The 55,931-nt window shown below is 70.0% G+C and carries 51 protein-coding genes (2 of these 51 cut by a window edge); 25 read left to right on the top strand and 26 right to left on the bottom strand.

Annotated features, from left to right (window positions below; genetic code table 11):
* Positions 1-153, top strand: the final stretch of a protein-coding gene (locus ACH4YP_RS41705; protein ID WP_361050090.1) for a DUF3180 domain-containing protein. Its footprint begins 333 nt before the window's first position; the window shows 153 of its 486 coding nt (coding positions 334-486); its start codon lies off the left edge, out of view; it ends in the stop codon at positions 151-153.
* A 119-nt stretch (positions 154-272) separates the two neighbouring features.
* On the opposite strand, the gene folE is transcribed toward ACH4YP_RS41705, so the two are convergent.
* The 6 genes from folE to dacB form a co-directional block, all read right to left on the bottom strand.
* Positions 273-878 carry a GTP cyclohydrolase I FolE gene (folE, locus tag ACH4YP_RS41700; protein ID WP_361050093.1) on the bottom strand — a complete coding sequence of 202 codons (606 nt, stop codon included), beginning with the start codon at positions 876-878 and terminating at the stop codon, positions 273-275.
* Between the two features lie 147 nt (positions 879-1,025).
* Positions 1,026-3,062, bottom strand: coding sequence for an ATP-dependent zinc metalloprotease FtsH (gene ftsH / locus ACH4YP_RS41695; protein WP_398496437.1), 2,037 nt, complete (start codon positions 3,060-3,062; stop codon positions 1,026-1,028).
* 212 nt (positions 3,063-3,274) lie between these two features.
* Entirely contained in the window at positions 3,275-3,835 is a 561-nt protein-coding gene (gene hpt / locus ACH4YP_RS41690) for a hypoxanthine phosphoribosyltransferase (RefSeq protein ID WP_143640508.1), read from the bottom strand.
* Between the two features lie 107 nt (positions 3,836-3,942).
* Entirely contained in the window at positions 3,943-5,004 is a 1,062-nt protein-coding gene (gene tilS, locus ACH4YP_RS41685) for a tRNA lysidine(34) synthetase TilS (protein ID WP_398496380.1), read from the bottom strand.
* 173 nt (positions 5,005-5,177) lie between these two features.
* Entirely contained in the window at positions 5,178-6,302 is a 1,125-nt protein-coding gene (locus ACH4YP_RS41680) for a zinc-dependent metalloprotease (protein ID WP_361050099.1), read from the bottom strand.
* A gap of 136 nt (positions 6,303-6,438) precedes the next feature.
* On the bottom strand, positions 6,439-8,001 hold the full coding sequence (gene dacB / locus ACH4YP_RS41675) for a D-alanyl-D-alanine carboxypeptidase/D-alanyl-D-alanine-endopeptidase (RefSeq protein WP_398496378.1): 1,563 nt from the start codon (positions 7,999-8,001) through the stop codon (positions 6,439-6,441).
* Between the two features lie 79 nt (positions 8,002-8,080).
* Between dacB and ACH4YP_RS41670 the strand changes: the two genes are divergently transcribed.
* Positions 8,081-8,572 carry an inorganic diphosphatase gene (locus tag ACH4YP_RS41670; RefSeq protein ID WP_055610781.1) on the top strand — a complete coding sequence of 164 codons (492 nt, stop codon included), beginning with the start codon at positions 8,081-8,083 and terminating at the stop codon, positions 8,570-8,572.
* A gap of 104 nt (positions 8,573-8,676) precedes the next feature.
* Positions 8,677-10,335, top strand: coding sequence for a threonine/serine exporter ThrE family protein (locus ACH4YP_RS41665; RefSeq protein WP_398496376.1), 1,659 nt, complete (start codon positions 8,677-8,679; stop codon positions 10,333-10,335).
* A gap of 44 nt (positions 10,336-10,379) precedes the next feature.
* Here ACH4YP_RS41665 and ACH4YP_RS41660 read toward each other — a convergent pair whose 3' ends face one another.
* Positions 10,380-11,381, bottom strand: coding sequence for a VTT domain-containing protein (locus tag ACH4YP_RS41660; protein ID WP_398496374.1), 1,002 nt, complete (start codon positions 11,379-11,381; stop codon positions 10,380-10,382).
* Positions 11,382-11,522: 141 nt separating this feature from the next.
* Here ACH4YP_RS41660 and ACH4YP_RS41655 point away from each other — a divergent pair, with 141 nt between their 5' ends.
* Complete coding sequence (locus tag ACH4YP_RS41655) at positions 11,523-11,888, top strand: YbjQ family protein (protein WP_143640388.1); 366 nt, start codon at positions 11,523-11,525, stop codon at positions 11,886-11,888.
* 75 nt (positions 11,889-11,963) lie between these two features.
* Here the strand turns inward: ACH4YP_RS41655 and ACH4YP_RS41650 are convergent, their stop codons facing one another.
* Positions 11,964-12,725: a MerR family transcriptional regulator gene (locus tag ACH4YP_RS41650; RefSeq protein ID WP_361050111.1), complete on the bottom strand. Its 762-nt coding sequence runs from the start codon at positions 12,723-12,725 to the stop codon at positions 11,964-11,966.
* A gap of 184 nt (positions 12,726-12,909) precedes the next feature.
* Here ACH4YP_RS41650 and ACH4YP_RS41645 point away from each other — a divergent pair, with 184 nt between their 5' ends.
* From ACH4YP_RS41645 to ACH4YP_RS41620, 6 genes are all read left to right on the top strand, one after another.
* Entirely contained in the window at positions 12,910-14,316 is a 1,407-nt protein-coding gene (locus ACH4YP_RS41645; RefSeq protein WP_398496371.1) for a glutamate decarboxylase, read from the top strand.
* 289 nt (positions 14,317-14,605) lie between these two features.
* Positions 14,606-15,280 (top strand): hypothetical protein, encoded by a 675-nt coding sequence (locus tag ACH4YP_RS41640; RefSeq protein ID WP_398496370.1) that lies wholly within the window; start codon positions 14,606-14,608, stop codon positions 15,278-15,280.
* A gap of 4 nt (positions 15,281-15,284) precedes the next feature.
* The gene (locus ACH4YP_RS41635) at positions 15,285-17,570 is read left to right on the top strand and encodes a hypothetical protein (RefSeq protein ID WP_398496368.1); all 2,286 of its coding nucleotides are present in this window, start codon (positions 15,285-15,287) and stop codon (positions 17,568-17,570) included.
* An 83-nt stretch (positions 17,571-17,653) separates the two neighbouring features.
* Positions 17,654-19,306, top strand: a complete 1,653-nt coding sequence (locus tag ACH4YP_RS41630; RefSeq protein ID WP_398496366.1) for a type I restriction-modification system subunit M — start codon at positions 17,654-17,656, stop codon at positions 19,304-19,306.
* Complete coding sequence (locus ACH4YP_RS41625) at positions 19,306-20,511, top strand: restriction endonuclease subunit S (protein ID WP_398496365.1); 1,206 nt, start codon at positions 19,306-19,308, stop codon at positions 20,509-20,511. The genes ACH4YP_RS41630 and ACH4YP_RS41625 overlap by 1 nt, the downstream gene beginning before the upstream one ends.
* Positions 20,508-23,762 (top strand): type I restriction endonuclease subunit R, encoded by a 3,255-nt coding sequence (locus tag ACH4YP_RS41620; protein WP_398496364.1) that lies wholly within the window; start codon positions 20,508-20,510, stop codon positions 23,760-23,762. Before ACH4YP_RS41625 ends, ACH4YP_RS41620 begins: the two co-directional genes overlap by 4 nt.
* Before the next feature lie 25 nt (positions 23,763-23,787).
* On the opposite strand, the gene ACH4YP_RS41615 is transcribed toward ACH4YP_RS41620, so the two are convergent.
* On the bottom strand, positions 23,788-24,027 hold the full coding sequence (locus ACH4YP_RS41615) for a hypothetical protein (RefSeq protein ID WP_398496362.1): 240 nt from the start codon (positions 24,025-24,027) through the stop codon (positions 23,788-23,790).
* Between the two features lie 121 nt (positions 24,028-24,148).
* On the opposite strand from ACH4YP_RS41615, the gene ACH4YP_RS41610 reads away from it, so the two are divergent.
* The 5 genes from ACH4YP_RS41610 (at position 24,149) to ACH4YP_RS41590 (ending at position 27,366) form a co-directional block, all read left to right on the top strand.
* Positions 24,149-24,397: a helix-turn-helix domain-containing protein gene (locus tag ACH4YP_RS41610; protein WP_398496360.1), complete on the top strand. Its 249-nt coding sequence runs from the start codon at positions 24,149-24,151 to the stop codon at positions 24,395-24,397.
* Positions 24,398-24,442: 45 nt separating this feature from the next.
* On the top strand, positions 24,443-25,009 hold the full coding sequence (locus ACH4YP_RS41605; protein WP_398496358.1) for a DUF5753 domain-containing protein: 567 nt from the start codon (positions 24,443-24,445) through the stop codon (positions 25,007-25,009).
* Positions 24,985-25,185, top strand: coding sequence for a DUF397 domain-containing protein (locus ACH4YP_RS41600; protein WP_398496356.1), 201 nt, complete (start codon positions 24,985-24,987; stop codon positions 25,183-25,185). Before ACH4YP_RS41605 ends, ACH4YP_RS41600 begins: the two co-directional genes overlap by 25 nt.
* A gap of 88 nt (positions 25,186-25,273) precedes the next feature.
* Positions 25,274-26,647: an AAA family ATPase gene (locus ACH4YP_RS41595; RefSeq protein WP_398496354.1), complete on the top strand. Its 1,374-nt coding sequence runs from the start codon at positions 25,274-25,276 to the stop codon at positions 26,645-26,647.
* Complete coding sequence (locus ACH4YP_RS41590; protein ID WP_398496352.1) at positions 26,644-27,366, top strand: HNH endonuclease; 723 nt, start codon at positions 26,644-26,646, stop codon at positions 27,364-27,366. The genes ACH4YP_RS41595 and ACH4YP_RS41590 overlap by 4 nt, the downstream gene beginning before the upstream one ends.
* A gap of 133 nt (positions 27,367-27,499) precedes the next feature.
* Here the strand turns inward: ACH4YP_RS41590 and ACH4YP_RS41585 are convergent, their stop codons facing one another.
* From ACH4YP_RS41585 to uppS, 5 genes are all read right to left on the bottom strand, one after another.
* Positions 27,500-28,249: an ABC transporter permease gene (locus ACH4YP_RS41585; protein WP_398496435.1), complete on the bottom strand. Its 750-nt coding sequence runs from the start codon at positions 28,247-28,249 to the stop codon at positions 27,500-27,502.
* Positions 28,250-28,287: 38 nt separating this feature from the next.
* A complete protein-coding gene (locus ACH4YP_RS41580; RefSeq protein ID WP_361050116.1) occupies positions 28,288-29,232 on the bottom strand; it encodes an ATP-binding cassette domain-containing protein in 945 nt (314 codons plus the stop codon).
* A gap of 147 nt (positions 29,233-29,379) precedes the next feature.
* Positions 29,380-30,021 carry a PadR family transcriptional regulator gene (locus tag ACH4YP_RS41575; protein WP_398496350.1) on the bottom strand — a complete coding sequence of 214 codons (642 nt, stop codon included), beginning with the start codon at positions 30,019-30,021 and terminating at the stop codon, positions 29,380-29,382.
* Positions 30,022-30,114: 93 nt separating this feature from the next.
* Positions 30,115-30,663: a DinB family protein gene (locus tag ACH4YP_RS41570; RefSeq protein ID WP_398496348.1), complete on the bottom strand. Its 549-nt coding sequence runs from the start codon at positions 30,661-30,663 to the stop codon at positions 30,115-30,117.
* Between the two features lie 158 nt (positions 30,664-30,821).
* A complete protein-coding gene (uppS, locus tag ACH4YP_RS41565; protein WP_398496346.1) occupies positions 30,822-32,693 on the bottom strand; it encodes a polyprenyl diphosphate synthase in 1,872 nt (623 codons plus the stop codon).
* 334 nt (positions 32,694-33,027) lie between these two features.
* Here uppS and ACH4YP_RS41560 point away from each other — a divergent pair, with 334 nt between their 5' ends.
* Positions 33,028-34,260, top strand: a complete 1,233-nt coding sequence (locus ACH4YP_RS41560) for an FAD-dependent oxidoreductase (RefSeq protein WP_398496345.1) — start codon at positions 33,028-33,030, stop codon at positions 34,258-34,260.
* Between the two features lie 114 nt (positions 34,261-34,374).
* Here ACH4YP_RS41560 and ACH4YP_RS41555 read toward each other — a convergent pair whose 3' ends face one another.
* Positions 34,375-35,835, bottom strand: a complete 1,461-nt coding sequence (locus tag ACH4YP_RS41555; RefSeq protein ID WP_398496343.1) for an aldehyde dehydrogenase family protein — start codon at positions 35,833-35,835, stop codon at positions 34,375-34,377.
* Positions 35,836-35,940: 105 nt separating this feature from the next.
* Complete coding sequence (locus ACH4YP_RS41550; RefSeq protein ID WP_398496433.1) at positions 35,941-36,765, bottom strand: helix-turn-helix domain-containing protein; 825 nt, start codon at positions 36,763-36,765, stop codon at positions 35,941-35,943.
* A gap of 365 nt (positions 36,766-37,130) precedes the next feature.
* On the opposite strand from ACH4YP_RS41550, the gene ACH4YP_RS41545 reads away from it, so the two are divergent.
* Entirely contained in the window at positions 37,131-37,607 is a 477-nt protein-coding gene (locus ACH4YP_RS41545) for an ATP-binding protein (RefSeq protein WP_361050137.1), read from the top strand.
* 114 nt (positions 37,608-37,721) lie between these two features.
* On the opposite strand, the gene ACH4YP_RS41540 is transcribed toward ACH4YP_RS41545, so the two are convergent.
* The 5 genes from ACH4YP_RS41540 to rpmG all read right to left on the bottom strand — a co-directional run bounded on the left by ACH4YP_RS41540 (position 37,722) and on the right by rpmG (position 40,137).
* Positions 37,722-37,940: a DUF397 domain-containing protein gene (locus tag ACH4YP_RS41540; RefSeq protein ID WP_055610780.1), complete on the bottom strand. Its 219-nt coding sequence runs from the start codon at positions 37,938-37,940 to the stop codon at positions 37,722-37,724.
* 355 nt (positions 37,941-38,295) lie between these two features.
* Positions 38,296-38,526 (bottom strand): 30S ribosomal protein S18, encoded by a 231-nt coding sequence (gene rpsR, locus ACH4YP_RS41535; RefSeq protein ID WP_361050140.1) that lies wholly within the window; start codon positions 38,524-38,526, stop codon positions 38,296-38,298.
* A gap of 2 nt (positions 38,527-38,528) precedes the next feature.
* A complete protein-coding gene (locus tag ACH4YP_RS41530) occupies positions 38,529-39,704 on the bottom strand; it encodes a GTP-binding protein (RefSeq protein WP_361050143.1) in 1,176 nt (391 codons plus the stop codon).
* Entirely contained in the window at positions 39,704-39,967 is a 264-nt protein-coding gene (locus ACH4YP_RS41525; protein ID WP_361050146.1) for a type B 50S ribosomal protein L31, read from the bottom strand. Before ACH4YP_RS41525 ends, ACH4YP_RS41530 begins: the two co-directional genes overlap by 1 nt.
* Positions 39,968-39,972: 5 nt before the next feature.
* Positions 39,973-40,137, bottom strand: a complete 165-nt coding sequence (rpmG, locus tag ACH4YP_RS41520) for a 50S ribosomal protein L33 (RefSeq protein WP_361050149.1) — start codon at positions 40,135-40,137, stop codon at positions 39,973-39,975.
* Positions 40,138-40,202: 65 nt separating this feature from the next.
* Between rpmG and rpmB the strand changes: the two genes are divergently transcribed.
* The 3 genes from rpmB to ACH4YP_RS41505 all read left to right on the top strand — a co-directional run bounded on the left by rpmB (position 40,203) and on the right by ACH4YP_RS41505 (position 41,354).
* Positions 40,203-40,439 (top strand): 50S ribosomal protein L28, encoded by a 237-nt coding sequence (rpmB, locus tag ACH4YP_RS41515; protein WP_361050152.1) that lies wholly within the window; start codon positions 40,203-40,205, stop codon positions 40,437-40,439.
* Positions 40,439-40,744, top strand: a complete 306-nt coding sequence (gene rpsN, locus ACH4YP_RS41510) for a 30S ribosomal protein S14 (protein ID WP_361050156.1) — start codon at positions 40,439-40,441, stop codon at positions 40,742-40,744. Before rpmB ends, rpsN begins: the two co-directional genes overlap by 1 nt.
* 91 nt (positions 40,745-40,835) lie before the next feature.
* A complete protein-coding gene (locus tag ACH4YP_RS41505; RefSeq protein ID WP_398496339.1) occupies positions 40,836-41,354 on the top strand; it encodes a hypothetical protein in 519 nt (172 codons plus the stop codon).
* 65 nt (positions 41,355-41,419) lie between these two features.
* On the opposite strand, the gene ACH4YP_RS41500 is transcribed toward ACH4YP_RS41505, so the two are convergent.
* The gene (locus ACH4YP_RS41500) at positions 41,420-43,645 is read right to left on the bottom strand and encodes an FUSC family protein (RefSeq protein WP_398496337.1); all 2,226 of its coding nucleotides are present in this window, start codon (positions 43,643-43,645) and stop codon (positions 41,420-41,422) included.
* A gap of 196 nt (positions 43,646-43,841) precedes the next feature.
* Here ACH4YP_RS41500 and ACH4YP_RS41495 point away from each other — a divergent pair, with 196 nt between their 5' ends.
* Positions 43,842-44,405 carry a DUF4232 domain-containing protein gene (locus tag ACH4YP_RS41495; protein WP_398496335.1) on the top strand — a complete coding sequence of 188 codons (564 nt, stop codon included), beginning with the start codon at positions 43,842-43,844 and terminating at the stop codon, positions 44,403-44,405.
* Positions 44,406-44,429: 24 nt separating this feature from the next.
* Here ACH4YP_RS41495 and ACH4YP_RS41490 read toward each other — a convergent pair whose 3' ends face one another.
* Entirely contained in the window at positions 44,430-45,584 is a 1,155-nt protein-coding gene (locus ACH4YP_RS41490) for a DUF2786 domain-containing protein (RefSeq protein WP_398496334.1), read from the bottom strand.
* Positions 45,585-45,702: 118 nt separating this feature from the next.
* On the opposite strand from ACH4YP_RS41490, the gene ACH4YP_RS41485 reads away from it, so the two are divergent.
* Both ACH4YP_RS41485 and ACH4YP_RS41480 read left to right on the top strand, forming a co-directional pair.
* Positions 45,703-46,434 (top strand): Clp protease N-terminal domain-containing protein, encoded by a 732-nt coding sequence (locus ACH4YP_RS41485; RefSeq protein WP_361050171.1) that lies wholly within the window; start codon positions 45,703-45,705, stop codon positions 46,432-46,434.
* Between the two features lie 108 nt (positions 46,435-46,542).
* A complete protein-coding gene (locus ACH4YP_RS41480; RefSeq protein ID WP_398496332.1) occupies positions 46,543-48,255 on the top strand; it encodes a bifunctional 3'-5' exonuclease/DNA polymerase in 1,713 nt (570 codons plus the stop codon).
* A 99-nt stretch (positions 48,256-48,354) separates the two neighbouring features.
* Here ACH4YP_RS41480 and ACH4YP_RS41475 read toward each other — a convergent pair whose 3' ends face one another.
* From ACH4YP_RS41475 to ACH4YP_RS41465, 3 genes are all read right to left on the bottom strand, one after another.
* Complete coding sequence (locus ACH4YP_RS41475) at positions 48,355-51,954, bottom strand: BTAD domain-containing putative transcriptional regulator (protein ID WP_398496330.1); 3,600 nt, start codon at positions 51,952-51,954, stop codon at positions 48,355-48,357.
* 244 nt (positions 51,955-52,198) lie between these two features.
* The gene (locus tag ACH4YP_RS41470) at positions 52,199-53,089 is read right to left on the bottom strand and encodes a glycosyltransferase (RefSeq protein ID WP_361050349.1); all 891 of its coding nucleotides are present in this window, start codon (positions 53,087-53,089) and stop codon (positions 52,199-52,201) included.
* Positions 53,090-53,177: 88 nt separating this feature from the next.
* Entirely contained in the window at positions 53,178-53,321 is a 144-nt protein-coding gene (locus ACH4YP_RS41465; protein ID WP_361050177.1) for a hypothetical protein, read from the bottom strand.
* 197 nt (positions 53,322-53,518) lie between these two features.
* Here ACH4YP_RS41465 and ACH4YP_RS41460 point away from each other — a divergent pair, with 197 nt between their 5' ends.
* A complete protein-coding gene (locus tag ACH4YP_RS41460; protein WP_361050180.1) occupies positions 53,519-54,466 on the top strand; it encodes a M56 family metallopeptidase in 948 nt (315 codons plus the stop codon).
* 209 nt (positions 54,467-54,675) lie between these two features.
* Positions 54,676-55,931, top strand: partial view of a hypothetical protein gene (locus ACH4YP_RS41455; RefSeq protein ID WP_398496327.1) — the beginning only. The gene runs 1,555 nt beyond the window's last position; 1,256 of the gene's 2,811 nt are visible here — the first part of the coding sequence; its start codon is at positions 54,676-54,678; its stop codon lies off the right edge, out of view.

Here is a 55,931-nt window from a genome sequence, read left to right as displayed (position 1 = left end):
CTCGACATCCCCGCCCGCCGCGACCAGGCCATCTACGCCGGCTTCTCCGTCCTCGCGGGCATCGCCGTCATAGCGGCCGCCTTCTTCCTGGAGCGCGTCTGCAAGCTCCCGGAGGACGACGACACGAACGGCGGCACGGCCCACGCGACCTGAGCGGGGCGCGGCCCTGTCCAGGGGCGCGGAGAACCGCGCCCAGCCACACCGAACCCGCACGTACCGCGAAGCGCTCCGCTCCCGAGAGGGAGAACGCACCCGCGAAGCGACCGTGGCGCTCAGCGAGCCATGATCAGGCTCATCGCCTCGTTACGGGTGGCGGCATCCCGCAGCTGCCCCCGGACCGCCGACGTTATGGTCTTCGCCCCCGGCTTGCGGATCCCCCGCATCGACATGCACATGTGCTCGCACTCGACCACCACGATCACGCCACGCGGCTCCAGGATCTCCATCAGCGATTCGGCGATCTGCGTGGTGAGTCGTTCCTGCACCTGCGGCCGCCGGGCGTAGACGTCCACGAGCCGAGCCAGCTTGGACAGCCCGGTGATCTTGCCGTTCGTGCTCGGGATGTAGCCGACGTGCGCGACGCCCCGGAACGGCACCAGATGGTGTTCGCACGTCGAGAACACCTCGATGTCCTTCACCAGGATCATCTCGTCGTGGCCGAGATCGAACGTCGTCGTCAGGACGTCCTCGGGCGTCTGCCACAACCCCGCGAAGATCTCCTTGTACGCCCTGGCCACCCGCCCCGGCGTCTCCCTCAGCCCCTCACGGTCCGGGTCCTCACCGACCGCGATCAGCAGTTCTCGTACGGCGTTCTCGGCGCGTTTCTCGTCGAACTCGCCGATCGCGCCCTCTCCGTCCAGCGTCACGGGATCGGTCATCTCGTGCCTCGTTCCTGAGCCTGTGACGCGTACGGATCACGCGTCTCATGTTCGGGCATACAACGATGCCGCGCCCCCCAGGCTAAGACCTGAGGGGCGCGGCATTTCGTTCCGAGCCTGGTGAGGTGTATCGCACCCGAGCCCGGATCAGCTCTCGGAACGGTCCTCGGGGGCCGACTCGGTCACCGGGAGCGCCTCGGTGGAGGCTTTGCTCGCGGTGATCGCGGGACTGGCGCCGTTCGTCCCGTTCGTCAGTGACAGCTCCCTGGGGGAGAGCACCGGCGGGCGGGTGGACGGCGTGCGCCGGGAGGAACCGGTCCACGCGGGGCGGGCCGGACGCTTGATGAGGGGAGCGAAGACCTCGGCGATCTGCTCCTTGCTCAGCGTCTCCTTCTCCAGCAGCTGGAGGACCAGCGCATCGAGGACGTCGCGGTTCTCGACCAGGATCTCCCAGGCCTCGTTGTGCGCGTTCTCGATGAGCTTCTTGACCTCTTCGTCGACGAGCGCGGCGACCTCTTCCGAGTAGTCGCGCGGGTGCGACATCTCCCGGCCCAGGAAGGGCTCGGTGTTGTCGCCGCCGAACTTGATCGCGCCGAGACGCTCGGTCATGCCGTACTGCGTGACCATCGCGCGGGCCGTGGCGGTGGCCTTCTCGATGTCGTTCGCGGCACCCGTGGTGGGGTCGTGGAAGACGAGCTCCTCGGCCGCACGCCCGCCCAGCATGTATGCCAGCTGGTCGAGCATTTCATTGCGGGTCGTGGAGTACCTGTCCTCGTCCGGCAGGACCATCGTGTAGCCGAGAGCACGGCCTCTGGAGAGGATCGTGATCTTGTGGACCGGGTCGGAGTTCGGAGACGCCGCCGCGACCAGGGCGTGTCCGCCCTCGTGGTACGCGGTGATCTTCTTCTCCTTGTCCGACATGATCCGGGTCCGCTTCTGCGGGCCCGCGACCACACGGTCGATCGCTTCGTCGAGCATGTCGTTGTCGATGAGCTTCAGGTTGCTGCGCGCGGTGAGCAGCGCGGCTTCGTTCAGCACGTTCGACAGGTCCGCGCCCGTGAAGCCCGGCGTACGCCGGGCAACCGCGCCCAGGTCGACGTCCGGTGCGACCGGCTTGCCCTTCTGGTGAACCTTGAGGATCTCCAGACGGCCCTGCATGTCCGGGCGGTCGACCGCGATCTGGCGGTCGAACCGGCCGGGGCGCAGGAGGGCCGGGTCGAGGATGTCCGGACGGTTCGTGGCGGCGATGAGAATCACACCGCCCTTGACGTCGAAGCCGTCCATCTCGACGAGCAGCTGGTTCAGCGTCTGCTCGCGCTCGTCGTGACCACCACCGAGGCCGGCGCCGCGATGGCGGCCGACCGCGTCGATCTCGTCGACGAAGACGATCGCCGGGGCGTTCGCCTTGGCCTGCTCGAACAGGTCACGGACCCGGGAGGCACCGACACCGACGAACATCTCGACGAAGTCGGAACCGGAGATCGAGTAGAACGGGACGCCCGCCTCACCCGCGACAGCACGCGCGAGCAGCGTCTTGCCCGTACCGGGAGGCCCGTAGAGGAGCACGCCCTTGGGGATCTTCGCCCCGACGGCCTGGAACTTCGCCGGTTCCTGGAGGAACTCCTTGATCTCGTGGAGCTCCTCGACCGCCTCGTCCGAGCCCGCCACATCGGCGAACGTCGTCTTCGGGGTGTCCTTGGTGATGAGCTTCGCCTTGGACTTCCCGAAGTTCATGACCCGGGAGCCGCCGCCCTGCATCTGATTCATCAGGAACAGGAAGACGACGACGATGAGGACGAAGGGGAGCAGGGACAGCAGGATGCCGACGAAAGCGTTCTGCTTGGTCGGCGAGACCGTGTAGCCGTCCGGAATCTGCTTGTTCTGGTACTTGTCCTGGAGGGTGGTGGCCAGGGCCACGCCCTGGTCGCCGATGTAGCTCGCCTGGATCTTCGAGCTGCCCTCGACCTTTGTACCGTCCTTGAGCTCGATCTTGATGATCTGCTCGTCGCCGGTGGTGAGCTTGGCCTGCTGGACCTTGTTGTCATTGATCGCCTGGACGACCTGGCCTGTGTCCACCGTCTTGTAGCCGCCGGACGAGCCGACGACCTGCATCAACACGACCACGGCAAGGACGGCCAGCACGATCCACATGACCGGCCCACGGAAGTATCGCTTCACGTCCATCCATACGGAGCGATGCCGCCCCGTCCCTCCTGCCATAGTGAGTTTGATAAGACTGTTCTTCGGACGGTACCTCAGCATTGCCACCCGAAGCTGCGCGGTCCGGCTGACAAACCCGTCTACGCATGCTCCAACGGCGCGAAACCCGCTGGGGTTCCCGGACGTCCTACAGGGGTTGGACCCCTGTCAGTGGGACGCCGTCCCTCCAGGGTGCCTCAGCCGCCGTAGACGTGAGGCGCGAGCGTACCGACGAACGGCAGGTTCCGGTACTTCTCCGCGTAGTCGAGGCCGTAGCCGATGACGAACTCGTTGGGAATGTCGAAGCCGACCCACTCCACGTCGATCGCGACCTTCGCGGCCTCCGGCTTGCGCAGCAGCGTGCACACCTTGAGCGACGCGGGCTCGCGGGAACCCAGGTTGGAGATCAGCCAGGAGAGTGTGAGCCCGGAGTCGATGATGTCCTCGACGATCAGGACGTGCTTGCCCTTGATGTCGGTGTCGAGGTCCTTGAGGATCCGCACCACTCCGGAGGACTGGGTGCCGGCCCCGTACGAGGACACCGCCATCCAGTCCATGGTGACGGGGGTGGACAGGGCCCGGGCCAGGTCGGCCATGACCATCACGGCGCCCTTGAGGACACCGACGATCAGCAGGTCCTTGCCCGCGTACTCCGCGTCGATCTTCGCGGCCAGCTCGCCCAGCTTCGCGTCGATCTCTTCCTTGGTGATGAGCACCGACTTGAGGTCGGTGCCCAGGTCTTTCGCGTCCACCCGCATCACTTTCGGTCGTCCCACCGGCTGCTTCCCGGCCCTCCCCTAAGAGGAGCCGCTCCCCGAAGGGGTTGCCCTCCGGGGCGGGTCGCTCCCCGAAGGGGAACCCTTTTTCAGCCTTGCCGAATCACCAGTCTGCCACCCTGCCGCTGGGCGACGACCTTGCCCGGGAGGTTGATGGCTCCCTGACCGCGCCAGCCGGTGATCAGCCGGTCGACCTCTTCGATGTGCCGGGCGAACAGCGAACCGGCGGGCGCCCCGGCCTCGATGGCGGCGCGGCGCAGGATGCGGCGGCGCACGGCGGGCGGCAGGGCGTACAGCTTGGCGCACTCCAGGAGGCCCGTGGCGTCGCGCACGGTGGCCTCGGCCTGACCCGCCCACGCGTCGAGCGCGTCGGCGTCGTCACGGGACAGCTGGGCCGTACGGGCGAGTGCCTCGACGACGCCCTTGCCGAGCGCCTTCTCCAGGGCAGGCAGTCCCTCGTGGCGCAGCCGGGAACGGGTGTACGCCGGATCCGCGTTGTGCGGGTCGTCCCAGACGGGCAGGGACTGGACCATGCAGGCCTTGCGGGCGGTCTGCCGGTCGAGGTGCAGGAAGGGGCGGCGGTAGCGGCGAGCGGCTCCCGGCCCTCCGGAGACGGCGGCCATTCCGGACAGGGAGCGGATGCCGGAGCCTCGGGCCAGGCCGAGCAGGACGGTTTCGGCCTGGTCGTCGCGGGTGTGGCCGAGCAGGACCGCGGCGGCGCCGTGGCGCTCGGCGACGGCGTCCAGTGCGCCGTAGCGCGCGTCGCGGGCGGCTGCCTCGGGTCCGCCGTCCCGGCCGACGGTGACGGCCACGGACTCGACCGGGGCCAGGCCCAGTTGATTGAGGCGCAGTACCACCTCTGCGGCGCGCAGGTCGGAGCCGGGCTGCAGGCCGTGGTCCACGGTGACAGCGCCGGCGCGGATGCCGAGTTTGGGGGCTTCGAAGGCGAGGGCCGAGGCGAGCGCCATGGAGTCGGCGCCGCCGGAGCACGCGACGAGCACGAGCGGCGGGGGCGGCTGCTCGTGCGAGGTGCCCGGGGAGGCAGGGGAGGCGGAGGTGGCGGCAGGGGAGGGCGTGTGATCGGTGAGGACGTCATGGAGCACGCGGCGGACCGCCAGGCGTATCGCCGCGACCGCAGGATGGGGACCCATGTCCGGTTCCCTTCATGAAATTGTCGGGGGGTGAGCCCGAGGTTCGGTCACTCAGAGTGTGTAGATGGTGACAGAACCGGGCCGTTCCCCGAGCATTGCACGCCTACCCATCGCTCACGGTCCCTCGGACGGGTGATTGGAGGGGCGTTCACCTGCCGTCGGCCGGATTCAATTCACGACTCTGCCTTACGGTGCACCCGCGCGACCCAGTCCGCCGGTTTGGCGATCTCCGACTTGGTGGGAAGCGTGTTCGGCGAGGTCCACACCCGGTTGAAGCCGTCCATGCCGACCTCGTCCACGACCGCGCGTACGAATCGCTCCCCGTCGCGGTACTGGCGCAGTTTGGCGTCGAGGCCGAGCAGCTTGCGCAGGGCCAGGTCGAGGCGGGAGGCGCCGCGGGCGCGTCGCTGCTGGAACTTCTCGCGGATCTCGGCCACGGACGGGACCACGGCGGGGCCGACACCGTCCATCACGAAGTCGGCGTGTCCCTCCAGGAGGGACATCACGGCGGTCAGCCGGCCGAGGATCTCGCGCTGGGCGGGAGTCTGCACGATCTCGACGATGGAGCGCTGGTCGTCGCCCTCCTCACCCTCGGGACGCCCGCCCGCGAGGGACTGGGCGGCCTCGCGGACGCGCTCCAGGACGGTCATGGGGTCGACCTCGGTCTCCCCCAAGAAAGACTGGATTTCGCCCTCCAGGTGGTCACGCAGCCAGGGCACGGCCGTGAACTGCGTGCGGTGGGTCTCCTCGTGGAGGCAGACCCAGAGCCGGAAGTCGTGGGGCTGGACGTCGAGTTCGCGCTCCACGTGCACGATGTTCGGCGCGACCAGGAGGAGGCGTCCGCCGCCGTTCTCTCCGGCCGGGAGTTCGCGGGTGGCCGGGGCGAACGTCTCGTACTGGCCGAGGACCCTGGAGGACAGGAAGGACAGCAGCATGCCCAGCTCGACGCCGGTGACCTTGCCGCCGACGGCGCCCAGGACGGCTCCGCCGGGGGTGCCGCCGCGACGTTCCTGCATCTTGTCGAGCAGCGGTTTGAGCAGTTCCCGGAACCCGGCGACGTTCGCCCGGACCCAGCCCGGGCGGTCGACGACGAGGATGGGGGTGTCCCGGAGGTCGTCGCCGCCCATCCGCGTGAAGCCGCGGACGTGCTCCTCCGATGCCTTCGCGTGCCGGCGCAGCTCGGCGACGACGGCCCTGGCCTCGTCGCGGCTCACTTCTGGGCCCGGCCTTACGAGCCGGGTCGCGGTCGCCACCGCGAGATTCCAGTCGACCATCTCCGCACCACCGATGCTCGTCATGCAGTCAACCGTACGTGAGCGCTGCCGCTTGGGGCAGGGAGTGGACCGTAGGGGTACCTCTTGTGGAAAACGTGCGGGTCGGCTGTGGCTGAGCGCGCAGTTCCCCGCGCCCCTCACGGGGCGCCTCCCCGCAGACTCAGTTGCAGCCGCAGGTCGCCAAGGTTGACGCCAGGGCGTCCAGGCCCTTCTGAGTGGCTGTGGGCTCTGTGGGCGGGTCGGATGCCGTCAGGAAGGCGAAGGCCAGGAGGTGGCCGTCCGTGTCCACGACCGTGCCCGCCAGTGTGTGCACGCCGGTCAGGGTGCCCGTCTTGGCGCGTACGAGGCCGGTGCCGGGCTGGCCCGCGTAGCGCGTGCTCAGGGTGCCGGTGAAACCGGCCACGGGGAGGCCCGTGAGGGCGGCGCGCAGCTCGGGGTGGGCCGGGTCGGCGGCCTTGGCCAGCAGGGCGGTGAGCAGGTCCGCGGTGAGCTTGTCGGCGCGGTCCAGGCCGCTGCCGTCGGCGAACTCCACGCCCTTGAGAGGCAGTCCGAGCTTCTTCAGCTGCTCGCGGATGGCGGTGCCGCCGCCCTTGAAGCTCGCCGGTTCGTCCGCGGCGACGGCCGTCTGGCGGGCCAGGGCCTCGGCGATGTCGTTGTCGCTGTTGGTGAGCATGCGTTCGACCAGGGCGGACAGGGGCGGGGACTTCACCGTGGCGAGAGCCTTGGCGCGGTCGGTCGCCTTGGCGGGGACGGGGTCCGCTGTCTTGATGCCCCGGTCGTTCAGCAGGCCCGCGAACTTCTTCGCCGCGTCGGCCGCCGGTTCCTCGCTGCGCTTCGCGGTGCCGCTGGAGGTGTCGTCGAGGCGGCCCTCGTCGGCCATCAGGGCGGTCACCCGGGCGACGTTGGTGTTGTCGAGCCCGATCGGGTGGACGTCGGGGCCCTCGTACAGCGAGGTGTCGTACGAGAGGGTCACCTCGTCGGTCTTGCGGTCCTTGAGGGCGCGGGCGGTCTTGTCGGCGAGGGTGCGCAGGCTCGCGTTGCCCTCCGCGTCCTCGCGGGCGGTCAGCGTGGGGTCGCCGCCGCCGACGAGGACGACCTCCTGCTTGTCGGGGGCGCCGGGTTCGAGGACCGTACGGGTCGCGATGCGGTGGTCGGCGCCCGCCGCGGTGAGGGCCGCGACGGCCGTGGCGATCTTCGTGGTGGATGCAGGGGTCAGCGCGTCGTCCGCGCCCTTGCCGTACAGGCGCTTTCCGGTGGCCAGGTCGACGACGGCGGCCGCACGTTCGGAGCCCAGCGCGGCGTTGTCGAGGAGCGGACCGAGGACGTCGGCGAGGGCCTTCTCCGTGGGGGACGGCCCGGCGCCGACGGAGCCGCCGAGTCCGGTGAGCACGGACGCGGCGCTGGGGGCGGGCGCGGGCGCCTTTCCGGACGTACCGGACACATGGCCGTGATCTGCGCCACCTGCGCGCCCCTGCGATGCGGCCCAGTCGCGCTCCGCCGTACGCTGACCGGTGGAGTCCCAGGGCCCGGCCGCGGTGACCACGGTGGCCGCCACGACGAGTCCGAGGGTGGCGGAGCCGGCCGTGAACTGCACGGTCGACGGCCGCGTGACCAGCGGCTTCACGGCTCCCACGGCCCGCAGGAGTTGCGGTCTCACGGACCGCGCGATCCGCACCACACGCGGTCTCGCGGCCCGCCAAGCCTTCAGCTCTGGCACGACCACCAGCCCCTTTCGCGATCACACACCTGCGTGAGGGACACTTAACCACCAGAACTATGTGCTGATCATGGAGGAGCCACCGGTGGAGTTCGACGTCACGATCGAGATTCCGAAGGGTTCACGGAACAAGTACGAGGTGGACCACGAGACCGGTCGGATCCGTCTGGACCGTCGTCTCTTCACCTCGACCAGTTACCCGGCCGACTACGGCTTCGTCGAGAACACCCTCGGCGAGGACGGCGACCCGCTGGACGCGCTGGTCATCCTGGACGAGCCGACCTTCCCCGGCTGTCTCATCCAGTGCCGCACGATCGGCATGTTCCGTATGACGGACGAGGCCGGCGGCGACGACAAGCTGCTGTGCGTGCCCGCGCACGACCCTCGTGTGGAGCACCTACGGGACATCCACCACGTGTCGGAGTTCGACCGTCTGGAGATCCAGCACTTCTTCGAGGTCTACAAGGACCTGGAGCCCGGCAAGTCCGTCGAGGGCGCCAACTGGGTGGGCCGTACGGACGCCGAGGCCGAGATCGAGCGGTCCTACAAGCGTGCCAAGGAGCAGGGCGGGCACTGACCCTCTGTGGCCTGCGGGCCGCGTGACCCCTCGGGGTCGCGCGGCCCCTTTGTCTGTCAGTGCGCATACTGAGGCGTACTGGATGTGCGATTCAGGAGTCGTGGGTGACCGAGCCGGAGGCGGAAGACCGTAAACCGCAGTCGGACGAGGCGAGGAGCGCGTTCGTCCCGCCCGCCGGTGTGGTGGCGCAGCCCGCGCCGGTCGAGGAGGAGTCCTCGACGACGTCGGAGTTCGCGCTCCCCAAGGGGCTCGGCGTCCCTCATGCGCCGGCCGCCGACTCGGAGGGGTCGGCGTTCAGTACGCCGAGGACGTACAGCTCGAAGTACGCCCCGGCGGCCTTCACCCCGCCGACCGGCATACCGCGGGTCGATCTCACCACCCAGAACGTTCCCTGGCAGGACCGGATGCGCACGATGCTGCGCATGCCCGTCGCCGAGCGGCCCGTGCCCGAGGCCGTGCAGAAGACGGAGGACGAGGGTCCGGCCGTCCCGCGCGTGCTCGACCTGACCCTGCGTATCGGCGAGTTGCTGCTCGCGGGCGGCGAGGGCGCCGAGGACGTGGAGGCGGCGATGTTCGCCGTCTGCCGCTCGTACGGCCTCGACCGCTGCGAGCCGGGCGTCACCTTCACGCTGCTGTCCATCTCGTACCAGCCGTCGCTGGTCGACGATCCGGTGACCGCCTCGCGGACCGTACGGCGCCGGGGCACCGACTACACGCGTCTGGCGGCCGTCTACCAGCTCGTCGACGACATCAGCGACGACGAGACCGAGGTCTCCCTGGAGGAGTCCTACCGGCGGCTCGCGGAGATCCGCCGCAACCGGCACCCGTACAACGGCTGGCTGCTGACCATGGCCACCGGAGGCCTCGCGGGCGCGGCCTCCGTGCTCGTCGGCGGTGACCTGATCGTGTTCGTCGCGGCGGCCGTGGGCGCGATGCTCGGCGACCGGCTGGCGTGGCTGTGCGCGGGGCGCGGGCTGCCGGAGTTCTACCAGTTCACGGTGGCCGCGACGCCGGCCGCCGCGATGGGGGCCGCCCTCACGATCGCGCACGTCGACGTGCGCGCGTCCGCGGTCATCACCGGTGGGCTGTTCGCGCTGCTGCCCGGGCGGGCGCTGGTGGCGGGCGTGCAGGACGGGCTGACCGGCTACTACATCACCGCGGCGGCCCGGCTGCTGGAAGTCATGTACTTCTACGTCGGCATCGTCATCGGCGTCCTCGTGATCCTGTACTTCGGCGTGAAGTTCGGCGCCGAGCTCAATCCGGACGCGGCCCTGCAGTCCTCCAACCGGCCGGGGTGGCAGATCGCCGCATCGATGCTCCTGACGCTCTGCTTCGCTGTGCTGCTCCAGCAGGAACGTTCCACCGTGCTGATCGTGACGCTCAACGGAGGCGTGGCGTGGAGCGTGTACGGGGCCATGCACTACGTGGGCGAGATCTCGCCCGTCGCCTCCACGGCCGCGGCGGCCGGGCTCGTGGGGCTGTTCGGGCAGCTGCTGTCGCGGTACCGGTTCGCTTCGGCGCTGCCTTACACCACCGCGGCGATCGGGCCCCTGCTGCCAGGTTCGGCCACGTATTTCGGGCTGCTGGCGATCGCTCAGAACGATGTCGACGAGGGGCTGGTGTCGCTGACGAAGGCGGCTGCCCTTGCGATGGCCATCGCTATCGGGGTGAATCTGGGGTCCGAGATTTCCCGGTTGTTCCTGCGGTTGCCCGGCGCTTCCGCGGGGGCACGGAGAGCTGCGAAGCGCACCCGCGGGTTCTGAGGCGCGGGTGGGCTTGTGGGCGCGTTCCGGTTGAGCCGCGTTCGTCAGTTCTGCGGGTAGTTCTGGCCGTACGGGTAGCCCTGGTCCTGGGGGTACTGCTGGCCCTGGTTCTGGTCCTGGGGGTACGGGGCCTGCGGGTACTGCTGCTGGTTCTGGGGGTAGCCCTGGTTCTGGCCCTGGGGGTACTGCTGGGCGTACTGGTCCTGGCCCTGGGGGTAGCCGCCGTAGTTCTGGTCGTAGCCCTGGTCCGGGGCGTAGGGCTGCTGTTGGTACTGCTGGTTCTGGCCGTTGTTGTGGCCGTTGCCGTTGCCGTTGCCGTAGTAGTCGTCCTGGCCGTTCTCGTGGGTCGGGGGGATGCGGCGGAGCTGGGTCGTCCGGTCGTCCATGACCTGGGGCGCCGGGGGCTGCTGCGGCGGGTTCTTCTTGGACTTACCGCGGGCCCGCATGAACTCGATGATGATCGGGACCACCGAGATGAGGACGATCAGGAGCAGGATCGGCTCGATGTTCTTCTTCACGAAGTCGATCTGGCCGAGCCAGGAGCCGAGCAGGGTGACGCCCGCGCCCCAGAGGATGCCGCCGACCACGTTGAAGATCAGGAACGAGCGGTACTTCATGCCGCTGACACCGGCGATGATCGGCGTGAACGTACGCACGATGGGCACGAAGCGGGCCAGGACCAGGGACTTGGGGCCGTGCTTCTCGAAGAACTCGTGGGCCTTGACCACGTTCTCCTGTTTGAAGAGGCGCGAGTCCGGCCGGGTGAAGAGCGACGGCCCCACCTTCTTGCCGAACATGTAGCCCACCTGGTCGCCGACGATCGCGGCGATGCAGATCAGGACGACGGCGGCCCAAAGCGGGAAGTCCAGCTGGTTCGACGTGATCAGCAGCCCCGCCGTGAACAGCAGGGAGTCACCCGGCAGGAAGAAGCCGATGAGCAGGCCGGACTCGGCGAAGACGATCAGGAGCAGGCCCCAGATGCCGAACGAGTCGAGAAGGTAGTCCGGATCCAACCAGCTTGGGCCGATGGCAAGCGTCGTCGTCACGATTCCGGACTCCTGAAGGGTGGTGGATATGCGGCAGCCGAGGGTGTGGCCGACCAAAGTTATCAACGCAGCATGACGTGACCAGGTTCCACCGACTCCTACAGGATGCACTGTGCCCCGACTGGGACAAAGCTGTGAGCCATGGGAATCGAAGAATACGGCGGCGGTCAGGGACCCCAGCCCGACGTACTGGTCGTGACGACGAACGACGTGCCCGGCTACCGGGTCGAACAGGTCATCGGTGAGGTCTTCGGACTGACCGTGCGCTCCAGGCACCTGGGCAGCCAGATCGGGGCCGGTCTGAAGTCGATGATCGGCGGCGAGCTCAAGGGCCTCACCAAGACGCTGGTGGAGACCCGCAACCAGGCGATGGAACGGCTCGTCGAGCAGGCACGCGCGCGAGGCGCCAACGGTGTGCTGGCGTTCCGCTTCGACGTGACCGAGGCCTCGGACGTCGGGACGGAGGTGTGCGCGTACGGCACGGCCGTGGTGATGGTCAAGGAGTAGGGCGGCGGTACGGGGTAAGGGGCGTCCGCTATTGCGGACGCCCCTTACCCCGTACGACCTCGTAACCGCCCGCCGTCAGGCCTCGTGCCGTGCCGCGTTCGCCGTGATCGCGTCCCTGAGGTGCTCGGCGAGCCCCGGGCGCATGGAGTCGTAGAACTCCTTGAACCGCTCGTCCGACACGTACATCTCGCCGAGGCACCGGTGCATCTCGTACGAGCAGTCGTAGAACCACTGGCCCATGTGCCGCCGGTGTTCCTCGGCCATGTCCATGGCCCGCTCCCCCGTGGCGGGCTCTCCGGCCTCCATGAGGGCGTCGTAGCGCTCGCCCCAGGAGGCGACCTCGGCCTGGATGCGCTTCCAGTCGTCCTTGGTGTAGCGGGCGGCGCGGCGCTGCGACTCCGCGTACGCCTCCGTGCCGCCCCAGCGGCGCTCGGCCTCCTCCGCGTGTTCCTCGGGGTCCTTGTCTCCGAAGACCTCGAACTTCTCCTCGGGTGTGAGGTTGATGCCCATCGTGCGTGCCTCCATGGCGTGCTCCACGGCCGCGGCCATCTTCTGCAGCTTCTCGATCCGGGCGGTCAGCAGCTCGTGCTGGCGGCGCAGGTGTGCGCGCGGGTCCGTCTCCGGGTCGTCGAGCAGGGCCGCGACCTCGTCGAGGGGGAAGCCGAGCTCCCGGTAGAACAGGATCTGCTGCAGCCGGTCGAGGTCCTCGTCGCCGTAGCGCCGGTGGCCCGCGTGGCTGCGCTCGCTCGGCACGAGCAGCCCGATCCCGTCGTAGTGGTGCAGCGTCCGCACCGTCACCCCGGCGAAACCGGCGACCTGTCCCACGGAGTAGCTCATCGTCTCCGCTCCCTCCTTCTCCGTACGCGTCTCAGGCTGAGGCCTCACGTCACGTGAGGTGCAAGCCGGAATCCACCGGCCAGGTCGACCGGACCCGAATCCACCGGGTGCCATGCCGGTTTTACCCGCTTATGACGGGCTGGTGGCCCACCATGGAGGCCCGACCTCACCGACCGGAGGACACATGCCGCTGCACAAAGGCCCCGAGCAGCCCGACAAACGCCCCGCGACCGTCAACCCCTTCTACGGGGAGGCGAATCCGGTCGGCGGCATGACCGAGGCCCCGCCCCAGCACCGGCTGCCGGACGGGCCGCTGCCGCCCTCCACCGCGTATCAGCTGGTGCACGACGAGCTGATGCTGGACGGCAACTCCCGCCTCAACCTCGCCACCTTCGTCACCACCTGGATGGAACCCCAGGCCGGGGTGCTGATGGCCGAGTGCAGCGACAAGAACATGATCGACAAGGACGAGTACCCGCGCACGGCCGAGCTGGAGCGGCGGTGTGTGGCGATGCTCGCCGATCTGTGGAACGCGCCGGATCCGTCCGCCGCCGTGGGATGTTCGACGACGGGGTCCAGCGAGGCGTGCATGCTCGCGGGCATGGCGCTCAAGCGGCGCTGGACCAAGCGCAACGCCGACCGCTATCCGGGGGCCCGCCCCAATCTCGTCATGGGCGTCAACGTCCAGGTCTGCTGGGACAAGTTTTGCAACTTCTGGGAGGTCGAGCCGCGCCTGGTGCCCATGGAGGGCGACCGGTTCCACCTCGACCCGCAGGCCGCCGCCGAGCTGTGCGACGAGAACACCATCGGCGTCGTCGGCATCCTCGGCTCCACCTTCGACGGATCGTACGAGCCGATCGCCGAACTCTGCGCAGCCCTGGACGAGTTGCAGTCGCGCACGGGTCTGGACATCCCCGTCCACGTCGACGGCGCGTCCGGCGCGATGGTCGCCCCCTTCCTCGACGAGGACCTGGTCTGGGACTTCCGGCTGCCGCGCGTCTCCTCCATCAACACCTCGGGGCACAAGTACGGCCTGGTCTACCCGGGCGTCGGCTGGGCGCTGTGGCGCTCGGCCGCCGAGCTGCCGGAGGAGCTGGTCTTCCGGGTGAACTACCTGGGCGGTGACATGCCGACCTTCGCGCTCAACTTCTCCCGGCCGGGGGCGCAGGTCGTGGCGCAGTACTACACGTTCCTGCGGCTGGGACGCGAGGGCTACCGGGCCGTCCAGCGGACGACGCGGGACGTCGCCCTGGGACTCGCCGAGCGGGTCGAGGCGCTCGGCGACTTCCGTCTCCTCACCCGGGGCGACGAGCTGCCGGTGTTCGCCTTCACAACGGCTCCGGACATCACCGCGTACGACGTCTTCGACGTGTCGCGGCGTATGCGGGAGCGTGGCTGGCTGCTGCCCGCGTACACCTTCCCCGAGAACCGTGAGGACCTGTCCGTGCTGCGGGTGGTGTGCCGCAACGGGTTCTCGTCCGACCTCGCCGAGCTGTTCGTGGAGGACCTGGGCCGACTGCTGCCCGAACTGCGACAGCAGTCACGTCCACTGACGCGGGACAAGGGGGCGGCTACCGGCTTCCATCACTGAGTCGCACGCACGGCACCACAAGAGTGAAGCTTCACATGGACACGCTATTACTGAGAAGCCCGCTTCTCAGTAACTCATAGACAAGATGAAGAGAAGAGCGTAGCGTGTGGTGGACGTTGAAAGTGGTGTTGCGGTCAGGCCATCACGGAGACTGGTTCCGGCGCGCCCTCGGGGCGCGACCAGGGGCCTGACAGAGCTGTGCCCCGGGCTGTGTGCAAAGCAGTGACAGTACTCCGGGGCGCACGTCTCCGAAGGTAACACGGAATCTTTCATTCAGGGGGCGGCAGTGGTGACGGAGGAAGAGGCCAAACGGATCGTGGACGCGATCTCGGCCGAGAGGTTCCAGCCCTTTCTCGACGAGTGCGGTGGCGACCCCTTGGTCGCTCTGCGCCTGTACTACTGGGACGGAGAGGCGTCACGCGCGTTCCTCAGCGCACTGCGCGACTTCGAGGTCGCGATGCGCAACTCCTTCCACGCCAGGCTGGCCGGGCGCTACAGCCGTGCCGACTGGTGGGACTCCCCTCGCGTCCAGCTGACCAGCAAGGGGCTTCAGCAGGTGCGCAGCGCCAGGTTGGCCCTCCAGCAGGAGCTCGGGGCGGGCGTCACTCCCGGTGACATGGTCGCCAAGCTCACGCTCGGCTTCTGGGTGGGTTTGACGGGCCGTGGCCAGAACTACGAGATGCAGTTCTGGAACCCCGCACTGCGTCACGCTTTCCGGGGTTATCGAGGCAGGCGCGGCGCCCTCCAGCAGCAGCTGGACCACGTACGCCGCTTGCGGAACCGCATCGGCCATCACGAGCGCATCTGTCACCGCCACCTGGAGAAGGACTTCGAGACACTGCTCCAGCTCATGGAGTACGTGTCGCCCGAGAAGGCCACGCTGCACCGGCAGTTCAGCCAGATCCCCGAGGTACTCGCTCGGAAGCCGCTCGTACTGACCGGCGCCGAGCCGGTCAGACTGTGAGGCCATGATGCCTCGCTCGAAGCCCACGTTCATGTCCTGGGAGAGACCGCCGACTCCTGAGGCGGAGGTGGCGACACAGTCGTACGCTCCCGTCTCGCTCGGCGAGATCAAGGAACTCGCCGGGGTGGGCCGCCCCACGGTCAGCAACTGGCGACGGCGGCACTCCCGGGAGGTCCTGCGCGGCGCCAACGACTCGCGTCGTCCCTTCCCTGACCCGATTCCAGGCGCGGGCAGCGAGAGCAAGCCGCTCTTCGACGCGGCGGAGATCGCGGACTGGCTCGACCTGCGTGCCGTCCCGGATGCCGAACCCGACGACAACGGCAGGCTGCCCACCTACGGAGACCGGTTCCGCCGAGCCCTGCGGCTGCGCGGTCTTGTCGCGCTCAAGCACCGCCTGGGTTCGGCGGAGACGGTCATCTCCCAAGCACTCGCCGTCATCGCCATGTCGGCTGAAGGCAAGGGCTGGATCACGGAGTACCTCCCGGAGAACCTGCTCGCCGAATACGAGGCGGCCGATCCCGATGTCGTACGCGCCTCGCACGAACTCATGGACGAGATCGGGGCACCCGGGTGGGCCGCCGACGCACTGCTCGGCCTGGACGACGAGGGCCTGGAGATCGCCAGGCGACTCGAGTCTGACCTCGTCATGGACGTCACTCCGCGAGGAGTCGTCGCGCTGGTGGCCGCGCTGATCGGCCCCAATGAGGGTGGTGAAAGGCAGCGTTCGGCGATCAGCCTGTGTGCGGGGCTCGGGGAGCTGCTTCTCGGGATGGGCGGCGGGCCGTACGAGGATCTTCGGGGTCACGGTGAGCTCGTGGCCGTCGAGCCTGACCCGTTGCTGCGCAGGCTGCTGCAGTACCGGCTGATGAGCTACGAGGCAGGCACCATCGACGTCTGCGCCTCTCCGTCCGAGCTCGACGCCCCGCGTGCCTGGGGCCAGGTACCAGCCGAGCCCTACGCCTTCTCACGCGCCGATATCGTTCTGGCCGATCCGCCGTACGTGTCCGGCGAGCGCGAACGGGACGCCGAAGGGCCGCTGTGGTGGGCCGAGGAAGCCGTTCGCCGACTCGAACCCGGAGGCCGCGCGTACGTCGTCGTCCCGACCTGGACGCTGACACGCACGAGCGGAACAGGTCCAGCGTCGGTGCGTACGCCTACGATCAGCGCGCGCCAGGCACTGCTCGAACGCGGCTGCGTGGAGGCGGTCATCCAGCTCCCTCGCCGCATCCACCCCTTCCGTACGGGTGCCGAGTACGGGCTCCTGGTGCTACGCCCACCGTCCCCCGACCCCGAACCGGTACGCCTCGTCGACGCCGACCGGATCGCTCAGCGCGAGGGCGGGCCGGATGGCGAGAAGTGGATCGATGAGGTGGTGCGGATGACGCGCATCGACCTCCCCCCCGATTCGGATGACCAACAGCCGACAGGCGGCGCTCCTGATCTCCAGGACGCACGAGATGTCCCAGTACGGGCATCTGGCGTGGGCAGTGAGCAACTGCTCGACAACCGCTCCATCCTGCCCGCCCACCGGCTGGCGGCTCCTGAGAAGCGGGTTGACCACTTCGAGGAGACACTCACCGCACGCCGGGCTGCCGCCGCGGCCATGCCCCGGCTCCGGGACTGGCTCGGTGCCATGGCCATCGCCAAACGGCCCGCGCCGGTACGCCACCGGAAGCTGGACGAGCCCCTCACCGCAGGCCAGCTAAAGTCGTTCAACGGACACCGCATCAAGGACTCCGGCATCTCGGACTCCGGCCTTCCGGTCATCGGCCGCGAGGAGATGCTGGGCGAGTTGCCGATCGGTCAACGGCGGATCGACCTGGAGACGCTCGCGGCATACTCCGCCGCCAAGATCACCGAACGGGGCGATGTCATCGTGCTGGCCGAGCACGGGGTGCGGTGCCGGGTGGATGAAGCGGGCGGTTGCGTGCTGCTGTCGCCTGTTCAGGGACTACGGATCGCTTCGTACCGCGAGTACCTGGTGACGGTGGCCAAGGGCGAGCCCATCCGCCCGGATGCCCTGTGGATGCGTCCGCACTCGCTGGCACATCTGATCCAGGCCCCGCGCAACCAGCATCGCGGCAGCGGCTCGCTCGTACGGCGAGTCAGCGTCCGCGAGTTGGACTTGCCGCAACTGCCCCCTGAGGAGATCACCGAACTGGAGGCCATCCTTACGGAGACGGAACGGTTGCGAGCCGACGTACGCAGGCAGTTGGAGGCTCTGGACCGCCTCGCCACGCGTATTTCGGCCGGTGTCGCCGACGGTGATCTGGCGTTGCGGCGGCGGTAACCGGCATCGGTTGTAGGACAGTTCCCTGTACGTGGTGCACGGCCGTAGGAGCCACGCACTTGCCCCCTCGAAGAAGAAGAGAAGTGAGAACTCCCGTGCCCCCACGGAAGAAGAAGGAAGCCAAGCCGGAGCCCATGAAGGCGATCCTCTGGAAGTCCGCGGACAAGCTGCGCGGAACTCTGGACGCCGCTGAGTACAAGCACTTCGTCCTCGGCCTCGTCTTCCTGAAGTACGTCTCCGTGGCCATGGCCGAGAAACGGGCACAGCTGGAGGCGGAGCTGCGGGACGGCAGCATGCTCGCCGAACTCGGCCTCGAAGGCCAGGCGTCGGAGGAGCTGATCCTCAAGACCGTTGAGGACCGCAGGCAGTACACGGGCGCCGGGCTCTTCTACGTTCCCCCGGCCGCCCGCTGGGAAGAGGTGATGGAACGGGCCAAGGGGACCTTGGACGGTCCCTCCCTCGGTGAGGTCATCAACACCGCGATGGACACGATCGAGAAGGTCAACCCCAGCCTCCGAGACACCCTTCCCGACAACTACAACAGCCAGCGCGTCAACGAGACGACACTCGCCGGCCTGGTACAGCTCCTCGACCGGCTGGAGTTCCAGTCCCAGGTCGGCGAGGACGGCAGACGCACCGGGGCACGGGACCTGATGGGCGAGGTGTACGAGTACTTCCTAGAGCAGTTCGCGATCGCCGAGGGGCGCAAGGGCGGGGAGTTCTTTACCCCGGAGTCCATCGTGCAGCTGCTCGTCGAGATGCTGGAGCCACAGGAAAGGGAACGGGTTCTGGACCCGGCGTGCGGCTCGGGCGGGATGTTCGTCCAGACCGAGAAGTTCATCGACACGCACGGCGGTGACCGCTTCAATGTCTCCGTCTACGGGCAGGAACGCAACCTCACGACGTGGCGACTGGCGAAGATGAACCTCGCCATCCACGGAATCGAGGCAAACCTCGGGGAAGAGCCCGCCGATTCCTTCCACGAGGATCAGCACCCTGACTTGAAGGCCCACGTGGTGCTCGCCAACCCGCCGTTCAACATCTCCGACTGGGGCGGTGAACGGCTCGGCATCGACGACCGCTGGGTCTACGGTGTCCCGCCGGTAGGCAACGCCAACTTCGCGTGGATCCAGCTCATGGTCAGCAAGCTGCGCCCCGGCGGCCGGGCGGGCATCGTCCTGGCCAACGGCTCGATGAGCGGCAAGTCGGGCGGCGAGGGTGACATCCGGCGCGCGATGGTCGAGGACGACCTGGTGGCCTGCATGGTGGCGTTGCCGAGCCAATTGTTCCGCTCCACGCAGATCCCGGCGTGCCTGTGGTTCCTCGCGGAGGGCAAGGGGCAGCGGCACGCGGAGTGGGTGCGTGGGCGGAAGGGTGAAGTGCTCTTCATCGATGCGAGCGGGCTCGGTGAGATGGTCGGGCGCACGTTGCGGCAGCTTTCGCCGGCGGACATCGAGCGGGTCGCTTCGGCGTTCCGTGCGTGGAGGGGTGTTGAGGGGTCGGGGGCGTACGAGGACGTGCCGGGGTTCTGCCGGAGCGCCTCGCTGGAGGAGGTTCGGGAGAACGACTTCATGCTGACGCCGGGGCGGTATGTGGGGGTCGCGGAGGTGGCGGAGAGCGCGGACGCGGAGTCGGTGGAGGCGAAGGTGGCGAGGCTGACGAAGGAGCTGTTCGGCCTGTTCGAGGAGTCGGGACGGCTGGAGTCTGTGGTGCGGAGGCAGGTGGGAAGGCTGTGATGAACGCGTGGCAACACCACCACCTGGCCGATCTGTGCTCAACCATCACGGTTGGTCACGTTGGCTCGATGGCAAGCGAGTACACAGGGCAGGGAATTCCATTTCTGCGCTCCAAGAATGTTAGACCGGGCCGCCTCAACTTCTCAGATCTTGCATTCATTGGAGATTCATTCCATCAGCGCCTCAAGAAGTCTCAACTAAGAGCAAACGACATCGTTATCGTACGCACAGGAACTCCCGGAGCCGCTGCACTCATCCCAGAAGAACTCGGACCAGCAAATTGCTCGGATATCATCATCGCCCGGCCGAGCGAGAGCGTAAATCCCCGCTTCCTTTGCTACGCGATCAATGCCACGGCGGGTTCCTTTGTAGCCGCGCACACAGTAGGAGCCGTACAACAGCACTTCAATATTGGGTCGGCTCAAAAATTGCAGATCCTCATTCCCTCAAGAGCTGAACAACATTCCATCTCCGGAGTACTGGGAGCCCTCGACGACAAGATCGCCGTCAACGAGCGGATCGCCAACACGGCATACGAGCTAGCCGAGGCCCTATACATCCGGGACTCTGCCGTCGAACAGGGCTGGCCCGAGATCGCCCTGTCGGACACCGCTAAGTGGATGTCCGGCGGGACGCCCACGACCAGCGAGCCGAGCTACTGGGACGGCGACATCCCGTGGATCTCCGCCGCAAGCCTCAAGTCCCCGTGGCTCGACGACTCGGAGCGGAAGGTCACCCGACTCGGGGCCAAGAACGGGACCCGGCTTGTCCCCACCGGCACGATCATCTTCGTCGTACGCGGCATGAGTCTCACCTCGGAGTTCCGGGTCGGCCTGACACAACGCGAAGTGGCCTTCGGCCAGGACTGCAAGGCGCTGATTCCCCATCCCGGGATCGATCCGGTCGTGCTGCTCCTCGCCCTGCGATCCCGAACCAAGGAGATCCTCGGGCTTGTCGACACCGCCGGGCACGGTACCGGCCGTCTCGGCACAGACCGGATCGAGAAGCTCCGCGTCAGGCTCCCCGAAGGGGGGGCCGCGACAGCCTTCGCCGAAACCGTTCGGCCTCTCGCCCAGCGAGCGGGTGCCGTGCGGCGCGAGAACCGCACCCTCTCCGACCTCAGAGACACCCTGCTCCCCCAACTCGTCACCGGAAAGATCCGCATCAAGGACGCCGAGCGCGTCGTGGAGGATGCCACGTCATGACTGCCGAAAGTGCTGCCGCTTCACCGGAGTCCGAGGAGTACTCCACCGGACGCTCCTCTGATGGTTCCTCCGAGCGGGACTGGGAGGCGCTCGCCCTCGATCAGCTCGCCGAATTCGGATGGCAGCACTTTCCCGGCAAGCAGCTCAACCCGAAGAGTGGCCACCGGAACGACTGGGGTGACCTGATTCTCTACCCCCGCCTGCGTACCTCCATCGCCACCCGCTACCCCCAGCTCCCCGCCCATGCCGTGGAAGAGGCGATCGCGGAACTGCTGCGGCAGACACCCGGCAACGACGTGCGCAAGAACTGGCAGTTCTACAAGAAGCTCACCGGTGATCTGAAAGTCGAGTACAGGGACCCGCTCACCGACAAGACACACAGCGTCACCGTCCGCCCGATCGACTTCACCGACCCGCACGGAAACGATCTCGTCGCCGCTTCACAGGTCCGTATAGTCGCGGCCAGTGAACGGGCGTTCGTCTTCGACATCGTGCTGTACGTCAACGGAATCCCGCTCGGCGTCATCGAGTTGAAGAAGGCCAGCGGGCGGGACGACTCGCGCGCGGCGTACGACCAAATCCAGAACTACCGGCGCGAGCTGAGGAGCGACGGAACGTTCCGCACCCTGTGCGTTACCGTCGCCTCCGACGCGGTGACCGCCCGTCTCGGTACGCCGTTCACGCCCTGGGAACACATGGCGCCCTGGCATGCCGAAGACGGTGTCCTGCTTAAGCGGAAGGAGGAATGGGAGGACGGCCGCGCGCTGGAGCGGATGATCGCCGGTGCGCTGGAGCCCGATCACTTCCTGGACTTGGTCGGGAACTTCCTCTCGTACTCCGCCGAGGGCACCGGCGGGAACGTGGACACGGTGAAGCTCGCCAAGGCCCACCAGTACCTCGCCGTGAACACGGCACTCGCCGCCACCGGGTCCGCCGTCGCCACGGACGGCCGAGCGGGTGTCATCTGGCACACACAGGGCGCGGGCAAGAGCGAGGAGATGCTTTTCTACACCGGCAAGGTGACCAGTATCCCCGAGCTGTCCAATCCGACGGTCATTCTCGTCACCGACCGGATCGACCTCGACGACCAGCTCTCGAACACCTTCGCCGCCAGCCACAGCCTGCACCGGGCGATCGGCGGGGTGCCCGACAAGGCCCGTAACAGCGCCGAGTTGAAGGATCTCCTGACCCGGCGTGAGGGCGGCGGCGGTGTCATCTTCACGACGCTGCAGAAGTTCCGTATCAGCAAGGCCGAGAAGGAGGCGGGGGCCAGACATCCGCTGCTCTCGGACCGCCGGGACGTCATCCTCGTCGTCGACGAGGCCCACCGCAGCCACTACGACTTCGAGGACGGCTTCGCCCGCCATCTGCGCGACGCCCTTCCCAACGCCACGTTCCTCGCCTTCACCGGCACCCCGATCGACAACAGGACCGGCAACACCCTCGCTGTCTTCGGGCCGACGATCCACACGTACGACCACACGCAGGCCGTCAACGACGGTGCCACCGTCCGCGTCTTCTACGAGCCCATCCTTCACAAGGTCCGCCTGCCCGAGGACGCCGATCTGGACGAGATGGACGCCCAGGCCGAGGGCCTCGTCGAGGGGCTGAGCGAGGCTGAACAGGCCCGTGCGCGTGCCCAGTTCGCCACGTTCGAGAGCGTGATCGGTGCGCGGGAGCGCATAGGGGTACTCGCCGACACCGTTCTGTCCCACTGGGACGACCGCAGTCGGGAGATGACCAAGCTGACCGGCAATCCCGGCAAGGGGATGATCGTCTGCTCCTCGCGCCGGATCGCCGCCCGCCTGTTCAACGCGCTGGCCACGCGCCGCCCAGACTGGGTTGGAGAGCCCGACGAGAACACCGGGCTGCTGCCTGACGACAGCGGCAAGATCCGGGTGGTCTTCACCGGCAACCCCGGCAAGGACGTCGACGAGGTCGCGCCGTACGTCCGCAGCCCCGAGAAGCTCAAGCGCATCCAGGAACGGCTCACGAAGCCGAGGGACGAGCTGGAACTCGTCATCGTCCAGTCGCTGTGGCTGACCGGCTTCGACGCGCCGCCACTGCACACCCTCTACCTCGACCGCCGGATGCGCGGGGCCGCCCTGATGCAGGCCATAGCCCGGGTCAACCGCACCTGGGGCGAGAAACCGTCGGGTCTGGTCGTGGACTTTCTGGGGGTGACCCAGCACCTCACGGACGCCCTCGCCGAGTACACCTCGGACGACGATCAGAACGAGAGGATCCTCGGCGCGGACATCTCGGAAGCCGTCAAGACGGTACTGGAGATGCACGAGCGGATCCTCAAGGTGCTCGTTGACTGCTCGTGGCGCGAGACCCTCGACTCGGCCGGCTACCAGGAGGCCCTGTACACCGTCCTGGAGTTCCTGAAGGAGGGCGAGCCCGCTCTCCAGCCGGGCAAGCCCACGCGCCGCCAGCGCTTCATGCACTACGGCAAGCTGCTGGCCCAGGCATTCTCGCTCTGCCCGACCCACCCAGGCGTTCAGGATCTCCTCCCGGACATCCAGTTCTTCGCTACCGTGCGCACCTCGCGCGAGAAGCTCGACGTAGACGGTCTCAAGGACCAGGGCCTGGCCACCGCCGCCGACCAGCACCGCCTCATCGAACAGCTCAACGCCGAGGCAGTCGTCGCGGACGGTGTCGTCGACATCTACGACGCCGCCGGCCTGACCAAGCCCGATCTGTCTCACCTGGACGAGGAGTTCGTGGCCTCGCTGAAGGCGAGCCGCCACCCCAATCTCGCCCTCGAAGCCCTGCGCCGCTCGCTGATGAAGGAGATCCGCGACGCCAACCCCGGCAACATCACCCGGCAGCGCGCCTTCACAGAGCGGATGCAGGAGACGATGAACCGGTACCACAACGGCCTGGTCAGCACCGCTCAGACGATGGACATCCTCGTCGAGTTCGCTCGCGAAGTCTCCGCCAGTCGGACTCGCGCGGTTGAACTCGGCTTGAGCGAGGACGAATTGGCCTTCTACGACGCGGTCGCCGCCAACCCCTCCTCACTGGAGATGAGCCAGGGCGTCCTCAGCGACATCGCCCGCAGGCTGTGCGAACTCGTCCGCAAGGACGTCACCGTCGACTGGCGGGTCAAGAGCCAGGCCCAGGACCGCATCCGGGCCAGGGTCCAGTTCCTGCTGGACTTCTTCGGCTACCCGCCGGACAAGGCGCCAGACGCGATCGACCGCGTACTGAAACAGACCGACGTCATGGCGGAGGAGTGGGCCTGAGCGGCCAGGTCCACTCCCCCGTCCGTCAGGGCCAGCGGGCAGCCGCCGGACGGCATGCCGGCGCCTCGCCCTCGTCGAGCACGTAGCACAGCTCGGCGTGCAGTTGCTCCGCCTCGGTCCGGCTGAGGCGGAACAGTGCATCGGCCTTGTGTAGGCCGTCGTACAGCAGCCAGAGCGGAAGTCGTACGCCCTCGTCAGTCGCCGTCACTCGCTTGCCGGGGATGCGGTCGATTCGCCATCCCCTGGCCGGATTTGAAGTGCTCACGTCGACTTTCCCTTCGTCACGTGGAGTTGTCGATTGCGTCTCCAGCGTGATGGGTCGCAATCTACTGTCGGTAGTGGAGGGGCGTAGGCCCGCACGTCAGGACCACAGAGGGGCGCCAAGGATGCCGCCACGCAAGTCCAACCCGAGCCGCAACATCCATCACAACGGGTCAGCGCGGCTGGTTTTGGCCGCTGAACTCGCCCGACTTCGCGAGAGGTCCGGCAAGTCGCTGAGCGACCTCGCGGGCGAGACAACATACGACCGGACGTATCTGCACAAGCTGGAGACAGGGGTCAAGCTGGGGTCACCTGAAGTTATGGAAGCACTGGACAAGGTGTACGGGACCGGGGAACACCTTGTCGATCTTTAGGAGTTGGCGCGGGACGACGTCTTCCGGGACAGGTACAAGCGCTTCATGGAACTGGAACGGCAGGCGACCGTACGGTACGAGTACGCCGTCGGCGCGATCCCTGGACTACTCCAGACCAAGGAGTACGCCCGCGACGTACTCGCCCTCAGTTTCCCGGGCGAGGAACAGGGGTTGGAGGAGCAGGTGGCCGCGCGCATGGGTCGACAGTCGTTGCTGCGCGACGAGGACGCACCGCACTTCCGCGCCGTACTGGACGAATCTGTACTCCGCCGCCCCATGCGCGACGAGGCGGCCTGGACACGGCAGTTGAAACACCTCCTGACCATCGCTGAACAGCCGAAGGTCACGCTTCAGGTGTTGCCCTTCTCTGCGGGACTACACCACTTGATGGGCACGTCGCTCACGATCCTCTGGCTGCCAGACGGCAGATCTGCGGCGTACACGGAGACCAACGTAAACGGCGAATTGTTCGAGGAACCGGCAGAAGTAGAACGGTTGAAGCTGTCCTACGATCTGCTGAGGGACTTCACCCTCTCGCCACGGAAGTCTGTGAACGTGATCCAGAAAGTGATGGAGGACAACGCGTCATGCGACTCCCCCGACCTGACCTGAGCGGCGCCGAATGGCGAAAGTCGAGCTACAGCAACTCCGACGGGGGCAACTGTGTAGAGGTGGCCACCAACCACCCCACTCTCACCCCCATCCGCGACAGCAAGCGCCCCAAAGCCCCCGCCCTGATCGTCAGCCCCCCCGCCTGGACGGCATTCATAGCCCACCTGAAGAGCTGATCCGGTGCCGAACACCACCCCTCCCCCATGTCAGCCCCTCATGAGAGGCTGACCCCGCCCAGCGCACGTGGGTGGGGGGGAGGACAGGGTGTACGTATCCGCAATCGGCTTCTCGAACGTCAGAGGCTTCACCGCCGAGCGTGCCGTGGACGAGCTCCCGTTGCCCACACCGCAGGACGGCGGTAGCTGGACCGTGCTTGCCGGGCGCAACGGCTCGGGCAAGTCCACGTTCCTCCGTACCCTCGCGCTTGCCATCGCCGGCCCCCAGGTGGCCCGCACTCTCGTACCGGACTTCGGCGGCTGGATCACCACCGGCGAACAGTCGGCACAGGCGCGGGTGTACGTGCGGCCCGACCACACCATCGACCGGCTGACCGGGCGCGGCAGCGTGCCCGATGATCGCCTCGTTCTCGGTCTCGACTGGGCGACACCCGGAAAGCAGGCAGGCAGGCCGCGCTACGGTGCCCCTCCACAGCCTCAGATGTCCTCGTACAACGGTGACGATCCAGGCCAGAGACACGCCGCGCGTGGCCCCTGGGCCAACAATCCACCGGGCTGGTTCTGCGCCGCCTACGGGCCCTTCCGGCGGCTGGCGGGCGGCGGAGGTGAGGCGCAGCGGCTGATGCTCGCGCCCGGTCCCGCGGGCCGGATGGCCTCGCTCTTCCACGAGGACGCGTCCCTGTACGAGGGCATCGCCTGGCTCAAGGAGCTGTCGCATCGCAGCCTGGAGGACCAACAGGACGCCACGGAGCTGTTGGGAACCATTCTGGAGCTACTCTCCGACGGATTGCTGCCGGACGGCTACCGCGCCCTGCATGTGAACTCCGACGGGCTGTGGGTGGCACCGGGCGGCGACACCGAACGCGCCTACCCGCTCTGGGAGATGAGCGACGGCTTCCGTACGGTCGCCGCCCTCGTCCTGGACATCGTGCGCCAGTTACAGAACGCGTACGGAACGCTCGACGCGAGCACTGACGCCCAGAAGCACCCCGTGGTCCGGATGCCCGGCGTGGTGATCATTGACGAGGTGGACGCCCATCTACACGTCACATGGCAGCGGCTGATAGGCGGCTGGCTGCGCACGCACTTCCCGCGGATCCAATTCATCGTCACCAGCCACAGTCCATACATCTGCCAGGCGGCAGACCCTGGCGGGTTGATCCGTCTGCCAGGACCGGAGGAGCGGCGCGGACCCGAGGTCGTCGACGAGGCGCTGTACCGGCGTGTCGTGTACGGCAGCGGCGATGACGCGGTGCTGTCCGAGTTGTTCGGTCTGGAGACGCCGTACTCCAACAAGGCCGAGAAGCAGCGCGGCAGGCTCGTGCAACTGGAGCGGAAGGTCTTCCGCGACGAGGCCAACGAAGCAGAGCTGCGCGAGTACCGGGAGCTGACCGAGTTACTCACCAGTTCCCTGTCGGCGCGGGTTGACGAGGTGGCGGCGAGACTCGGAGGCGGCCGGTGATCCCGGTGACGCGTCTGCCTGCCCCGCAGGAGTTACTTGAGCTACTCACGAGCGGCACCGACCGGGTCGTGAAGAAGGGGGCCGACAGCGCGGCTGCGGACTCCGTGTGGGGCAGCAGCCGCGCGGCCAAACGCGAGATACGCGTGCTGCTCCATCTCATGGCCCCGGCTATCCAGCGCTGCATGTACTGCCTGGACAGCCAGGGCACCGACATCGACCATTTCCAGCCCAAGGCGCTCGCCCCGCTGCGTACGTTCGACTGGCTGAACCACCTGCTGGCCTGCTCGTTCTGCAACAGCAACGCGAAGCGGGAGGAGTATCCCTGCGATGACGAAACCGGGGAGCGGCTGCTTCTGGATCCCAGCGTCGACGATCCGGCAGACCATCTGACGCTGCTGCCCGTGTCGGGAACGTACGACGGTCTCACGGTAAAGGGCCTGGAGTCGATCAAAGTCTTCGACCTCAACCGGGAGACGCTGAGACGCGGCCGGGTCCGCATGTTCCGGCTGTGTCGGGATCTGCTGCCACTCTGGCACGCAAAGGTACGTCGGGGCGATCTGACAGGAGCAGGCGAGACCGCCTTGGTCCTACGCGAGGAACCGTTCGGAGACGTGCTGCGCACCCTGTACCGACGCGCACGCACACCCACCATCGCGGACCTGACCTACGGCCCTGAGCTCGGCGCGGCACTCGTGGAGTGGAGGAACGCCCAGGCTTGACGGCACACGGCCGTCAAGTGGCGGGTGAGTCCCAGCGACACGCCGTGTCGCTGAGACTGTGCGCACACTTGGCCCTCGTCATGCGGAATTCGCCAACGGCATCCCTCTGGGCCCCGGCCCACCTCCGCCCCCCTTACTTGCTCAGCGCCCCGAACCTCCGTACCGCCAGCGGGAAGAACACCGCGATCAGGGCGAGTGGCCAGAGCACCGCGAGCAGTTGGGCGTGTTCCGCCGCCCAGGAGGTGCTCGCGGCGCCGCCCTCGTTGCCGAACAGGTCGCGGACCGCGGTGGCCGTCGCGGACATGGGGTTCCACTCGACGGTCGCCCCCAGCCAGCCCGGCATGGACTCGGGGGTGGCGAAGGCGTTGGACAGGAAGCTGACCGGCCAGACGAGGATCTGCACGGTGACCACCAGTTCCGGCTTGCCCGCGACCATGGCCAGGTGGATGCCGATCCACAGCATCGCGAACCGCAGCAGGAGCAGCAGGCCGAGCGCGCCCAGGAAGGCCGCGAACGAACCGTGCCAGGTCCAGCCGACCGCGAGCCCGACGCCGACGAGGACCACCAGGGAGAGGGCAGACTGCAGCATGTCCGCGGCCGAACGGCCCACGAGAACGGCGCCGACGGCCATGGGCATCGACCGGAACCGGTCAATGACCCCCTTGTTGAGGTCCTGGGTGACCGCGACCATCGTGGCGTCCAGGCCGAAGGCCATGGTCAGCGCGAACATGCCCGGCACCAGGTACTCGCGGTAGTCGCCCGAGATGCCGCTGCCGCCGCCCATCAGATAGCCGAACATCAGCAGGAGCATCACGGGGAACGCCAGCCCCACGAAGACCTGGAAGGGCTGCCGTGCCCAGTGGGCGAGTTCGCGCCGGGTCATGGTCCAGGAGTCGGTGACGGCCCAGCTCAACGACGTACTCACGCGGCCTCCTCGGTCTTGCCGGTCAGGTGCAGGAAGACCTCGTCCAGGGTCGGCCGGCGCAGCGCGATGTCCTCGGCCTCTATCCCGGCCTCCTCCAGGGCGCGTACGGCCCCGGCGAGGGCCGTCATGCGGTCGGTGACCGGGGCGCTGAGGAGGCGCCGGTCGGCGTCCACGGAGAGGGTGGCCTTGTCGAACGGCAACAGGGCCACGGCGGCGCCCAGTTGGCCCGCGTCGTGCAGGACGACGTCGATCCGGTCGCCGCCCGTCTTCGCCTTCAGCTCGTCCGCCGTGCCGTCCGCGATGACCTGGCCCCGGTCGACGACCGAGATCCGGTCGGCGAGCTGGTCCGCCTCCTCCAGGTACTGCGTGGTGAGCAGCACGGTCGTGCCGCCGCCGACCAGGGAGCGCACCGCGTCCCACACCTCCGCGCGTCCGCGCGGGTCCAGGCCCGTCGTCGGCTCGTCCAGGAAGAGCACCTCCGGTTCGGTGATGAGCGAGGCGGCGAGGTCGAGACGGCGCCGCATGCCGCCGCTGTACTGCTTGACCGCCTTGCGGCCCGTGTCCGCCAGGCCGAAGCGCTCCAGGAGCTCGTCGGCCCGCACGCGCGCTCGGCGGGCGCCCAGGTGGTAGAGGCGGCCGAACATCTCCAGGTTCTGCCGTCCGCCGAGCTCCTCGTCGAGCGCCGCGTGCTGGCCGAGCAGTCCGATGCGGAAGCGCACCTCGTGCGCGTCGGTCCGCACGTCGTGCCCCGCCACCTCGACGCGGCCCTCGTCCGGCCGCAGCAGGGTGGCCAGGACGCGGACCAGGGTCGTCTTGCCCGCGCCGTTCGGCCCGAGCACTCCGTGCACCGTGCCGCGCCCGACGCTCAGGTCGAGCCCGTCCAGCGCGTGCTTGTCTCCGTACCTCTTCCGTACGCCCTCGACGACGATCACGTCGGTCATCGGGCTCCCTTCACCTTCGAGTAATCAAACTTGACTACCAGTGCGCCGGTGAACCGTATGCCCGTCCGGGCGTTTAGTCAAACTTGATTAGCGAAAATTCTCCGAGACCGGAGCCCGCGAGCCCTCGCCGAGCACGCGACCTTCCCCTCAGCGCGCGTCCCCCGGATGGGACTCCCCCGTCGCGTACGGGTTCTCCTCGTCCTCCGCCAGCACCCCCACGAACGGATCCCCCTCGCCGGAGAAGACGTACGCGCCGCCCCTGATCCGCTCGATCAGGCCGCGGGTCCACTGGGCGCCGGTGTCCGCGGAGGTGACCCAGAAGTTCATGATCTCGCCGATGTGGCCCAGCTGTTCGGGGCCTTCCTCCGGCGTGTAGTACTCGGTGACGCCCTTGCGCCACTCCTCTATGGCGCGCACCCGCTCCTCAAGCAGTTCGAGGGCTTCCTCGCGGTCCAGGTCGACCATGAAACCGAGCGCGGCGGTGAGCACGTCCGGCTTCTGGTCGTACGCGGTGAGGTACTGGCGCAGCAGGGTGAGGTACTCCTCGGTGCCCGCCTCCGTGACCTCGTACTCCGTGCGCGGCGGGCCGCCGGCCGTGGAGGGCGCGATCTCGTGGGCAAGCAGCAGGCCCTGCTTCGCCATCTGCTTGAGCGCGTGGTAGATCGAGCCCGGCTTGGCGTTGGACCACTCGTGCGCGCCCCAGTACTCCAGGTCGTTGCGCACCTGGTAGCCGTGGGCCCGGCCGTGCTGGCGCACGGCGCCGAGCACGAGGAGACGGATCGCTGACATGAGGCCAGCGTATGGCCCGTCGCCCCGGGGCCGGGCGGCGCCTCACCCCCAGGGCCGGCCCCGGGACCGGCCCCCGGACTCACCCCCCAGGGCTCATCCCCAGGAGGCGCCCTGCTGCTGCGCGACCAGCTCGAAGGCGGTCTTGCCGTCCAGGGACTCGCGGATGACGTCGGCGTGGCCGGCGTGCCGGGCCATCTCCGCGATCAGGCGGAGCATCAGCCAGCGCATGGACACGGCCTCGTCGTCCGGGAACCAGGGCTCGTCGGGCAGCGGGAAGGTGTCGTTCAGGCTGGGCACGGACCGGATGAAGTCCTCGGTCTGCCGGGCGACCTTGTCCCACTGGACGAGCATCGACTCGACGGTCTCGTCGCCGACGAGCTGGAAGCTGTCGCCCCAGTTCTCCTCGGAGCGCTGGATGTCGGGCGCCACCTGCCGGGCCCGCGACAGCCAGCCCTGCTCGGTCTCGGTGACGTGCTTGAGCAGCCCGGAGAGCGAGAGTTCGCTGGCGCTCGGGTGGGTCGCGGCCTGCTCGTCGGTCAGGCCGAGCAACGTCCGGCGGATGCCCCCGCGCTGCTCGTCCAGGAAAGCGAGCAGCGCCCCGCGCTCGTCGCCGTGGGCCTCCGCGTTCACGTGCATGACCATGAGTGGCCGCCTCTCACCGAGTCCTCTTGCCTGCTGACATCAACCAAGTTACGGACCCTTGCGGTCAGCTTCTGTCCTCAATGAGAGCCGGGACCCGGGCCGAAATTCCGGGACTCCAGGCCACAGACGGGGACTTCGGGCCGAAAGCACGCGGGACTTCAGACCCGCGTGCCCTCCACGACCGGCGCGGCCCCGTGCCTTCGTTTGCGCTGGGTGTACGTACTGACCGCCCGCCACAGGTCCCGGCGGTCGACCTCGGGCCACAGCGTGTCGGTGAAGTGGAGTTCGCTGTAACTGAGGTGCCAGGGAAGGAAGTTGGAGATCCGGTGTTCACCGCCGGTGCGCCACAGCAGGTCGACCTCGGGGAGGTGGGGGTGCGGCAGGTGGGCGGCGAGGAGGCGTTCGTCGATGTGGTCCGGGTCCAGCTCGCCCGCGGCTGCCGCACGGGCCAACCCGGCCGCGGCCTGGACGAGTTCGGCGCGGCCCCCGTAGTTGACGCACAGCGTGAGCGTCAGCCCGGTCCGGTGACGGCTGTCGCGCGCGCTCTGCCGCAGCGCGTCGACCAGGTCGACCGGGAGCCCCTCGGGAGTGCCCGCCCAGCGCAGCCGGACGTCGAGGGAGCGCAGGTCCGAGTCGCGCAGGGTGTCGTGCATGGTGCGGAACAGCCGGGCGACCTCGCTCGCGTCGCGCCGCCAGTTCTCGGTGGAGAACGCGTAGAGCGTCAGATGGCTCAGACCGAGCTCCAGCGCCCCGTGGACGACGTCGCGGGTGGCGTCGGAGCCGACGCGGTGGCCCTCGCTGCGGGGCAGTCCCTGCTGGGCGGCCCAGCGGCCGTTGCCGTCCATGATGACGCCCACGTGCCGCGGCAGCCGCTCCGCGGGGATGTCCGGCGCGCGCTCTCCGCTCGGGTGGGGGCGGGGCGGCACCGGCGGCAGGAACGCCGGGTCGGCCTCGCGCCTGGGCTCGGGCAGGCTCACCACGGGCTCGACCGGCTGTACGAGCGCGGCCTGCCGCCAGGCTCGTACAGCACGGACGCGGGCCGGAGCGAGCAGCCGCAGCCGTACGGCCGGGGAGAGTTCGGCGGTGCGGTGGAGAATCGCGGGGCCGAGGCGTCGGGCGGTGCGGACGCGGGCCCGGAAGAGATCGGTGGAGGTGCGGAGCAGCACGGCCATCCCCGGGTGCACCCCCCGCTGCAGCGCGGGCTGTTCCAGCCAGTCGTGGGCCTGTTCCGTCAGGCCGGCGATCAGTGCCTCGACGGGCGGTGTCCAGCGGCGGGCGAGGAGGTCGGCCTCGGGGACCCCGTGGGCCGCGAGGGCCTCCTCCGGGAGCGTCAGGATGCCGCGGCCGAGGTCGGACGCCAGGTCGGTGAGGGTGTCGGTGAGGTAGAGGCCGTCGAGGAAGGCGGGCATGGCCTCCAGGTGCTCCTGGCGGACCGTGGTGGGAACTCCGGCCCGGGTCAGGAGAGTCAGGCACCACATCGCCCATGGCGTGTTCTCCGCCTGGGTGCGCAGGCTCCACTCGCGCCAGGTCTGGGGGCGGCGGCCCGAGGCGTCCTCGCGCAGGGCGGTGAAGACGGGCGTCAACGTCTCGACGTCGAGTTGCCACGTTCGGATGGTGTCCGCGAGCGCGCGGCGGACCGGATCGCCGCGATCCCGGCCGTCACCCCCGGGTCCTTGGGACAGCCCCGCGCGCGAGGGCCCCGCGACCGGCGGTCCCACCGGCGAGGACCCCGTCTCCGAGAGCTCCGCGCGCAGGGCGTCCACCCAGGCCTGCAGCCTCGCGGCGCGCTCGGCCGGGCTGCCCTCCTCGTCGTCGACGAGGGCGTCGGTCGTCACGGCGGCCGCGTACATGGCCCAGCACGCGGGGCGCAGCGCGGCCGGCATCAGCTGCATGACGGAGTACTCGACGGAGCGGGACGACCTCACCAGCCGTCGGCAGGACGCGTAGGCGGCGGCGATGCCGGGTGCTGGGTCGGAGGCGGGGCCGGAGGCGGGGCCGGGGGCGGCGGGCTGACGGAGAACGGGGGACAAGGAGCCCTTCTTTCACAGCCGTCACGTCGCACGTCACGCCTGGCGATAGGTCGGAAAAGCGGTCGCCGTCGGCCCGGAACGGCCCACGGACCGGCCTGGTGCGGCACTCTCCCAACGACCCTGCACGGCCCTCGGAACGGCCTGGTGCGCCACCCGACGGTTGCCCCCTTCCTACCGGTCCCGTCGCCGCGCCGTGCGGGCTCGGCGACCTTCTCGCCCGATCGTGGTACGCCGCCGGGGCGGAGAACGGACATGGGTTAGGTTCCGTAGGCGATCGGTCACGAACAGTGACGCACCGTCAACACAGGGCGCCAGCCCGGGATGTGAGCCAGGCATGAGCGATTCCGTGGACGCGATCGTCGTGGGGGCCGGCCCGGTCGGCTGCGCCGCCGCGCACGCGTTGGCCGACCGCGGTGCCCGGGTCGTGGTGGTCGAGCGCATGGAGCGGGGGCCCGCCTCGCCGTTCGCCGTGGAGTGGCTGCATCCGACCGCGGCGGACGTGCTGCTGCGCTGGGGCCTCGCGCTTCCGGAGGGCGGCCACGTCCGGGGTACCGGCGTCAGCATGCACCTGGCCGACGAGGGGCACGAGCCGGTCGTGGTGCCGTACCGGCGGGGCATGCGGGCCGTGTCCATGCCCCACGCGGAGCTGGTGGACGCGCTGCGGGACAGTGTCGTGAAGCGGCCCGGGGTCGAGGTGCTCACCTGCGCCCGTGTCACCGCGGCCACACCGGACGGCACGGTCCGGCTGACCCGCGACGGGCAGGAGACGCGGCTGCGCGCCGACCTCGTGGTGGCGGCGGACGGCCGCTCCTCCGGCGTCCGCCGCGCGCTGTTCGGGCACACCCCGCAGACCGTCGTGTCGCACTCGGCCGGTGTCGTGCTCGAAGGGCCCGGGCTGCCGGTCTACGAGTCGTTCCAGGTCGCGAGCGAACTGCCCGGGCACGGGGTGGCCATCTACTCCATCGCTCCCGACACGATCCGGGTGGTCCTCGACGTGCCCCCGACCCATCCGCGACCGCCCGCGCTGCACGCGTATCTGCACCGTCATTTCGTGCCGCTGATGCCGGAGGTGCTGCGCCGGCCGCTGGCCGACGCCCTGGCGGCGGGCCGGCTGACGTGGTCCGCGACCGGTTTTCGCCCCCGCGTGCACTACGGGGAGGGCCGGATCGCGCTGGTCGGCGACGCGGTCGGGCACATCCACCCGATCCTCGCGGCGGGTACGACCCTCGGCATCCAGGACGCGCTGAGCCTCGCCGCGCACGGCTCCGCGGAGGCGTACGCCCGGGAGCACGCGGGGGCGGGGGCGGCGACCGGGCGGGTGGCGATGGCGCTCTACCGCCTGCTGAGCCGTCAGGAGCCGGGCACCGCGCAGACGGCGAGGATGGCCGTCGACCAGCTTCGCCTCAGCCCCGCGCTGCGCGACGCGGTCGGGGACCTCCTCACCGGCGACGAGCCCGGCGCGGCCCATCTGCCGGTCGTGACGGCGTTCTCCACGATGCTCGGCATCCCGGCGCAGGACATCGCCGCCGCGTACGGGCCGGACGCCTACCTGCTCAGCCGCCGCTGAGGCGTGCCGCGCGCCCCGCACGCCCCGCATCCCCGGGACGCGGTACGGGGCGCCCTCGCCGAAGCCGGCAGGGGCGCCCCATAAAGGAGTTGGCAGGTCAGAACGGTCGGCGGGTCAGAACGGGAAGAAGCTGCGCCCGTGCTGTACCGAGATCCACTTCTGGGTGGTGAAGGCGCCGACCGTCGACTCGCCGTTCAGGCGGCCGATGCCCGAGGACTTCTCGCCGCCGAAGTCGACCAGCGGCTCGTCGTGCACGGTGCCGTCGTTCACGTGGAACATGCCCGTGTCGATCTGCCTGGCGAAGGAGACACCGCGCTCGACGTCGGCGGTGTGCACGGCGCCGCTCAGCCCGTACGGGGTGTCGTTGACGATCCGTACGGCCTCCTCCTCGCCGTCGAAGGGGACGAGGAGCGCCACCGGGCCGAAGATCTCCTGGCGGAGGATGTCGGAGTCGGCGGGCAGGCCGGTCAGGACGGACGGCTCGACGAGGTTGTCGGTGACCGTGCCGTGCACGAGGGCGGTGGCGCCCTCGGCGATCGCCTGGTCCACGACGCCCGAAACGGCGTCCGCCTGCGAGGAGTTGATGAGCGGGCCGATGACGGTCGCCGGGTCGTTCGGGTCGCCGACCTTGAGCGTCTTGACCTTGGCGACGAACTTCTCGGTGAACTCGGCCTCGATCGAGCGGTCCACCAGGACGCGGTTCGCGGCCATGCAGACCTGGCCCTGGTGCACGTACCGGCTGAAGACCGCGGCGTCCACGGCGTAGTCGATGTCCGCGTCGTCCAGGACCACCAGCGCGCTGTTGCCGCCGAGTTCGAGGACGGAGCGCTTGAAGTTCGCGGCGCAGACCGTGGCGACGTGGCGGCCGACCTTGTCGGAGCCGGTGAATGAGATGACCTTCGGGACGGGGTGCTCGATGAAGGCGTCGCCTATCTCCGCTATGTCGGTGATCACGACGTTCAGCAGACCGGCCGGCAGACCCGCGTCCTCGAAGATCTTCGCGACCAGGGAACCGCCCACGATCGGGGTGTTCTGGTGCGGCTTGAGGACCACGCCGTTGCCGAGGGCCAGGGCGGGCGCGACGGACTTCAGCGACAGCAGGAACGGGAAGTTGAAGGGGCTGATCACACCGACGACGCCGACCGGGACGAGATAGAGGCGGTTCTCCTTGCCGTCGACCGGCGAGGGGATGATCCTGCCCTCGGGCCGCAGCGCCAGGTTGATCGACTCGCGCAGGAACTCCTTGGCGAGGTGCAGTTCGAAGCCGGCCTTCAGATGCGTGCCGCCGAGCTCCGCGATGATCACCTCGGCGATCTCCTGCTCGCGCTCCTCGATGATCCGCAGCGCCTTCTCGAACACGGCACGACGGGCGTACGGGTTCGTCGCGGCCCATTCCTTCTGGGCGCGGGCGGCGGCCTGATAGGCCTGATCCACCTCGTCGACCGTGGCTATCGTGATCGACGCGAGCTTCTCACCGTCGTACGGGTTGAAGTCGATGATGTCCCAGGAGCCGGTACCGGGACGCCACTCGCCGTCGATGTACTGCTGAGCCAGGTCGGTGAAGTAGGACGACATGTGATCCCTCAATCCCTTGCTGCCGCGGCAGACACCCGAACGATCATCTTCACGGTCTGATCACACGTCATCGTACTGGTGTCTCAAGGGAGTTGGAGAGCAGATTCAGGAGAGCTGCAGCAGGCCCCTGAGCAAGTCACGGCTCTCGTCGGGACCCGGGCTGTCCTGCTGGAGTTCCTTCATCGCCTTCTCGTACTGCGTGACGTCCTCGCGCTTGTCCAGATACAGCGCACTGGTGAGCTGCTCCAGGTACACGACGTCGGACAGGTCGGACTCGGGGAAGCTGAGCACCGTGAAGGCCCCGCTCTCGCCCGCGTGCCCGCCGAAGCTGAACGGCATGACCTGCAGCCGCACGTTGGGACGCTGGGAGATGTCGATGAGGTGCTGGAGCTGACCCCGCATCACCTCCCGGTCGCCGTACGGGCGTCGCAGCGCGGCCTCGTCGAGTACGACGTGGAAGTCCGGGGCGCTCTCCGACACCAGGTACTTCTGGCGCTCCAGGCGCAGCGCCACGCGCCGCTCGATGTCCGCCTCGCTCGCGCCCTTCATGCCCCGCGTCACGACCGCGTGCGCGTACGCCTCGGTCTGCAGCAGGCCGTGCACGAACTGGACCTCGTAGGAGCGGATCAGGGACGCGGCGCCCTCCAGGCCGACGTACGTCGGGAACCAGCTGGGCAGGACGTCCGAGTAACTGTGCCACCAGCCCGCGACGTTGGCCTCCTTGGCGAGGGAGAGCAGGGAGGTGCGCTCCGCCTCGTCGGCGATCCCGTAGAGCGTCAGCAGATCCTCGACGTCTCTCGTCTTGAAGCTCACCCGGCCCAACTCCATACGGCTGATCTTCGATTCGGAGGCTCGGATCGAGTAGCCGGCCTTTTCCCTGGTGATGCCGCGCGACTCGCGCAGCCGCCTCAGGTGTGAGCCGAGCAGCATGCGCCGTACCACCGATCCCGACTCCTGCGCGCTCACGTTCGTCCGCCTCCCCAACCCGTCTTCAAGGGCCGCAGTCTGCCACTAAAACACTCCAAGCAGTACTCGTTCGATTACAGAAACGGCAAGGTTTCAGCGAGGACACACAGGAATCGGCAAGGAGAAGACAAGCCAGACACGAAAAAGCGGCAAGAAGGTCGCGGAAAAAATGACCAAGAAGCGGTATGGGAAGGTCCAATTCGGGCACGTGCACGTGCATCTGCCCTTGCATCTGCCGAAAGCATTCGGAACGATGGTCTCGCGCCACCGCTGCATCGCAACGACCGCGAACCCCGGGAGTGCCTCGCATGGGGACGAATGGATCGACCATGCTCGAGCCGTTACGGCAGGGGCTTCCGCCACTGGACCCCGCGTCCGTGTCCAACGCCGCCTCCTGCGCCCTGCCACCCCGTTACGAAGCGGTGCGCGACGCGCGGCAGTTCACCCGCCGCACGCTGGACCAGTGGGACATCGGCAACCGCTTCGACGACGTCTGTCTGGTGGTCTCGGAACTCGTCACCAACGCGCTCAGGCACGCCCTGCCCGCGGACACCCCGCGCCCCGGCGACCAGGACGCGCCCGTGCGGCTGCACCTGATGCGGTGGACCGAGAGACTCGTGTGCGCGGTGCGCGACCCCAGTCACGACAGCCCGGTCGCGGGTGACTCCGAGGACTTCTCGGCGGAGTCGGGCCGCGGGCTGTTCCTGGTCGACTCGTTCGCCGACGGCTGGGGATGGCACCCGCTGGCCGGCACGCTCAACGGCAAGGTCGTCTGGGCGCTGTTCCGGCTGAACCCTTCCGCGTGAGGAACCGCGGCGCTCTTTCGCGCCGCGGTTCTACGCGCGTCACCGGACGCTCACGGTCCGTGAACATCCCTGATCGGGGCGAGTCGCCCGCACCGGCCGGCCGTCCGCCCGCCGTCAGCCCGCGATCAGGTGGTCGAACTCGCCGTCCTTGATGCCCAGGAGCATGGCCTCGATCTCGGCAGGCGTGTAGATGAGGGCGGGCCCGTCGGGGAAGCGCGAGTTGCGCACCGCCACCTCGCCGCCCGGCAGCCGGGCGAACTCCACGCAGGAGCCCTGCGAGTTGCTGTGCATGCTCTTCTGCCAGGCCGCTCCGCGCAGCTCCGTGGCAGCCATGCCGTTGTACACGTCGTGGTCCACAGGTCGCTCCCCGGTGGTGCATTGGCGTCTGTTGCCAGTGATGCAGTGTTGGTCAACTGCCCGGATCATAGCCGCTCTTTCACATGCAGTTGCATGAGCAGATGCACGTGCACGGGGGGTGGTCCTGCGGTTACACGTTTGACGGTCCCGCGGGCCGAATCGTTCCAACGCATGCCCCCACATGGGTAAGGGACGCGTTCCGGGCCCGTTGTGTTCCAGAACGGCCCCCTCCCGCCCATGAGATGAATGGGAAGGAGGGGGCCGTGAGGGTCGCATGTGCACAGTGGGGCAGGCGGGTCGGGTCGTGGGGGTCTCGGGGTCGGCCGTGGGCCTATCGCGAGGAGTACGGCAGCAGGGCCATCTCCCGGGCGTTCTTGATCGCGCGGGCCAGCAGCCGCTGCTGCTGGGCGCTCACCCGCGTGACCCGCCGGCTGCGGATCTTGCCCCGGTCGGAGATGAACTTCCTCAGCAGGTCCGTGTCCTTGTAGTCGATGTACGTGATCTTCGCCGTGCCCAGCGGATTGGGGCGGGGCGACGGCTTGCGGTCGGGCTTGCGGGGCATGGTCAGACCTCCAGGAGGGAGTCGAAGGCGGGCGGGAGCTGTTTCCAGGCGGTGCGGCCGGCGGCGTACTCCGCGTCCGTCAACAGGCAGGACTCCAGGAGCAGTTCGACTCCGTCGCGGTCGAGGCCGGGTGACGTGAAGACGAGGTGCTGGCAGCGGTCGCCGTGCTCCGGGTGCCAGTCGAGCGCGGCAGCGGCACGGCGTACCGGCGGCACCAACTCCCAGGCCGCGTCGGGCAGGGAGGCCAGCCAGGGCCCCGCGTTCTCCACGCACAGGGCGCCTCCCGCGGCGTCCCAGTGCAGCAGCGTGTCGGGCCGGTCCGCGAGCCAGAACCGCCCCCGGCTGCGCGCCGCCGCGCAGCACAGATCCTCCAGCGCCGCGTACAGCCGCTCCGGGTGGAACGGCCGCCGCCGGTGCCATACGAGCGTGGAGACCCCGCACTCGTCCGCCTCGGCCGGCAGCAACGCGCAGGCCGGATGTTGAGCGGCGGCGGCCGCCTCCACGTCGAAACCGCCGAAGGCGGCCTCCGCGAGCGGGTGTCGCCCGGGCTCCCCGTCGGCTCGGACCGCCAAGTCGCCGTTGCCTATCGGAACTTGGCGGGCCGTCGGATGGAGTTGGGCCAGCAGTGCGCGGTCCTCGTCGTCGGCGTCGTCCGAGGTGGCGAGGGCCAGGACGGGCGCGTACTCCAGCTGGCGGGCGAAGGTGTCGGCGACCGTGCGCCGGTCGGTGGCGGCAGCGGCGAGGCCCGCTTCGGCGAGGTCGTCGCCGTTGCCGAGGTAGGGCAGCACCAGGGCGGGGTCGACCGCCGTGATGACGCCGGTCAGGCGGAGCTCCGCGCCCGCCATCGCCTCCGCCACCACCTCGGCCATCGCCTTCGGCTCGACCGAGTCCCAGAGTTCGACGATCGCGAGCCGGGTCCGCCCGTCCGCCGCGAGGCGCTCCAGCTCGGGGACCAGGTCCTCGCGCAGGGCGCAGCACGCGCAGTCGTTGACGAGGGGTGCCTCACCGGCGGAGACGATCCCGGTGCGGTCGCGAACGGTGCGAACAACCGTGCCCTGTACGGCCGTTGCCAGGTCGTGGTGGAGCGCCACCGACCCGGGCACCTCGGCGAGCAGCCGGTCCACGGCCGCCCGGCGGGCATCGGCGTGCAGCCCGCCCACGATGGCGACGGACAGCATCACCGCTCCCCGCGTCGGCCGAACCGGCGCTCGAAGCGCTCCACGCGGCCGGCCGTGTCCATGACCCGGGCCGTCCCCGTGTAGAAGGGGTGGCTCACGTTCGAGATCTCGACGTCGACGACCGGGTAGGTGTTGCCGTCCTCCCACTCGATCGTCTTCCCGCCCGCCCCGGCGACGAGGGTCGAGCGGGTCAGGAAGGCGTGGTTCGCGGCCCGGTCCCGGAAGACGACGGGACCGTACTCCGGATGGATCTCCTCGCGCATGACGCTCAGCGCTCCTCTCGGAAGTCGACGTGCCGGCGGACGACCGGGTCGTACTTGCGCAGGGTCATCCGGTCGGGGTCGCTACGGCGGTTCTTGCGGGTGACGTACGTAAAGCCGGTCCCGGCCGTGGACCGGAGCTTGACGACCGGACGGAGTTCGTTGCGTGCCATGTGGCTAGTATATGAAAATGGATCCCATTATCGTTAGCGGGAAAACAGAGAGGTACGTCACTCACATGTCCGCGCACTGCATGCTGACCGGGGCCCGTCCGGGCTTCGGCAACTCCATCTCCCACTCGCACCGGCGCACGTCGCGCCGCTTCGACCCCAACATCCAGAGCAAGCGCTACTGGCTGCCGGGTGAGGGCCGCTTCGTACGGCTGAGGCTGAGCACGAAGGGCATCAAGACGGTCGACGTCATCGGTGTCGAGGCCGCCGTGGCCCGGATCCGGGCCCGTGGGGTGAGGGTCTGATGGCCAAGAAGAGCAAGATCGCGAAGAACGAGAAGCGGCAGGAGGTCGTCGCCCGGTACGCCGCGCGACGGGCCGAGCTGAAGGAGATCGTCCGCAGGCCGTCCTCCACGGACACCGAACGGTCCGCCGCCCGACGGGAGTTGGAGCGGCAGCCGCGTGACGCGAGCGCGACGCGCGTACGCAACCGGGACAGCGTGGACGGGAGGCCGCGCGGGTACCTGCGGACGTTCGGGCTCTCGCGGGTGAACCTGCGGGAGCAGGCGCACAAGGGGTTCCTGCCGGGGGTGCGGAAGTCCTCCTGGTAGCTTGCTGGCGGTCGTTCCCGGTTGCATCGGCGCCACCGGCGGTACCCGGCGGGTACCGGCGACTCGTCCGGCCAGACCCTTGGGGGCTTCAGTGACTTCGGCGACCATCTCGCGCGGGCAGGCGCGGATCGCGGCCGCGGCGGCGGGGCTGGTGGCCGCGCTCGTCCTGACGACCGGTTGCAGCAGCGACGACGGCGGGGGCGACGACTCCCCGTCCTCCACCGGCGCGGCACCGACCGGGTCGGCCGACACCGGCGGTGGTACGGGCGATACGGGCGGTTCCGGCAAGGGCAAGGCCGGGGCGCTGGAGGGCAGTTGGCTGGCCACCAAGAGCGGCAAGGCCGTGGCGCTGGTGATCACCGGCAAGGAGGCCGGGCTGTTCTCGACGGGCGGATCCGTGTGCACCGGCACCGCCGGTGAGAAGTCGGGCATGGAGATGATCGAGCTGGAGTGCTCCGACAAGAACAAGGACCGGACCGAGGGCATGGTCGACTCGGTCGACTCCACGACCCTGAAGGTCACGTGGGAGGGCTTCGGCGAGGAAACGTATACGAAGGCGGAGGGCGGGAAGCTCCCGTCCGGACTGCCTACGGCGGGTCTGGGGTCCTGAGACCCGAGTCCGGGGGCCTCAAGGCCCGGTTCGCGTCACGCCGGGTCGCGTCGCGCACGTTCGCGTCAGCGGGTCGCGGGATCCTTCGGGTTTCGCGGCCCGTCCGGCTTTTCGGGGGCCGTTCCGTCGAGCGTCATGGGCGGTACGGCCGTGTCGAGGGCCTCGGAGAGTTCGGTGAGGGTGTCGAGGACGAGGGTCGCGGTGTTGCGTACGACCTTGTCCGTGCCCTCGGTTTCCCAGGCGTCCAGGGCCTCGCGCACCGCGTCCCAGGTGGGTACCCGGCGCTCGCGGATGGCCTTCGCGCCCTGGTGGGTGGACTCGCGCAGGGCGTCGGCGAAGCGGGCGGCGGGCGGTACGGGGGTCGCGCCGCGTTCCGGGAGGTGGGCCTCCAGGAGCATGGCCACGCGGCCCAGTTGGGCGAGCGCGTCCTCGGCGTCGTCGGCCGCGGTGCGGGAGAGGCCGCGGTGGCGGACCGGTTCGGCGGTCGCGCGGGCCACCGCCGCGTGCCAGGCCGCGCGGGCGGTACGGGCGGTGAGCAGGGCCTCGCGGACGTCCGGCGCGTTGCTCGCGGACGGGTCGGCGTAGGAGCCGAAGACGGCGGCCACGTACAGGCCCTGCGTGGCCAGCCAGTCCGCGAGGCGAGTGCGCAGGCGCGGGGTCTCCCAGGCCGGGTAGACGGCGTACGCCAGCATCGCGAGGAATCCGCCCATGAGGGTGAGCAGGACCCGTTCGGGCACGGTCTGGGTCCACTCCTCGCCGCCCATGCCGAGCAGGAAGACGACGTACGCGGCGATGCAGGCCTGGGTCGCGAACTGGCCCGTGCGCATGAGGAGGTACATGAGCGCGGCGCTCGCCACGGCGAGTGTGCCGGAGAGGAGCGTTCCGGGGGACGCCGCCTGTACCGCGCCCGTGGCCACGGCCACGCCGATGACCGTGCCGGCGAGGCGGGCCACGGCCCGGCTGTACGTCTGGGAGAAGTCCGGACGCATGACCATGACCGAGGTCAGTGGGGCCCAGTAGCCGTGGCCGAGGGGGAGCCAGGCGCCGAGAATGTAGCCGGTGGCGGCCACCGCGGAGACGCGGGTGGCGTGGCGGGTGATGGGGGAGCCGCGGTGGAGCTCGCCGCGCATCGCTTTGAGGGCTTTGGGGATCAGGGCGAGGAAGGTGGGGCGGCTTCGGGTTGTGGGGCGGCTTCGGGTTGTGGGGGCTGAGCGCGCCCCCGCGGCGGAGCCGCTTGTGTCACGGCCCCGCGCCCCTGATGGGGCGCCCTCCTGCGGGGCGTCTTCCTGTGGGGCGTCTTCCTGTGGGGCGCCCCCCGCCGTCTCCACCACGTCCTGGAGGAGGGTGTTGAGGCGGGTCATCGCTCGGTACGGGGCTCCGGTGAGGATGCTGCCGGTGTCCGGGGTGCGGAAGGTGGCGAGGGCCGCCGGTGGGGCGGAGACGGGCTCGCCGTGGCGGATGGCGTGGGCGGCGGCGTCGAGGAGGGCGGCGGCGGAGGCGAGGAGTTCGCGGACGCGGTCGCGGGCGGGGCCTTCGGACGGGACGCCCATCGCGGGGTCGGCGAGGGAGGCGAGAACGGGACGGATGCGTTCGGCGATACCGCGGGCGCCGTGGAGTTCGGCGGGGCGGCGGCGGGCCTGGCGCGGGGTGACGGCCGCCGCGTTGCGCGCCTCCATCAGGGGCTGCGGGTCGAAGGACGCGACCGGGTCGTGGCGCAGCCGGCGCGCGTAGTCGGCCTCGGCGGCCAGGGCGTCGGCGAGCGCGTCGCGGTGGGCGCCCCAGCGTCGTACGGGGAAGAGGACGATCAGCGCCGCCTGCACCAGGCCGCCCACGATCATCATCGCGGCATGGCCCGCGGCCTGGGCGACGGAGGTCGGCAGGGTGACCGTCACCAGCATGATCGCCACGTTCGAGGAGGCGATCAGGCCGATGGTCGGGCCCGCGGCCCAGCTCATCCCGGCGGCGAAGGCCCACACCACCAACAGCGCGAGGAAGAGCGGCTCCTTGGAGATGGTGAGGTAGCCGAGGAACGTGGACACGGCGAGGCTCGTGCCGGAGGCGATGGCCAGTTCGGGGCGGGGGCGCCAGCTGCGCTGGAACGTCGCGATCGCCGCCTGGAACGCGCCGAAGGCCGAACTCGCCGCGGCCGCCGGGCCGAAGAGCCACAGGCTCAGCGCGATCACGATCGCGAGTCCCGCGGCTCCGCGCACCGCGATGAGCGGTTCGAGCCGCTTCCTCTCCACGGTGATGCCGGAGCGTGCGGTGTCCTTCAGCGCCCGTCGCCAGCTCACCGCGCCAGCGTACGCCGCGCGATGACCGTGATCGATGACCAATGGCCAATGGTCGGGGGGTGGGGGTCGGAGACCGATGGCCGGGACCGATGGGCGGGACCGGAGACCGATGGCCGATGATCTACGAGCACCGCCACGCTCCAGAAGTTTCCGCGAGCCGGACCCCGAAGCAGGTCCCGGAAGTCAGAGGTAAGCCATGCGCGCCCGACCGATAGCCGTCTCCGCACTCACCGCCCTCGTGGCGACCCTCGCTCTGACCGCATGCGACGACGGCGGCAGCGGTGACAAGGGGGGCGAGGGGGACAAGAAGACCGACCGCTCGGCGTCCCCCGCCGGCTCCACCGCGTGCGAGGCGGACCAGGTCGGACAGGAGGTCGCCGCGAGCGAGGCCCCGGCCGCCGGTGACACCGGGAGCGTCTCCGTCACCCTCACCAACCGGTCCGGCGGCGACTGCACCCTGGAGGGCTTCCCCCGCGTCGACCTGACCGCGGGCGGCACCACCTGGTCCCTCACTCCGGAGAAGTCCGCGAAGCCGGAGAAGCTGACCCTCAAGCCGGACGAGACCACCGCCTTCACGATCACGTATGTACGTGGACCCGCGGGCGACGCGACGAAGGGTGCCGCCGTGAAGACCGTGAAGTTCGGCCTGCCCGGCGCGGGCGCCGACCTGTCCTTCCCCTGGAAGTACGGCGAGGTCGCGCTGCGGAGCGAGAGCGAGCCGGACGCCTCGGTGGGCCCGATCCAGCGCGCCGGAGACTGAGCCACCGCCCCACGATCGCCGTGGTCACCGCAGTGGCGGCCGTGCCCTCACCTGGGCGCGGTCCGCCGCTGCCGCGCCTTCCTCCCAGCCGGCCGCGTCGTTCACCCCGCGCAGCCTGGTCGTGACCGTGGCCGGGAACATCCGCTCCGTCTCGTCCGTGACCGCCACGTCCCGGGCCGCCAGAACGGGCAGCAACTCCCCCTCTCCGGCCTTCACTTGCCCCTCCGTCGCCTCCGCCAGCCGGTCGCCGATGCGATGGGCGTACGCGGCGAGGAAGGACTGCCGGAAGGACTTCGTACGCTTCCTGCCACCCGCACGCTGTGCCGCCTCCGCCCTCGTCATCGCGGCGGTGGCCTGCACGAGGAGCGAGGTGTAGAGGAGTTCGACGGCTTCCAGGTCGGGTTCGAAGCCGACGACGGTCGAGAAGCCGAGGGCCTCGTTCCAGACCGCCCGGCAGCGGTTGGCGCCGGACACCGCGTCGAGGAGCACCGCCTTGGCCGTCTCGTAGGGCGGGTCGACGCCTATGCGGCAGGCGCCGGGCGCGTCCTTGGCGTGCGTACGGACCGCCAGCAGCGCCTCGTCGATGCTGTGCCGCGCCATCAGCTCCTGCGCCTTGGCGCTCAGCGCCTCCGCCTCCTCCGGGAACCCGGTCGCCTCGGCCTTGGCGAGCAGCGCGCGGATACGGGTGAGCATGCGGGAGTCCTTCGGGGCACCGGCCGTCCCCTTGGGCGCGTCAACGTCCAGCGGCTCGACGGAGGGCAGGCGGAGCAGCAGCCGGTACAGCCCCAGCACGGCGGTGGCGTACGAGAAGCGGTCGGTGCGGGGTTCGGCGCGGGGCGGTGCCTTCGTCCCGGCCGCCCCGGCGGTCAGCTCTTCGAGCTGTGCCGTCCAGCGCGGGCCGCGGGGCTGCCGGTTCCGGCCGCTCTCGTCGAGGATCAGCGCCGACACCAGGCGTACGTGCACGTCGTCCAGTTCGCGGCGCACGATCCGTACGACATCGGCGGGCTGCCAGCCGCGCCGCCAGGCTCCCCCGACGAACTCCTCGCCGCGGCGGGCCAGTTCGGCGTCGGACGCGGGGTCGGAGGCGAGGAGCGAGGCACCGGTGTCGAGGGCCGCGTCGGTGTCGGCGTAGAGGGCGGCCTCGAAGGCGCGCTCCACGGTGCTGGGCGTACTGCTCATTCCTCGATCGTGTCACGCGTCGGGGCGGGGCCGGCCCCGGCCCGGGACACCTCCGAGCAGGCACAGCAGGTGTCAACTCAGGGTTGACACCCCTTCACTGTCAACCTAAGGTTGACACATGACCACGAATCCACGTGCCACCACCTCCGTACGCCTCGACGATCTGATCGAGGCCATCAAGAAGGTCCACGAAGACGCTCTCGACCAACTCCAGGACGCGGTGATCGCGGCGGACCACCTCGGTGACGTGGCCGACCATCTGATCGGTCACTTCGTGGACCAGGCCCGGCGATCGGGCGCGTCCTGGACGGACATCGGCAAGAGCATGGGCGTCACCCGGCAGGCGGCCCAGAAGCGGTTCGTGCCGAAGGCGGAGTCGGACCTCGATCCCAGCCAGGGCTTCAGCCGCTACACGCCACGGGCCAGGAACGTGGTGATCGTCTCCCAGAACGAGGCCAAGAACGCGGGCAACGACCTGATCCGCACCGAGCACCTGGTCCTCGGTCTGATCACCGAGTCGGAGGGCCTCGGGGCGAAGGCGATCACCGCGCAGGGCGTCACCCTGGACGCCGTGCGCGAGGCCGCGACCGCCGCCCTGCCGCCGAGCGCCGAGGACGTACCCGCGCTCATCCCCTTCGACAGCGGCGCCAAGAAGGCCCTCGAACTCACCTTCCGCGAGGCCCTCCGGCTCGGCCACAACTACATCGGCACGGAGCACGTCCTGCTCGCGCTGCTGGAGCACGAGGCGGGCGCGGGCCTCCTCAGCGGGCTCGGCGTCGACAAGGCGGCGGCCGAGGCGAACGTCGCGGAGGCGCTGGAGAAGGTGCGGAAGTCCCTCCAGGAGGACTGACCGGCCCGACCACCGGGCACTGCTAGCGCCCTGTGCCGGACACGGCCCTGGACTCGCGGGACTCGCGGTTCGGGGCCGTTGTCAGACCCTCCTGCGAGACTCGCAGTCATGACCGACCGGTGGGCTCTCGCGCCGGCCGAGGACGGCGGCGCCGAGCTCGCTCCCCTCGGCCTCGACGGGCTGCCCGCCGGACCGGTCCTGCGGGAACCGGATCTCGCCGAGTCCGTACGGTCCCGGCCGGACGTCGTCCGTTGGGTGTGGCGGTCGACGACCGAGGTCTATCCGCGGCTGCGCGACGCGGGCGTCCGCGTGGAGCGGTGTTACGACATGGAGGCCGCCGAGACCCTCCTCCTGGGCCACGAGGGACGGCTCGGCGAGCCCCGCTCGGCCGCCGCCGCCCTGGCGAGACTGCGCGGCGGTCCCGTGCCGCCCGATCCCCCGCAGCGCTCCGCCGAGCCCGGTTCGCAGTCCTCCCTCTTCGAGCCCCGCCCCGTCCACGTACCGCTGGAACAGCTCATCGAGGTGTACGGGGACCAGCAGCGAAGGCACGACGCGGCCGAGCACCCCGGGCGGATGCGGCTGCTGACGGCCGCCGAGTCGGCGGGCATGCTCGTGGCGACCGAGATGAACGCGTCCGGGCTGCCGTGGAGCGCGGACGTGCACCGGGAGGTGCTGCACGAACTGCTCGGCGAGCGGTACGCGGGCGGGGGCGAGCCGCGCCGCCTCGCCGAGCTCACGGACGAGGTGTCGGCCGCGTTCGGGAGACGGGTGCGGCCCGATCTGCCCGCGGACGTCATCAAGGCCTTCGCACAGGCCGGGATCAAGGTCAGATCCACCCGGCGCTGGGAGATCGAGACGATCGACCACCCGGCCGTGAAGCCGCTCGTCGAGTACAAGAAGCTGTACCGCGTCTGGGTCGCCCACGGCTGGTCGTGGCTCCAGGACTGGGTGCGGGACGGGCGGTTCAGACCGGAGTACCTGGCGGGCGGGACGGTCACCGGGCGCTGGGTGACCAACGGCGGGGGCGCGCTGCAGATCCCCAAGGTCATCCGGCGTGCCGCGGTCGCCGACCCCGGCTGGCGGCTCGTCGTCGCGGACGCCGACCAGATGGAGCCGCGGGTCCTGGCCGCGATCTCCCGCGACCCCGGCCTGATGGAGGTCGCCGGGCGGGAGACCGACCTCTACCAGTCGGTGTCCGACCGCGCCTTCTCCGGCGACCGCGCACAGGCCAAGCTCGCCGTCCTCGGCGCGGTCTACGGCCAGACCTCCGGCGACGGCCTCAAGAACCTCGCACTGCTGCGCCGCCGCTTCCCCAGGGCGGTGGCGTACGTGGACGACGCGGCGCGGGCCGGCGAGGAGGGGCGGCTCGTGCGGACCTGGCTGGGGCGGACCTGCCCGCCGGCGGTGGGGTCCGACTCCTCGGGGGAGGAGGCCGGGATTCCGGACAGCGAGCAGACCGGCGTCGTGCCGGTCGAGGGCGCCGAGCCCGGGGGCGCCCAGGACTGGGTGCCGGGGTACGCCTCCACCAACTCCCGCGCCCGGGGCCGCTTCGCGCGCAACTTCGTCGTCCAGGGCAGTGCCGCCGACTGGACCCTCCTCGTGCTCGCCGCACTCCGCCGCACCTGCCGGGACATGGCGGCCGAGCTGGTCTTCTTCCAGCACGACGAGGTGATGGTGCACTGCCCGGCGGCTGAGGCGGACACGGTCGTCGAGGCCATCCGGGAGGCGGCGGAGCTGGCGGGGCGGCTGACGTTCGGGGAGACACCGGTGCGGTTTCCGTTCACGACGGCGGTGGTGGAGTGCTACGCGGACGCCAAGTGAGCGCTCACGGCGCAGCCGCCCGCGCCTGCGTGCCCCCGTGGGTCCGGGCGGGAAGGGTCCCAGCAGGAGCACTCCCCGCCCGTGCGTGATGAGACCCGCTCAACTCCCCGGCGCGGAAGGCCCGTTGAGCCCGGTCAGCAGTAACTCCCGCAGTTCGTCGGCCACCGTGCTGTCGGTGCCGTCCAGGTCGTCGAGGGCCAGTTCCCACTGTTCGTACGCCTCGTCGGTGCGGCCCGCCGACCGGTGCAGCAGGCCCTGCTGGTGCCGGGCGAGACCGGCGGTGTAGCGGTCGGCGCGCTGTTCGGCGCGGGCCAGCAGCAGGGCGCACTCGCGGGCGGCCCGCTCGGTGCGGTCGAGGCCGCGCAGCGCACGGACGAGACCGAGGCGGGTCTGGGAGCCGCTCTGCCAGTCGACCCCGTTCGAGACGCTCAGGGCGCGGTCGAAGTGCTCCAGCGCGCGGGCCGGTTCGCCGAGTGTGAGGTGGGCGTACCCGATGTTGCAGTGCCCGGACTCACGGACCCGGGAGTCGCCCATGGTCTCGCCGAGCGCGAGGCTCCGCTCGTGCCACTCGATGGCGGCGCGCGGGTCGGAGTGCTCGTAGAGGTTGCCGAGGTTGCTGTAGGCGACGGCCTCGCCGTCCAGGTCGCCCAGTTCCCGTGCCAGCTCCAGGCTTTCCCGCAGGGCGAGTTCGCACTCGACGTACCGGCCCAGGCTCTCCAGCAGCAGCCCGCGGTTGTTCAGGCAGCGCTGGATGCGCGGGACGACGCCGAGGCCGCGCCAGCGCGTGAGGGCCTGGTCGGTCAGGACGAGCGCCTTGCCCGCCTGCCCCTGCATGAAGTGCAGGCCCGCCAGGTCGGACAGCGCGATCGCCTCGGCGGCGTCGTCCCCGAGCCGCCGCGCCACGGTCAGCGCCCGCCGCCCGAGCACCGCCAGCTCGCGCAGCCGGCCGCGGCGCTGCAGATACGGGAAGAGGGCTCGTACGAGGACGGGGACCAGCGGGGACGCGGCGGCACGGCCCTCGACGAGCGCGACGACGTTCGCCACCTCGCGGTCCCCCCAGGCGATGGCCTCGGCGGCGGACGCGAACGGCACGGCCTCGTCGCCCGTGGCGCCCGCACGCTCCGACTCAGCCGTCTCTGCCGTCTCTGCCGTCTCTGCCGTCGTCGCGCCGAGCCGGTTGTCGCGGTCGACGCCGGAGGGGCTCAGAGCCGGTACGCACCGGCGGGCGGAGGCGATGTACCAGTGGAGGGCGATGTCGGTGGGGTCGGACTCCGTGAGGCCGGGGTCCTCCCCCTCCGCCGCCTCGCGTGCCGCCTCCCGTGCCACCTCGCGGGCGAAGTCGCGTACGAGGTCGTGCGGGGTGTAGCGGCCGTACGTCGTCTCGTCGAGGAGGGCGACGTCGACGAGGCGGTCGAGGGCGGCCTCGGTGCGGCATTCACCGGTGCCCAGGAGTCGGGCGAGGAGCGGGACCCCGTACGTCGGCAGGTCGAGCGCGCCGATCCGGCGCAGGGCGAGGGCGGCGTCCCGGTCGGCCTCGCGGTCCGAGGCCCGCAGCGCGTCGAGGGCCACCGCGAGCGAGCGGCGCACGCTGAGGTCGTCGTACTCCAGGTGGTGCAACCGTCCGTCGCTGGCGGCCAGTTGACCGGCGAGCGCGTCCGGTGTGAGGACCTGGCGGGCGGCGAGCCGGGCCGCGACGATCCGCAGTGCGAGCGGCAGCCGTCCGGTGAGGCCGACGAGCGGGTGCGTACCGTCGAGGCCGTCCCGTCCGGAGACGGCCCGCAGCAGTTCGGCGCTCTCCTCGTCGGAGAGGGGGGCGAGCGGGAAGCGGGTCACGCCGTCCAGCGCGGTGAGGGGCGAGCGGCTGGTGACGATCACCGCGCAGCCGGGGCCGGCCGGCAGCAGCGGGCGGACCTGGGCGGCGTTCACGGCGTCGTCGAGTACGAGCAGGGTGCGGGTGGGCGCAAGGAGCGAGCGGAGCAACGCGCTTGCCGCGTCCGGGTGTTCGGGGACGCCCCGCGGTTCCACGCCCAGGTCGCGGAGCAGGGCGGCGAGGGCCTGCCCGACCGTGAGCGGCGGCACGCCGGGGGTGGCCCCGTGCAGCCGTACGTACAACTGGCCGTCCGGGAACTCGGCCCGCAGCCCGTGCGCCACCTGCACGCCCAGCGCGCTCTTCCCGACCCCCGCCATGCCACTGACCACGACCACGCGGGGGTGCCCGCCCCCGGCCGGGACGAGCGCGGCACGCAGCCTGCCGACGGCCTCGGCCCGACCTGTGAAACAGACGGGGGCGGGAGGGAGTTGGGCGGGTCGGGGGACGGGGACGGGTCCCTTCCGGGCGGCGGCCGGGGCGGCCGAAGGAGGCGGCGTGGGCGAGGCGGCCTCCGCGGAGGGCGCGTGGTCGGCTTCGCGCCGAGCAGTGCGGCTGAGGGCGGGCTCGGCGGGCAGCGGGGCGGAGATGCCGTCACCGTCGGCGGCCCGCCGTTCGGTGGAGGCCGCCGCCTCGGTGACACCGAACTCATCGTCGGCATACGCATCCGCAGACCGGCCGGAGACGCCGTCGCCTCCGGCGGCCTGCCGCCCGGTGGGGGCCGCTGTCCCGCCGGGAGCCGCCGCATCGGCGGCACCGACCTCGCCTCCGGCGGACGCATCCGCGCCCGAACCCGAACCCGCCGCTGACGTCAGCCCCGATCGCGACCGGGGCCCTGCCTCTGTCGCCGCTCCTCCCCCTGCTCCCGGCTCCGCTCCAACCCCTGTCCTCGACCCCATCTCCGCACCCGAATCCTGGTCCCGCAGGATTTCCATGTGGGCCTCGCGGACCGTGAGGCCCGGTTCCACGCCGAGTTCGTGGATGAGGGTGCGGCGCAGGTCTCGGTGGACGGCGAGGGCCTCGGCGCGGCGGCCCGTCCGGTAGAGGACCATCATCAGCTGGCGGTGGAAGGCCTCGCGGAGGGGGAACTCCGCGACCAGCGCGGCCAGTTCGGGTGCGAGACCGGAGAGCCGTACGCCCCCGTCGGACACCCCGCGGCCCAGCTCCAGCTCAGCCTCGTACCGGCACTCCAGGGCGAACAGCCGCGCCTCCCCCAGCCGTTGGACGAGGGAGAGTCCGCCGAACCCGGGAGGCATGCCGGCCAGCGGGGTGCCGCGCCACAGCCCGAGTGCCGCCACGGCCTCGGTCACGGCCCGTTCCCAGTCCCGCCGCGCGTGTGCCGCACGGGCGGCACCGATCCGGGTCTCGAAGAGGCGTACGTCCAACTCGCCTTCAGCGACGTGCAGTTGATAGCCGGGCGGTACCGACCGCAGCCGGTCCGGGTCGTCCAGGAGGCGTCGCAGCCGGGTCACGTGGTTCTGCAGCGACGCGTGCGCGGAGGCGGGCGGTGTCCCGCCCCACAGCGCGTCCTTGAGCACATCGACGGAGACGACCCGTCCCGGTTCCAGCAGCAACGCGGAGAGCAGTACCCGCCCCTTGGCGCTGCTCACCGGCCGTGGCACACCATCGGCGCCGTACACGACGATCGGTCCGAGAAGCCCGAAACGCAGCCCGGACGGCAGCCCGGCCCGCGGAGCGGATCGCTCTCCGGAACCCGGCACGGATATCGCCCCGGGCGACGGCCCGCCCGGGCGGCCGGACGATCGGCCTCGGCGCGACCCGGCGCCCCGCTCCGACCGCTGTCCGCCGCCCACCTGTCCGCCTCTTCCCATCGGCGGCCGTCAACGGCCTGAATCCGCCGCTCCCGCCACCTCCCAGGCGAAACTCTGTGCCTCGCCACACCGTTCGCCCCATGTTAGCGATCGGTTGGCGTGGCCTGATTTGATCACTGTTCGGACCCGGTCGTTCCGGTACGCGGTTGGCGTCGTAGGTCGCCGCGGCTCGGGGGAGTGTCGCCGTAGCGACCGGGTCCGAGAACCGTGAGCGGGACCACCCGCCCGATCAGGACGGGCCCGCTCAGACGACCGGCGGCCGCCCCAGGCGCGTGAGCCGCCACACGGTCCCCCAGCGCATCGGCCGCCGTTCCCCCGCCGATACCCGGAGCCCCTCCACGAAGCCGCCGAACCATGCCCGCAGTCCGCCGACAGAGCGGGTCCGCAGGAGAGTCAGCGCGATCCAGACCGCCAGGTGGACGGGGATGAGCGGGAGCGGCAGCCGGCGCCGGACCAGCCAGACGCGGTTGCGGGCGGTGACGCGGTGGTAGATGGCGTGCCGTGCGGGCGAGGTCTTGGGGTGCTGGAGCAGCAGCTCGGGCTCGTACCGGATGGTCCACCCGGCGTCGGCGGCCCGCCACGCCAGGTCGGTCTCCTCGTGCGCGAAGAAGAACTCGGCCGGCCAGTCCCCGGTCTGCGCGAGCATCTCCATCGAGAGGGCGTGTCCGCCGCCGAGGAAACCGGTGACCTCCCCGCCCCGCATCGGGTCCTTGGCGCCGAGCCGCGGTACGTGCCGCCGCTGGGTCTCGCCGTGCTCGTCGGCGATACGGAATCCGACGATGCCGAGGCGCGGATCGGCCGCGTACAAGTCCCGTACGCGCCGCAGGACATCCGGGTCGACGAGGAGTCCGTCGTCGTCCAGGTCGACGACGACGTCCACGTCCCCGAACTCCCGCAGCCTGCGCAGCGCGACGTTCCGGCCGCCCGGGCAGCCGAGGTTCTCGTCGACCTCGATGGCGGTGACCTCGCCGGGCAGCCCCAGCCGGTCTGCGAACTCGGGGAGCGGACAGCCGTTCCCGACGATCACGACCCGGGTGGGCGCGACGTCCTGCTTGGCCACCGACGCGAGCAGCGCGTCGACCTCCTGGGGCCGTGTGCCCATCGTCACCACGGCCACCGCGATCCGCGGCTCCATCGGCACGGCGCCCACCCCCACCACTCGACTTCGTTCGACGACCCTTCGACAACAAGGGGCGATGCTAGCCGTTCACGGTAAGGACTCTTCAAATACGCCGATTCTCCCTGCGTCGTACGAACTTCGGCCCGGACCGGTCGTCCCCGAGCGCGGCGACCTTCACGTCCACGACACCCAGCGGCAGGAACGGCTCCCGCAGCCCGTTCTCGGCGACCTCGCAGCCACTGTCCATACGCCCATGGTTACTCGCGGTTCGCAGTCGTGCCGCTCATTGCCGTCATGACCCCGGTGGCAGGTAGCGTGTCCACCGCCGCTTCCCGAAGGAGCCCGTGACATGACCGTCCGCCCCGCACGGCTCGCCGCCGTTCCCGCGACCACGGGCGGCACGTTCACCACGGCACCGCCGGCGGACGAGAGGGACCTCGCGACATGACCGTATCGATCTCCCTCCTGCTGATGGCGGTCGTCGCCCTGGCGGTCGCGGTCGCGGCGCCCCGTGTCCTGACCCGCGCGCTCTGGCCCGACCGGGAGCCCGTGCTCGCGCTGTGGGTGTGGCAGTGCCTGGTCGCCACCCTGCTGCTGTGCTGCCTGGCGTCGCTCGTGCTGAGTGCCTCGGCGGTCTTCCACACCGTCCGCGTCCATGCCTTCGCGCCCGCGCCGCCCGCGGTCACCGCGGCGTACGACCTGGCCGCCGCCCCGCCGTGGACCACCGCGCTGACGCTGCTGCTGGCCGGCGGTGCCGCCTGGACCACGGCCATGCTGGCGCGGGAGGTGACGGAGGCCCGTAGGCGAGGCCGGCTGCGCCGCGAGCACCTGCGCGAGCGCGCCCCCGAGCTGCCGGCCGGGCTCCGCGACTCCCGCGGCCCGCTGCTCGTGCTGGAGGACGAGTACCCGGACGCCTGGTGGATGCCGGGCAGCCCGCCCCAGCTCGTCGTCACCACGGGCGCGCTGCAGCGCCTCACCGACCACCAGCTGGACGCCATCCAGGCCCACGAACTGGGTCACGCCCGGGCCCGCCACGACTGGCTCCTGCACCTCTCGCAGGCCCTGGCCTCCGGCTTCCCGGGCATCCCGCTCTTCACCCACTTCCGCGACCAGACCCACCGCCTGGTCGAGCTCTCCGCCGACGACACGGCCTCCCGGAGCTGCGGTCACCTCACCACGGCCCTCGCGCTGATCGAGCTGAACCAGCACCGGGGCGTCCTGTCCTGCGCCACTCCCCGCCCCCTGCTCCACCAGCGGGTGGAGCGCCTCCTGGACCCGCCGCCCCGTCTGACGCGCACCCACCGCCGCGGTACGACGACGGCCGCCGCCCTGGCCCCGCTCATCCCGCTGCTCATCGCCTTCGGCCCGGCCCTGGCGACGCTCGGCTCCTAGGGTCCAGGGCCTGCCCGACGGCCCCGCGCCGGGTCAACTCCTCTTCTCCAGGCTCCACTTGAGGCACCCGCCTGCCTCGACCGGAGGTCGACTCCGAGCAACCCCGTGGCCTCGAATCTCATCCTCTTCTCAGGGACGAGAGAGATGCCCGGGACACGTGGGGCAACTGAGGTGCCCGGGTGCAGGAGCCAAGCAGGAGGAGAAGGACGTTGATCCATGCCCGGCGCACATTGGTCGCCGCTGCGGCGTTGCTGGCGGTGGTGGTGGGGTCGCAAGGAGTGGCGCAGGCCCGGCCCGCCGCCGAGCCCGCACCGCCCGCGGCATCGGCCGACCCCGACGGCAGACTGCCGACGGGCTGGCAGATCACCGAAGCGAGATCGGGTGAGCAGCTGACCTGGCGCTCGACCACACGGGTGCCCATGGGAGACGCCGCCGTCGAGTTCTACTCCGGCGACCGGTTCCTGGGCCGGCCCCTCGCCGCCAAGGACGGGCACACGTTCGACCTTGCCCTCCAGGGCGTGCGGCTCGGACCGGCGAAGGACCTGCAGGTACGGGCCGCCGGCCGCCGCCTCGACGAGGCCGGTATGAAGGCCGACTCACGGCGACGTGCCTCCAAGGCCCCGGTGAAGCCGTCGGCCCTGCTGCCGGCCAACCCCGTGGACCCCGGTGTCCCCGGCCCGTACCGCACGGTCAGCGGCGAGTACGAGCTGAAGTCCGTGAAGCTGCCCGACTTCCCTGAGCCGGTGGAGATGCGCGCGGCCGTGGTCGCGCCGGCCGGGGCCCAGGGCAGCCGCCCGCTCGCCCTCTTCCTGCACGGCCGCCACCCCACCTGCTACACCGGGGGCCCGGAGGGCGAGTTCGTCGGTGGCTGGCCCTGCCCCACCGACTCGAAGCCGGTACCGAGCCACCGCGGCTATCTGCACGACCAGAAACTGCTGGCGTCCCAGGGCTATGTGACGGTGTCCATATCCGCCAACGGCATCAACGGACAGGACCACCTGGCGGAGGACGGCGGAGCACAGGCCCGCTCCTCCCTCGTACGGCAGCACCTCGCCCACTGGGCCAACTGGTCGGGCGCCGGACGGACTTCGGCACCGGCGATCGTACGGAAGGCTGCACGGGCCGACCTGTCGCGCGTACTCCTGGTCGGTCACTCACGGGGCGGCGAGGGCGTGAACCGGGCGGCGATGGACAGCCTCTCCAAGCCTCCCGCCGACCGGGACGGCTACCAGGGCCCGGTGCGCTGGAAGATACGGGGGACCGTCCTCATCGGCCCCACCATCTTCGGGCAGAACCCCACTCCCGACGTGCCGTCGATGACGATCCTGCCCGGCTGCGACGGCGATGTGGGCGATCTGCAGGGTGAGATCTTCGTGGACGGGACACGCGGCGTCAGCCGTGGTGCCGCCCTGCACAGCGCGGTCTACATGGTCGGCGCCAACCACAACTACTTCAACACCGAGTG

Origin of the sequence: Streptomyces sp. NPDC020747, assembly GCF_044334695.1 — a bacterium.
Taxonomy (GTDB): domain Bacteria; phylum Actinomycetota; class Actinomycetes; order Streptomycetales; family Streptomycetaceae; genus Streptomyces.
The sequence above is the reverse complement of the archived record's forward strand: the minus strand, read 5'-3'. Positions and strand labels throughout refer to the sequence as shown.

What these genes read in the sequence shown, in the direction of transcription:
- rpmB (WP_361050152.1), top strand. Translation starts at nt 40,203, where the DNA reads ATGTCCGCGCACTGCATGCTGACCGGGGCCCGTCCGGGCTTCGGCAAC.
- ACH4YP_RS41650 (WP_361050111.1), bottom strand. Translation starts at nt 12,725, where the DNA reads ATGAGCTACTCCGTGGGACAGGTCGCCGGTTTCGCCGGGGTGACGGTG.
- ACH4YP_RS41610 (WP_398496360.1), top strand. Translation starts at nt 24,149, where the DNA reads ATGCCGCCACGCAAGTCCAACCCGAGCCGCAACATCCATCACAACGGG.
- ACH4YP_RS41605 (WP_398496358.1), top strand. Translation starts at nt 24,443, where the DNA reads ATGGAACTGGAACGGCAGGCGACCGTACGGTACGAGTACGCCGTCGGC.
- tilS (WP_398496380.1), bottom strand. Translation starts at nt 5,004, where the DNA reads ATGGGTCCCCATCCTGCGGTCGCGGCGATACGCCTGGCGGTCCGCCGC.
- ACH4YP_RS41625 (WP_398496365.1), top strand. Translation starts at nt 19,306, where the DNA reads ATGAACGCGTGGCAACACCACCACCTGGCCGATCTGTGCTCAACCATC.
- ACH4YP_RS41470 (WP_361050349.1), bottom strand. Translation starts at nt 53,089, where the DNA reads ATGGAGCCGCGGATCGCGGTGGCCGTGGTGACGATGGGCACACGGCCC.
- rpsR (WP_361050140.1), bottom strand. Translation starts at nt 38,526, where the DNA reads ATGCCCCGCAAGCCCGACCGCAAGCCGTCGCCCCGCCCCAATCCGCTG.
- folE (WP_361050093.1), bottom strand. Translation starts at nt 878, where the DNA reads ATGACCGATCCCGTGACGCTGGACGGAGAGGGCGCGATCGGCGAGTTC.
- ACH4YP_RS41475 (WP_398496330.1), bottom strand. Translation starts at nt 51,954, where the DNA reads ATGGGAAGAGGCGGACAGGTGGGCGGCGGACAGCGGTCGGAGCGGGGC.
- ACH4YP_RS41560 (WP_398496345.1), top strand. Translation starts at nt 33,028, where the DNA reads ATGAGCGATTCCGTGGACGCGATCGTCGTGGGGGCCGGCCCGGTCGGC.
- ACH4YP_RS41655 (WP_143640388.1), top strand. Translation starts at nt 11,523, where the DNA reads ATGGGAATCGAAGAATACGGCGGCGGTCAGGGACCCCAGCCCGACGTA.
- ACH4YP_RS41485 (WP_361050171.1), top strand. Translation starts at nt 45,703, where the DNA reads ATGACCACGAATCCACGTGCCACCACCTCCGTACGCCTCGACGATCTG.
- ftsH (WP_398496437.1), bottom strand. Translation starts at nt 3,062, where the DNA reads ATGGACGTGAAGCGATACTTCCGTGGGCCGGTCATGTGGATCGTGCTG.
- ACH4YP_RS41620 (WP_398496364.1), top strand. Translation starts at nt 20,508, where the DNA reads ATGACTGCCGAAAGTGCTGCCGCTTCACCGGAGTCCGAGGAGTACTCC.
- ACH4YP_RS41465 (WP_361050177.1), bottom strand. Translation starts at nt 53,321, where the DNA reads ATGGACAGTGGCTGCGAGGTCGCCGAGAACGGGCTGCGGGAGCCGTTC.
- rpmG (WP_361050149.1), bottom strand. Translation starts at nt 40,137, where the DNA reads ATGGCACGCAACGAACTCCGTCCGGTCGTCAAGCTCCGGTCCACGGCC.
- hpt (WP_143640508.1), bottom strand. Translation starts at nt 3,835, where the DNA reads ATGCGGGTGGACGCGAAAGACCTGGGCACCGACCTCAAGTCGGTGCTC.
- ACH4YP_RS41575 (WP_398496350.1), bottom strand. Translation starts at nt 30,021, where the DNA reads ATGTCAGCGATCCGTCTCCTCGTGCTCGGCGCCGTGCGCCAGCACGGC.
- ACH4YP_RS41600 (WP_398496356.1), top strand. Translation starts at nt 24,985, where the DNA reads ATGCGACTCCCCCGACCTGACCTGAGCGGCGCCGAATGGCGAAAGTCG.
- ACH4YP_RS41495 (WP_398496335.1), top strand. Translation starts at nt 43,842, where the DNA reads ATGCGCGCCCGACCGATAGCCGTCTCCGCACTCACCGCCCTCGTGGCG.
- ACH4YP_RS41680 (WP_361050099.1), bottom strand. Translation starts at nt 6,302, where the DNA reads ATGACGAGCATCGGTGGTGCGGAGATGGTCGACTGGAATCTCGCGGTG.
- rpsN (WP_361050156.1), top strand. Translation starts at nt 40,439, where the DNA reads ATGGCCAAGAAGAGCAAGATCGCGAAGAACGAGAAGCGGCAGGAGGTC.
- ACH4YP_RS41550 (WP_398496433.1), bottom strand. Translation starts at nt 36,765, where the DNA reads ATGCTGCTCGGCTCACACCTGAGGCGGCTGCGCGAGTCGCGCGGCATC.
- ACH4YP_RS41580 (WP_361050116.1), bottom strand. Translation starts at nt 29,232, where the DNA reads ATGACCGACGTGATCGTCGTCGAGGGCGTACGGAAGAGGTACGGAGAC.
- ACH4YP_RS41570 (WP_398496348.1), bottom strand. Translation starts at nt 30,663, where the DNA reads ATGGTCATGCACGTGAACGCGGAGGCCCACGGCGACGAGCGCGGGGCG.
- ACH4YP_RS41530 (WP_361050143.1), bottom strand. Translation starts at nt 39,704, where the DNA reads ATGCTGTCCGTCGCCATCGTGGGCGGGCTGCACGCCGATGCCCGCCGG.
- ACH4YP_RS41635 (WP_398496368.1), top strand. Translation starts at nt 15,285, where the DNA reads ATGATGCCTCGCTCGAAGCCCACGTTCATGTCCTGGGAGAGACCGCCG.
- ACH4YP_RS41645 (WP_398496371.1), top strand. Translation starts at nt 12,910, where the DNA reads ATGCCGCTGCACAAAGGCCCCGAGCAGCCCGACAAACGCCCCGCGACC.
- ACH4YP_RS41545 (WP_361050137.1), top strand. Translation starts at nt 37,131, where the DNA reads ATGCTCGAGCCGTTACGGCAGGGGCTTCCGCCACTGGACCCCGCGTCC.
- ACH4YP_RS41490 (WP_398496334.1), bottom strand. Translation starts at nt 45,584, where the DNA reads ATGAGCAGTACGCCCAGCACCGTGGAGCGCGCCTTCGAGGCCGCCCTC.
- ACH4YP_RS41480 (WP_398496332.1), top strand. Translation starts at nt 46,543, where the DNA reads ATGACCGACCGGTGGGCTCTCGCGCCGGCCGAGGACGGCGGCGCCGAG.
- ACH4YP_RS41460 (WP_361050180.1), top strand. Translation starts at nt 53,519, where the DNA reads ATGACCGTATCGATCTCCCTCCTGCTGATGGCGGTCGTCGCCCTGGCG.
- ACH4YP_RS41585 (WP_398496435.1), bottom strand. Translation starts at nt 28,249, where the DNA reads ATGACCCGGCGCGAACTCGCCCACTGGGCACGGCAGCCCTTCCAGGTC.
- ACH4YP_RS41525 (WP_361050146.1), bottom strand. Translation starts at nt 39,967, where the DNA reads ATGCGCGAGGAGATCCATCCGGAGTACGGTCCCGTCGTCTTCCGGGAC.
- ACH4YP_RS41555 (WP_398496343.1), bottom strand. Translation starts at nt 35,835, where the DNA reads ATGTCGTCCTACTTCACCGACCTGGCTCAGCAGTACATCGACGGCGAG.
- ACH4YP_RS41540 (WP_055610780.1), bottom strand. Translation starts at nt 37,940, where the DNA reads ATGGCTGCCACGGAGCTGCGCGGAGCGGCCTGGCAGAAGAGCATGCAC.